Annotated in this window: 49 protein-coding genes and 1 tRNA gene (2 of these 50 cut by a window edge); 24 read left to right on the top strand and 26 right to left on the bottom strand. The window is 64.2% G+C overall.

Annotated features, from left to right (window positions below; translation table 11 throughout):
* From AC1RRE_RS16190 to AC1RRE_RS16200, 3 genes are all read right to left on the bottom strand, one after another.
* Positions 1 to 769, bottom strand: partial view of a M20 family metallopeptidase gene (locus AC1RRE_RS16190; protein WP_492982313.1) — the 5' portion only. It extends 509 nt beyond the left edge of the window; only the first 769 of its 1,278 coding nucleotides appear in the window; the start codon lies at positions 767 to 769; its stop codon lies off the left edge, out of view.
* A 20-nt stretch (positions 770 to 789) separates the two neighbouring features.
* Positions 790 to 1,074: a hypothetical protein gene (locus tag AC1RRE_RS16195; RefSeq protein ID WP_492982315.1), complete on the bottom strand. Its 285-nt coding sequence runs from the start codon at positions 1,072 to 1,074 to the stop codon at positions 790 to 792.
* A 67-nt stretch (positions 1,075 to 1,141) separates the two neighbouring features.
* Complete coding sequence (locus AC1RRE_RS16200; RefSeq protein ID WP_492982317.1) at positions 1,142 to 2,425, bottom strand: MFS transporter; 1,284 nt, start codon at positions 2,423 to 2,425, stop codon at positions 1,142 to 1,144.
* Positions 2,426 to 2,542: 117 nt separating this feature from the next.
* Here AC1RRE_RS16200 and AC1RRE_RS16205 point away from each other — a divergent pair, with 117 nt between their 5' ends.
* Positions 2,543 to 3,937: a hypothetical protein gene (locus tag AC1RRE_RS16205; protein WP_492982319.1), complete on the top strand. Its 1,395-nt coding sequence runs from the start codon at positions 2,543 to 2,545 to the stop codon at positions 3,935 to 3,937.
* A gap of 72 nt (positions 3,938 to 4,009) precedes the next feature.
* Here AC1RRE_RS16205 and lpdA read toward each other — a convergent pair whose 3' ends face one another.
* The 7 genes from lpdA to AC1RRE_RS16240 all read right to left on the bottom strand — a co-directional run bounded on the left by lpdA (position 4,010) and on the right by AC1RRE_RS16240 (position 12,937).
* Positions 4,010 to 5,413, bottom strand: coding sequence for a dihydrolipoyl dehydrogenase (gene lpdA, locus AC1RRE_RS16210; protein ID WP_492982321.1), 1,404 nt, complete (start codon positions 5,411 to 5,413; stop codon positions 4,010 to 4,012).
* 35 nt (positions 5,414 to 5,448) lie between these two features.
* Entirely contained in the window at positions 5,449 to 5,760 is a 312-nt protein-coding gene (locus tag AC1RRE_RS16215; protein ID WP_492982322.1) for an antibiotic biosynthesis monooxygenase, read from the bottom strand.
* Positions 5,761 to 5,776: 16 nt separating this feature from the next.
* Entirely contained in the window at positions 5,777 to 6,991 is a 1,215-nt protein-coding gene (odhB, locus tag AC1RRE_RS16220; protein ID WP_492982324.1) for a 2-oxoglutarate dehydrogenase complex dihydrolipoyllysine-residue succinyltransferase, read from the bottom strand.
* 24 nt (positions 6,992 to 7,015) lie between these two features.
* Positions 7,016 to 9,898 (bottom strand): 2-oxoglutarate dehydrogenase E1 component, encoded by a 2,883-nt coding sequence (locus tag AC1RRE_RS16225; RefSeq protein WP_492982326.1) that lies wholly within the window; start codon positions 9,896 to 9,898, stop codon positions 7,016 to 7,018.
* A gap of 49 nt (positions 9,899 to 9,947) precedes the next feature.
* Positions 9,948 to 10,826 (bottom strand): succinate--CoA ligase subunit alpha, encoded by an 879-nt coding sequence (gene sucD, locus AC1RRE_RS16230; RefSeq protein ID WP_492982328.1) that lies wholly within the window; start codon positions 10,824 to 10,826, stop codon positions 9,948 to 9,950.
* 1 nt (position 10,827) lies between these two features.
* Entirely contained in the window at positions 10,828 to 11,997 is a 1,170-nt protein-coding gene (sucC, locus tag AC1RRE_RS16235; RefSeq protein WP_492982330.1) for an ADP-forming succinate--CoA ligase subunit beta, read from the bottom strand.
* 271 nt (positions 11,998 to 12,268) lie between these two features.
* Positions 12,269 to 12,937, bottom strand: a complete 669-nt coding sequence (locus tag AC1RRE_RS16240) for a LolA family protein (RefSeq protein ID WP_492982332.1) — start codon at positions 12,935 to 12,937, stop codon at positions 12,269 to 12,271.
* A gap of 88 nt (positions 12,938 to 13,025) precedes the next feature.
* On the opposite strand from AC1RRE_RS16240, the gene AC1RRE_RS16245 reads away from it, so the two are divergent.
* The 3 genes from AC1RRE_RS16245 to AC1RRE_RS16255 all read left to right on the top strand — a co-directional run bounded on the left by AC1RRE_RS16245 (position 13,026) and on the right by AC1RRE_RS16255 (position 15,068).
* Positions 13,026 to 13,349, top strand: a complete 324-nt coding sequence (locus AC1RRE_RS16245; RefSeq protein ID WP_492982334.1) for a heavy metal-binding domain-containing protein — start codon at positions 13,026 to 13,028, stop codon at positions 13,347 to 13,349.
* Between the two features lie 306 nt (positions 13,350 to 13,655).
* Positions 13,656 to 14,396, top strand: coding sequence for an alpha/beta hydrolase (locus AC1RRE_RS16250; protein ID WP_492982336.1), 741 nt, complete (start codon positions 13,656 to 13,658; stop codon positions 14,394 to 14,396).
* 33 nt (positions 14,397 to 14,429) lie between these two features.
* Positions 14,430 to 15,068 carry an aspartate/glutamate racemase family protein gene (locus tag AC1RRE_RS16255; RefSeq protein ID WP_492982338.1) on the top strand — a complete coding sequence of 213 codons (639 nt, stop codon included), beginning with the start codon at positions 14,430 to 14,432 and terminating at the stop codon, positions 15,066 to 15,068.
* Between the two features lie 13 nt (positions 15,069 to 15,081).
* On the opposite strand, the gene fghA is transcribed toward AC1RRE_RS16255, so the two are convergent.
* From fghA to AC1RRE_RS16275, 4 genes are all read right to left on the bottom strand, one after another.
* A complete protein-coding gene (gene fghA / locus AC1RRE_RS16260) occupies positions 15,082 to 15,924 on the bottom strand; it encodes an S-formylglutathione hydrolase (protein ID WP_492982341.1) in 843 nt (280 codons plus the stop codon).
* Positions 15,924 to 17,036 carry an S-(hydroxymethyl)glutathione dehydrogenase/class III alcohol dehydrogenase gene (locus AC1RRE_RS16265; protein WP_492982343.1) on the bottom strand — a complete coding sequence of 371 codons (1,113 nt, stop codon included), beginning with the start codon at positions 17,034 to 17,036 and terminating at the stop codon, positions 15,924 to 15,926. Before AC1RRE_RS16265 ends, fghA begins: the two co-directional genes overlap by 1 nt.
* Before the next feature lie 83 nt (positions 17,037 to 17,119).
* Entirely contained in the window at positions 17,120 to 18,325 is a 1,206-nt protein-coding gene (locus AC1RRE_RS16270) for a multidrug effflux MFS transporter (protein ID WP_492982345.1), read from the bottom strand.
* A complete protein-coding gene (locus AC1RRE_RS16275; RefSeq protein ID WP_492982347.1) occupies positions 18,322 to 19,521 on the bottom strand; it encodes an acetyl-CoA C-acyltransferase in 1,200 nt (399 codons plus the stop codon). Before AC1RRE_RS16275 ends, AC1RRE_RS16270 begins: the two co-directional genes overlap by 4 nt.
* A 92-nt stretch (positions 19,522 to 19,613) precedes the next feature.
* Here AC1RRE_RS16275 and AC1RRE_RS16280 point away from each other — a divergent pair, with 92 nt between their 5' ends.
* Positions 19,614 to 20,195, top strand: a complete 582-nt coding sequence (locus AC1RRE_RS16280; protein WP_492982349.1) for a TetR/AcrR family transcriptional regulator — start codon at positions 19,614 to 19,616, stop codon at positions 20,193 to 20,195.
* 51 nt (positions 20,196 to 20,246) lie between these two features.
* Here the strand turns inward: AC1RRE_RS16280 and AC1RRE_RS16285 are convergent, their stop codons facing one another.
* The 7 genes from AC1RRE_RS16285 to AC1RRE_RS16315 all read right to left on the bottom strand — a co-directional run bounded on the left by AC1RRE_RS16285 (position 20,247) and on the right by AC1RRE_RS16315 (position 30,355).
* Positions 20,247 to 22,757 (bottom strand): DNA translocase FtsK, encoded by a 2,511-nt coding sequence (locus AC1RRE_RS16285; protein ID WP_492982350.1) that lies wholly within the window; start codon positions 22,755 to 22,757, stop codon positions 20,247 to 20,249.
* A 69-nt stretch (positions 22,758 to 22,826) separates the two neighbouring features.
* Positions 22,827 to 24,047, bottom strand: a complete 1,221-nt coding sequence (locus AC1RRE_RS16290; protein WP_492982352.1) for an aminotransferase class I/II-fold pyridoxal phosphate-dependent enzyme — start codon at positions 24,045 to 24,047, stop codon at positions 22,827 to 22,829.
* A gap of 180 nt (positions 24,048 to 24,227) precedes the next feature.
* Complete coding sequence (locus AC1RRE_RS16295; RefSeq protein ID WP_492982354.1) at positions 24,228 to 25,604, bottom strand: esterase-like activity of phytase family protein; 1,377 nt, start codon at positions 25,602 to 25,604, stop codon at positions 24,228 to 24,230.
* A gap of 118 nt (positions 25,605 to 25,722) precedes the next feature.
* Positions 25,723 to 28,113: a mechanosensitive ion channel domain-containing protein gene (locus AC1RRE_RS16300; protein ID WP_492982356.1), complete on the bottom strand. Its 2,391-nt coding sequence runs from the start codon at positions 28,111 to 28,113 to the stop codon at positions 25,723 to 25,725.
* Positions 28,114 to 28,190: 77 nt separating this feature from the next.
* A tRNA-Phe gene (locus AC1RRE_RS16305) sits at positions 28,191 to 28,266 on the bottom strand.
* A 104-nt stretch (positions 28,267 to 28,370) separates the two neighbouring features.
* Positions 28,371 to 29,387 carry a patatin-like phospholipase family protein gene (locus AC1RRE_RS16310; RefSeq protein WP_492982357.1) on the bottom strand — a complete coding sequence of 339 codons (1,017 nt, stop codon included), beginning with the start codon at positions 29,385 to 29,387 and terminating at the stop codon, positions 28,371 to 28,373.
* A gap of 35 nt (positions 29,388 to 29,422) precedes the next feature.
* Complete coding sequence (locus AC1RRE_RS16315; protein WP_492982359.1) at positions 29,423 to 30,355, bottom strand: mechanosensitive ion channel family protein; 933 nt, start codon at positions 30,353 to 30,355, stop codon at positions 29,423 to 29,425.
* A 138-nt stretch (positions 30,356 to 30,493) separates the two neighbouring features.
* On the opposite strand from AC1RRE_RS16315, the gene AC1RRE_RS16320 reads away from it, so the two are divergent.
* The 3 genes from AC1RRE_RS16320 to AC1RRE_RS16330 all read left to right on the top strand — a co-directional run bounded on the left by AC1RRE_RS16320 (position 30,494) and on the right by AC1RRE_RS16330 (position 33,928).
* Positions 30,494 to 32,245 carry an adenylate/guanylate cyclase domain-containing protein gene (locus AC1RRE_RS16320; RefSeq protein WP_492982361.1) on the top strand — a complete coding sequence of 584 codons (1,752 nt, stop codon included), beginning with the start codon at positions 30,494 to 30,496 and terminating at the stop codon, positions 32,243 to 32,245.
* A 94-nt stretch (positions 32,246 to 32,339) separates the two neighbouring features.
* A complete protein-coding gene (locus AC1RRE_RS16325) occupies positions 32,340 to 33,113 on the top strand; it encodes an ABC transporter ATP-binding protein (RefSeq protein WP_492982363.1) in 774 nt (257 codons plus the stop codon).
* Positions 33,110 to 33,928: an ABC transporter permease gene (locus AC1RRE_RS16330; protein WP_492982365.1), complete on the top strand. Its 819-nt coding sequence runs from the start codon at positions 33,110 to 33,112 to the stop codon at positions 33,926 to 33,928. Before AC1RRE_RS16325 ends, AC1RRE_RS16330 begins: the two co-directional genes overlap by 4 nt.
* Here AC1RRE_RS16330 and AC1RRE_RS16335 read toward each other — a convergent pair.
* Positions 33,908 to 34,324 carry a DUF2306 domain-containing protein gene (locus tag AC1RRE_RS16335; RefSeq protein ID WP_492982367.1) on the bottom strand — a complete coding sequence of 139 codons (417 nt, stop codon included), beginning with the start codon at positions 34,322 to 34,324 and terminating at the stop codon, positions 33,908 to 33,910. The genes AC1RRE_RS16330 and AC1RRE_RS16335 overlap by 21 nt on opposite strands.
* Before the next feature lie 111 nt (positions 34,325 to 34,435).
* Between AC1RRE_RS16335 and AC1RRE_RS16340 the strand changes: the two genes are divergently transcribed.
* The 16 genes from AC1RRE_RS16340 (at position 34,436) to AC1RRE_RS16415 (ending at position 53,631) form a co-directional block, all read left to right on the top strand.
* Complete coding sequence (locus AC1RRE_RS16340) at positions 34,436 to 35,143, top strand: response regulator transcription factor (protein WP_492982369.1); 708 nt, start codon at positions 34,436 to 34,438, stop codon at positions 35,141 to 35,143.
* A gap of 41 nt (positions 35,144 to 35,184) precedes the next feature.
* The gene (locus AC1RRE_RS16345) at positions 35,185 to 36,780 is read left to right on the top strand and encodes a sensor histidine kinase (RefSeq protein ID WP_492982371.1); all 1,596 of its coding nucleotides are present in this window, start codon (positions 35,185 to 35,187) and stop codon (positions 36,778 to 36,780) included.
* Positions 36,781 to 36,871: 91 nt separating this feature from the next.
* Positions 36,872 to 37,360 (top strand): HPr kinase/phosphorylase, encoded by a 489-nt coding sequence (locus AC1RRE_RS16350; protein ID WP_492982373.1) that lies wholly within the window; start codon positions 36,872 to 36,874, stop codon positions 37,358 to 37,360.
* Positions 37,361 to 37,364: 4 nt separating this feature from the next.
* Complete coding sequence (rapZ, locus tag AC1RRE_RS16355) at positions 37,365 to 38,264, top strand: RNase adapter RapZ (RefSeq protein WP_492982374.1); 900 nt, start codon at positions 37,365 to 37,367, stop codon at positions 38,262 to 38,264.
* Between the two features lie 55 nt (positions 38,265 to 38,319).
* On the top strand, positions 38,320 to 38,727 hold the full coding sequence (locus AC1RRE_RS16360) for a PTS sugar transporter subunit IIA (RefSeq protein ID WP_492982376.1): 408 nt from the start codon (positions 38,320 to 38,322) through the stop codon (positions 38,725 to 38,727).
* On the top strand, positions 38,727 to 39,026 hold the full coding sequence (locus AC1RRE_RS16365; RefSeq protein ID WP_492982378.1) for an HPr family phosphocarrier protein: 300 nt from the start codon (positions 38,727 to 38,729) through the stop codon (positions 39,024 to 39,026). The genes AC1RRE_RS16360 and AC1RRE_RS16365 overlap by 1 nt, the downstream gene beginning before the upstream one ends.
* 129 nt (positions 39,027 to 39,155) lie before the next feature.
* Complete coding sequence (ahcY, locus tag AC1RRE_RS16370) at positions 39,156 to 40,550, top strand: adenosylhomocysteinase (RefSeq protein WP_492982380.1); 1,395 nt, start codon at positions 39,156 to 39,158, stop codon at positions 40,548 to 40,550.
* 130 nt (positions 40,551 to 40,680) lie between these two features.
* A complete protein-coding gene (locus AC1RRE_RS16375; protein WP_492982382.1) occupies positions 40,681 to 42,768 on the top strand; it encodes a PAS domain-containing sensor histidine kinase in 2,088 nt (695 codons plus the stop codon).
* Between the two features lie 10 nt (positions 42,769 to 42,778).
* Complete coding sequence (gene tsaE, locus AC1RRE_RS16380) at positions 42,779 to 43,261, top strand: tRNA (adenosine(37)-N6)-threonylcarbamoyltransferase complex ATPase subunit type 1 TsaE (protein WP_492982384.1); 483 nt, start codon at positions 42,779 to 42,781, stop codon at positions 43,259 to 43,261.
* On the top strand, positions 43,254 to 44,246 hold the full coding sequence (locus tag AC1RRE_RS16385; RefSeq protein ID WP_492982386.1) for an aminoglycoside phosphotransferase family protein: 993 nt from the start codon (positions 43,254 to 43,256) through the stop codon (positions 44,244 to 44,246). Before tsaE ends, AC1RRE_RS16385 begins: the two co-directional genes overlap by 8 nt.
* A gap of 23 nt (positions 44,247 to 44,269) precedes the next feature.
* Complete coding sequence (locus AC1RRE_RS16390; RefSeq protein ID WP_492982388.1) at positions 44,270 to 44,956, top strand: nucleotidyltransferase family protein; 687 nt, start codon at positions 44,270 to 44,272, stop codon at positions 44,954 to 44,956.
* Positions 44,953 to 47,934, top strand: coding sequence for a double-strand break repair protein AddB (gene addB, locus AC1RRE_RS16395; protein WP_492982390.1), 2,982 nt, complete (start codon positions 44,953 to 44,955; stop codon positions 47,932 to 47,934). The genes AC1RRE_RS16390 and addB overlap by 4 nt, the downstream gene beginning before the upstream one ends.
* Positions 47,931 to 51,413, top strand: a complete 3,483-nt coding sequence (addA, locus tag AC1RRE_RS16400; RefSeq protein WP_492982392.1) for a double-strand break repair helicase AddA — start codon at positions 47,931 to 47,933, stop codon at positions 51,411 to 51,413. Before addB ends, addA begins: the two co-directional genes overlap by 4 nt.
* Positions 51,414 to 51,468: 55 nt before the next feature.
* Entirely contained in the window at positions 51,469 to 52,248 is a 780-nt protein-coding gene (locus AC1RRE_RS16405; protein WP_492982394.1) for a DUF1223 domain-containing protein, read from the top strand.
* 111 nt (positions 52,249 to 52,359) lie between these two features.
* A complete protein-coding gene (locus AC1RRE_RS16410) occupies positions 52,360 to 52,803 on the top strand; it encodes a GNAT family N-acetyltransferase (RefSeq protein WP_492982396.1) in 444 nt (147 codons plus the stop codon).
* Positions 52,804 to 52,833: 30 nt separating this feature from the next.
* Positions 52,834 to 53,631 carry an NUDIX hydrolase gene (locus AC1RRE_RS16415; RefSeq protein WP_492982398.1) on the top strand — a complete coding sequence of 266 codons (798 nt, stop codon included), beginning with the start codon at positions 52,834 to 52,836 and terminating at the stop codon, positions 53,629 to 53,631.
* A 21-nt stretch (positions 53,632 to 53,652) separates the two neighbouring features.
* On the opposite strand, the gene AC1RRE_RS16420 is transcribed toward AC1RRE_RS16415, so the two are convergent.
* The 4 genes in view from AC1RRE_RS16420 to AC1RRE_RS16435 are tightly spaced (at most 17 nt apart) and all read right to left on the bottom strand, a layout consistent with a single transcriptional unit that may run on beyond the window.
* A complete protein-coding gene (locus AC1RRE_RS16420; RefSeq protein WP_492982400.1) occupies positions 53,653 to 54,801 on the bottom strand; it encodes a DUF4340 domain-containing protein in 1,149 nt (382 codons plus the stop codon).
* A 17-nt stretch (positions 54,802 to 54,818) separates the two neighbouring features.
* The gene (locus AC1RRE_RS16425) at positions 54,819 to 56,744 is read right to left on the bottom strand and encodes a GldG family protein (protein WP_492982402.1); all 1,926 of its coding nucleotides are present in this window, start codon (positions 56,742 to 56,744) and stop codon (positions 54,819 to 54,821) included.
* A gap of 3 nt (positions 56,745 to 56,747) precedes the next feature.
* A complete protein-coding gene (locus AC1RRE_RS16430) occupies positions 56,748 to 57,482 on the bottom strand; it encodes an ABC transporter permease subunit (protein ID WP_492982404.1) in 735 nt (244 codons plus the stop codon).
* 12 nt (positions 57,483 to 57,494) lie between these two features.
* Positions 57,495 to 57,671, bottom strand: partial view of an ABC transporter ATP-binding protein gene (locus AC1RRE_RS16435; RefSeq protein ID WP_492982406.1) — the end only. The gene runs 564 nt beyond the window's last position; 177 of the gene's 741 nt are visible here — the last part of the coding sequence; the start codon falls outside the window, past its right edge; its stop codon occupies positions 57,495 to 57,497.

Raw genomic sequence — 57,671 nt, forward strand, 5'->3', positions numbered from 1 at the left:
CGGTGACCACGGCACTGTCAGCCATCGCTACCTCACGCGACACCACGGTCTGCAGGCGCATGACAGTGGCGGCAGCCATCACGACCGGATCGATGCTGTTCTGCGGCTTGGAGCCATGGGCGCCGCGGCCGTAAATCTTCACTTCCCAGCTGTCGGCCGCCGACATGGCGACGCCCGGCTTGTAGCCGATAGTGCCAGCCGGCATGGGAATGACATGCTGGCCCAGCGACACGGTCGGCTTGGGGAATTTCTTGACCATGCCGTCATTCAGCATGGCGCGCGCGCCGGCGCCAATTTCCTCTGCCGGCTGGAACACGGCCATCACCGTACCCTTCCAGGTATCGCGATGCTCCGATAGCAGGCGGCCAACGGCCATCAGCCAGGTGACATGCAGGTCATGGCCGCAGGCATGCATGATCGACACCGACTGGCCGAAACGATCTGTGCCGGTCTGGGTGCTGGCATAGTCAAGGCCGGTCTTTTCCTTCACCGGCAGGCCATCCATATCGGCGCGCAGCAGGATCACCGGGCCATCGCCGTTCTTCAGCAGTGCGACGACGCCGGTCTTGCCGATGCCTTCATGCACCTCGAAGCCGTATTTCTTCATCCAGGCGGCGGCGATGCCGGCGGTGCGCACTTCCTGCATGGAGAGTTCGGGATGGCGGTGCAGATCGAGATAAATCTGCTCCATCTCGGGCAGCAAGCCGGCGATCTTGTCGAAGACGGCTTTCTTGTTGGCGGCGAGAACGCGCGGCACGGAAGCATGCATGGGATTCGTCTTTCTTCAGATCAGGAGAAGGAGCGGAAATTCGGGCGGGCGCCGCGCCGCAGGCGCGGCAGGCCGGTAGAGGCCGTCATATGCGGATCGTCATCGACCTCGGACAGCAGGGCGAGGATTTCCTGGCCCACGCGCATGGCATCCTGCGGCGGCAGGGCATCGGGATTTTCCATGATCGAGAGCAGGTCGAGAATGCGCTGTTGACGCTTGTAGCGCTGCTTGGCCGCCGCCTGATCCTCTTCGAGGTCATGCAGCAGTTCGACGCCGGGCGGCAGCATCTCGCAACGTTCGCACATGTACGGAATTAGACCGGATCACCCGGAAACGGTCAACGGAAGCCTAGGCGCAACCGGCGTGAACCAATCAGGAAGATTGGCCCATCCCCATGCCCTTTACCGACCGGCCGGTGCGCAACAGCGCCAGCGGCCCGATGAAGGCACCCAGCCCCATGATGGCCAGTCCCAGGCCCCAGCTGAGGACCGTCTGGCCGCCGGTGAAATACTGCGCGGCATCAAGCGCGAAGCCGACGAATAGCGGACCCAGCACCGAGACACCGAAGCCCAGCGCCGAATGCAGCGCCATAGTCGAACCGCGATGCTCCGGCTCGGCCGCCGCCATCATGCCTGAGGTGAGTGCGCCGGAATCGCCGCAGATGAACACGAAATAAACCGCGCAATAGGCCAGCACCAGCCAGACCGGCAGGGCCGCCGTGAAGCCGAAGACAATCCCCATGATGCCCGACAAACTCATGATCGCCACCAGTGCGCGACGCCGGCCGAATTTCAGCGCCATTTCGTTACCCAGCAGGCTGGCTGGCAAACCGATCAGCGTGATGATCGCCGCCAGCACCGTGGCACTGGGCAACACGGCGGCCACGGCAGGTTCACGCGCCAGCACGAAAACCAGGAAAGCGGTCAGCCAGGCACGCATGGCGGTCAGCTCGAAACCGTGGGCGGCATAACCGATGATGTAGCCCATGGCATCGCGGTTACGCAGCACAGGCCCAAGCTGGAAGCCGGTCGCGGCCTTGGCGCCGGCAGGGGGAGCCGGGGCCAGCAGCATCCAGGCCAGGGCACCGGAGGCCAGACAGAACAGGCCGACCAGGCCAAAACTCCAGCGCCAGCCGAACCATTCGGCCAGCAACCCCGTGACACTGAAGCTGAGGGCGACGGCGATGGAATAGCTGGCGGTATAGAAGGTGACGGCGCGGCTCTGTTCGCCGCCGCGCAGGCGATCGGTCAGTGCGCGTAAACCCGGCATATAAATCGCGGCCTGTCCGGCACCACCGATGGCCCGCAGGATGAAGCCGGACCAGAAACCATCAGCCAGAACCGCAAAAGCCACCGTACTGAGGCCGGTGACCGCCGCGCCAACGGTAAATACCAGCCGGGCATCAATCCGGTCGGTCAGCATCACCGCCCAGGTCACGAACAGCATGTAGCCGAGGTAATAGACACCGGCGATCCAGCCTGCTTCCGTATTGGTCAGGCCCCAGGCGGCAATGAAATCCGGCATCAGGGCCGGGAAACTGGCAATGGGCAGAATCGCCAGCACTTCCAGCGCGGAGATCAGGAAAATGAGATTGCGGGAAGACATGAAACCGGGACGGGTGCAGAAGCGGAAAATACAGGACTTGCCTTCGGTCACGCAGTATTCAACGATCCGGACCGGACTGCCAGAGTATCGTCACATTTCCCGGCAATAAAGATCGTGTCCACCACGAAACTGGCCACCAGAACCAGTCTTCAGAAATCAGGAACGCCCATGTCCCGCGACTCATCTGCCCGCCTCACCAGTCCCGTCTCGCGCCGCCTGTTCCTCACCGGCAGCGCCGCGCTGGGCCTCACTCCCCTGCTCGCCTGCGCGCCCCGAGGTTCTGTCAGTTCGATGAAATACGACACCGCAACACCCATCATCTTCGTCCACGGCAACGGCGACACCGCCGCGCTTTGGAATACCACCTGCTGGCGCTGGGAAAGCAACGGCTTCCCGGCCGACCGCCTGCTGGCCCTCGATTTCCCCTATCCGCTGGCGCGCAGCAACGACGACGAATTCCAGGCCGGCCGGTCCTCCACCAAGGAGCAGCTGGAGCAGCTGTCGGCGGCCATCGAGCTGGCGCTGCGTGAAACCAAGGCCGGACGCGTGGCGCTGGTCGGGTCCTCGCGCGGCGGCTATTCCATCCGCAACTACCTGAAGAACAGCCCAGGTGCGGCCTATGTCAGCCATGCCGTGCTCTGCGGCGTGCCCAACCATGGCGTCATCGTCTCGAACGACAAGCTGGTGGGCAGCGAATTCAACGGCACCAGCGCTTTCCTGCGCCAGCTCAACAGCGGCTCCGAGGTCGTGCCCGGCGTGGCCTGGATGACCACCCGCAGCGACAATGCCGACAAGTTCGCCCAGCCCGATGGTGCAGCGCTCGGCTTTGCCGGCACCGCGACCGGCGTGACCGCCGACGGCCCGGCGCTGGCCGGCGCAAAGAACATTGTGCTGCCCGGCCTGGACCATCGCGAGGTCGCCTTCCATGAGAAGGCTTTTGCCGCCACCTGGGAATTCATCATGGGCAGCGCGCCAGCCACGACAGCCATCATCCCGGAGGCTGCACCGGTGCTGAACGGCAAGGTGAATGGCATGGTGCGCGGGTCGCCGACCAATCTGCCGGTCGAAGGCGCCCGCGTGGAAATCCATGAGACCGATCCGCAGACCGGTGCCCGCCGCCGCCAGGTGCATGCCAAGGTGACTGGTCCCGATGGCTATTGGGGCCCGTTCACGGCCAGCCCGACCGCGACCTATGAATTCGTGCTGAGCGTGACCGGCCAGACCACCACGCATATCTACCGCTCGCCCTTCCCGCGCTCGACGGCGCAGGTTCACCTGCGCACCGCTGTGGTGGCCGACCGCGACCGCCAGGCCGGCTCGATTATCACCCTCAGCCGCCCGCGCGGCTATTTCGGTCAGGCGCGTGGCGACATCGTCACGCTGGATGGCAAGCCGGGCACCGGCATTCCTGCCGGCATCCCGGTAAACTCGACTTCGACGCTGGCCTTGCCGCGCGGCGAGGCCCAACGCAGCGTTGTCTGCCGCTTCAACAATGAGACGATTGTCGTGCAGTCCTGGAATGCCATCGACGACCGCGCGGTGATCGCCGAACTGCACTACTAGCGGCAATCAGGATCATGAAATGAAAAGGGCGGCTGAGAAGCCGCCCTTTTCATTGTCCGCCCGCAGACGGGATCACATATTGATAATCTGGCCATCCACGCCGAGTGCTGCTTCCTTCACCGCCTCGGTCAGGCCCGGATGGGCATGCACGGTGCGGTAGATGTCTTCGGCCGAGGCGCCGAATTCCAGCGCCATTACCAGTTCCTGGATCAGGTGACCGGCATCGGCGCCGATGATATGCGCGCCAACGATCTTCTTGGTCTTCTCGTCTTCCAGAATCTTCACGAAGCCGTCGGTCATGGTCATCGCACGAGCGCGCGCATTGGCCGTGAAGGGGAACTTGCCGGTCTTGTAAGCCACACCGGCCGCCTTCAGCTCTTCCTCGGTTTTGCCGACAGAGGCCACTTCCGGATAGGTGTATACCACGCCCGGAATGGCGTCGTAGTTGATATGCGGCTTCTGGCCGGCCAGCAGCTCGGCCAACACGACACCCTCTTCCTCAGCCTTATGCGCCAGCATGACGCCGGTAATGGCGTCGCCGATGGCATAGACGCCCTTGGCGGTGGTCTGGAAATGACCGTCGGTCTTCACGCGGCCACGCTCATCGAGCTGCACGCCGGCAGCCTCCAGGCCGAGGCCCGCGGTGTAGGGGCGACGACCGATCGAGACCAGCACGACATCGGCAGTCATCTCTTCCTTGGCGCCGCCAGCCGCCGGCTCCATGGTCAGCGTCACGCCACCTTTGGCCGTCTTGGCCGCCGTCACCTTGGTGCCAAGCTTGAACTTCATGCCCTGCTTGGTGAGGATGCGCTGCATCTGCTTCGACACCTCGCCGTCATTGGTCGGCAGGATGCGGTCGAGGAATTCCACCACAGTGACCTCGGTACCCAGACGCATCCAGACCGAGCCGAGCTCCAGGCCGATCACGCCGCCGCCGATCACCACCATGCTCTTCGGCACGGCCGCCAGCTTGATGCCACCAGTCGAGGACACGACCTGCTTTTCGTCGATCTCGATGCCCTTGAGCGGCATCACTTCCGACCCGGTGGCGATCACGATGTGTTTAGCCGAATAGGTGCCGGCGCCCTCGCCCTTCACCGCGACCTTGCCGCCGCCCAGCAGGCTGCCTTCGCCCTTCAGCCAGGTGATCTTGTTCTTCTTGAACAGGAATTCGATGCCCTTGTTCGAAGACGTCACCACGCTCTGCTTCTGCGCCATCATCGCCGGCAGGTCGATATCGATCTTGCCAATCTTGATGCCGTGCTGGGTGAAGCCGTGGGTTGCCTCATGATACAGCTCGGAAGAATGCAGCAGCGCCTTGGACGGGATGCAGCCGACATTCGTGCAGGTGCCGCCGAGACCGGCGTCCTTCTCGATGCAGGCCACGCTCATACCGAGCTGGGCGCAGCGGATCGCCATGGTATAGCCGCCGGGACCGGCACCGATGATGATAACGTCAAAAGCCTGTTCACTCATGGATCGTCCTCCAGAACTTCAGAATGGCCTGGCGCTTACGGTATCTGACCGTAAAGGCCGCCGCCGGCAGAGGTCATGATCTTGACCTTCTGCGTGCCGACCAGCAGGCCACTGCTGACCAGATCAGCCAGCATGGCCGTGTAAACGGCTGAATCCTTCACCGCATCGACCGATGCCTGGTCGCGCCAGAAGGTGATGGTCCGCCATTCCTGGTCGTCGTAGGTGAAAAAACAGGCCAGGCAACCGTCCAGGTTCTTGAACAGCGGCTCGAGCCGGTCGCGGCCGAAGGCGATGAAGTCCTCGATCCGTCCCGGCATATAGGCCGTGCTCCAGACGCGGACAATCATTGCTCTGACCTGTTCCTTACATTTCGAAGAGCAGGCGCTGCGGATCCTCGAGGCATTCCTTGACGCGCACGAGGAAGCTGACCGCCTCGCGACCGTCAACGATGCGGTGATCATAGGTCAGTGCCACATACATCATCGGACGGATCACCACCTGGCCGTTCACGGCCATCGGACGCTCCTGGATCTTGTGCATGCCCAGAATGGCCGACTGCGGCGGATTGATGATCGGGGTCGACATCAGCGAGCCGAACACGCCGCCATTGGTGATGCTGAAGCTACCGCCCTGCAGCTCGTCGATGCCCAGCTTGCCGTCACGGGCGCGCTTGCCCATATCGGCGATGGTCTTCTCGATACCAGCGAAGGACAGGTGATCGGCGTCGCGGATCACCGGCACGACCAGACCGGTCGGGGTGGAGACGGCGCAGCCGATGTTGAAGTAGTTCTTGAAGACGATCTCGTCGCCCTCGATCTCGGCGTTGACGGCCGGGAATTCCTTCAGCGCCTGCACGCAGGCCTTGACGAAGAACGACATGAAGCCCAGGCGCACGCCGTGCTTCTTCTCGAACTGGTCGACATACTGCTTACGGGCAGCCATCAGCGCCGACATGTCCACCTCGTTGAAGGTGGTGAGCAGCGCGGCAGTGTTCTGGGCTTCCTTCAGGCGGCGGGCGATCACCTGGCGCAACTTGGACATGCGCTGGCGTTCCTCGCGGTCGCCATTGGCGCGCGGACCGGCCGGCACCGACGGACGCGCGGCAGGCGCAGCGCCGCCACCGGACGCGAGGAGATCCATCACGTCGCCCTTGGTGACGCGGCCATCCTTGCCCGAGCCGGCAACGCCCGAGACATTGACGTTCTTCTCGGCGGCCAGCTTGGCGGCGGCCGGCAGAGCCTGACCGGCAGCGGGAGCAGCAGCAGCGGACTTGGCGGCAGGCGCCGGAGCAACGGCCGGCGCAGCAGCGGGCTTGGCAGCCGGCTTCGCGGCGGCACCCGCGCCAGCCGTCAGCGTCGCCAGCAGATCGCCGACCTGCACGGTAGCGCCTTCGGCGGCGAGAACCTCGCCCAGCGTGCCGGCTTCCGGCGCATTGACCTCGACGGTGACCTTGTCGGTCTCGAGCTCGACCAGAAGCTGGTCGCGCGCGACGGCATCGCCGGCCTTGGCCGACCACTTGCCGACGGTGGCTTCGGAGATCGATTCCGCCAGCTGCGGAACGCGGATTTCAACTGCCATGTTCTTACGTCCTTGTTCTAAAACTTATGCCGTGAGCGCGTCGTCGACGAGCTTGGCCTGCTGCTGGTTATGCTTGCTCATCAGGCCGGTGGCGGGCGACGCCGCCTCGACGCGACCGGTATAGACGGCGCGCTTAGGCTTCAGGCCCAGTTCGGTCAGCACCGTCTCGATATAGGGCTCGACAAAAGCCCAGGCGCCCATGTTCTTCGGCTCTTCCTGACACCAGACCACGCTCTTGGCATTCTTGTAGCGGCCAAGCTCCTTGATCAGCGCCTTGTGCGGGAAGGGATAGAGCTGCTCGAGACGCAGGATGACGGTATCCTTCATCTCGCGCTTCTGGCGCTCTTCGAACAGGTCGTAATAGACCTTGCCGGTGCACAGGATCACGCGCTTGACCTTCGCGTCATCGGCGGGCTGGGCATCATCCCACAGCACGCGATGGAAGGACGAGCCCGGACCCATCTCGATCAGCTTGGACACCGCCAGCTTGTGACGCAGTAGCGACTTCGGCGTCATCAGGATCAGCGGCTTGCGGAACTTGCGATGCACCTGCCGGCGCAGGATATGGAAGTAGTTGGCCGGCGTGGTGCAGTTCGCCACCTGCATGTTGTCTTCAGCGCAGAGCTGGAGATAACGCTCCAGGCGGGCGGAACTATGCTCGGGGCCCTGGCCTTCATAGCCATGGGGCAGCAGCACGGCGAGGCCCGACATGCGCATCCACTTGGCTTCGCCCGAGGAGATGAACTGGTCGAACACCACCTGGGCGCCGTTGGCGAAATCGCCGAACTGGCCTTCCCACATGACGAGCGTGTTCGGCTCGGCCAAGCTGTAGCCGTATTCATACCCGAGGACAGCCACTTCGGAGAGAAGGCTGTCGATCACCTCGTAATTGGCCTGACCGTCGGCGATGTGGTTGAGCGGTACATAACGCTCTTCGGTCTGCTGGTCGTGCCAGACGCTGTGGCGCTGGCTGAAGGTGCCGCGGCCGCAATCCTGGCCCGACAGACGCACACCGTAGCCTTCCGTCTGCAACGAGCCGAAGGCCAGCGCTTCACCGGTCGCCCAGTCGATGCCCTCGCCCGCCTCGATGGCGGCGCGACGGTTGGCCGTGTTGCGGGCCAGCGTCTTGTGGATGTTGAAGCCGTCCGGCACCGCGGTGATCGCCAGACCGACCTTCTTCAGGGTCTCGATCTCGACAGCCGTCGTGCCGCGACGCTCGTCGCCCGACGCCTGCTCCAGACCGGCCCACTTACCTTCGAGCCAGTCGGCCTTATTGGGCTTGAACGACTTCGAGGCTTCCAGTTCGCCTTCCAGCTTGTTCTGGAACTCGGTCACCATCGCCTCGGCCTCGGCTTCGGTCATCGTGCCTTCGTCGATCAGGCGCTTGGCATAGATCTGACGCGTGGTCGGATGCGTCGCGATCGTGCGGTACATGATCGGCTGGGTGAAGGAAGGATCGTCCGTCTCGTTATGGCCGTGGCGGCGATAGCAGAACAGGTCGATAACCACATCCTTCTTGAACTTCTGGCGGAACTCGGTGGCGATCTTGGCCACATGGGTCACCGCTTCCGGATCGTCGCCGTTGACGTGGAAGATCGGGGCCTGCACCACCTTCGCACCATCCGACGGATAGGGCGAGGAGCGCGAATAGGACGGATTGGTCGTGAAGCCGATCTGGTTGTTCACGATGATGTGCATCGTGCCGCCGGTGCGATAGCCGCGCAGCTCGCTGAGCGCGAAGCATTCCGCCACCACGCCCTGGCCGGCAAAGGCCGCATCGCCGTGCAGCAGCACGGTCATGACCTGGCCGCGCTCGGTGTCACCCATCTGCGTCTGCTTGGCGCGCGACTTGCCCAGGCAGACCGGATTGACGATTTCCAGATGCGACGGATTGGCCGCCATCGAGAGATGCACCTTGTTGCCGTCGAACTCGCGATCCGACGAAACGCCAAGGTGATACTTCACATCGCCCGACCCCTGGAAATCATCCGGGTGATAGGCCATGCCCTTGAATTCGGTGAAGATGGCGCGATAGGGCTTGGCCATCACGTTGGCGAGCAGGTTGAGGCGGCCGCGATGCGGCATGCCCAGCTCGATGTCGCGCAGCCCGAGCTGGCCGCCGCGCTTGATGATGGCTTCCATCGCCGGGATCAGGGCTTCGCCGCCTTCCAGGCCGAAACGCTTGGTGCCGGTGAACTTCATGTGGCAGAAGCGCTCGAAAATCTCGCCCTCCACCAGCTTGTTCAGGATCGCCTTCTTGCCCTCGGGCGTGAACTGCACTTCCTTGTCGCGGCCTTCGATGCGCTCCTGGATCCAGGCCTTCTGCTCCGGATGGTAGATGTGCATGAACTCGACGCCAATGCTGGCGCAGTAGGTGCGCCGCAGAATCCCGAGAATCTCGCGCAGCGTCGAGGTCTCAAGGCCCAGCATGTTGTCAATGAAGATCGGACGATCCATGTCGGCTTCGGTGAAGCCGTAGGACTGCGGTTCCAGTTCCGGATGCGCGCCTGAGGCCTGGATGCCCAGCGGGTCCAGGTTGGCCATCAGATGGCCACGGATGCGGTAGTTGCGGATCAGCATCGCGGCGCGAATGGTGTCCAGCGCCGCATTGCGGGCATCGGCCGGCGAGGCGCCGCCCTTGACCGCACGGTCGGCCGACTTGGCGGCCTTGCCCTGCGGACCCAGCAGACCCTCGTCTTCCATCGGCACCAGCACGGTGGCCGGCGCCCAGGACGGACGACTCAGCGCCTGCTTCGGCTGGCTGAAGTCGTCGCCCAATGCCTCGAAGAACTGCTTCCAGGAAGCATCGACGCTGTCAGGGTTGGCTACGTACTTGGCATACAGCTCCTCGACGAAGGTGCTGTTGCCACCGTAGAGGAATTGCGTGCGTTCAAGCTGCGCCGTCATCGATGTCGTGGCGCCGCTTGTTGGCCGGCGCCGCCCTCTATGTTTCCTGTTACTTTCCGTTCAACAGTTCAACCAGGGTGGTGCCGAGCGCTGCCGGGCTTTCCGAAACTCGGATGCCGGCCGATCGCATGGCCTCCAGCTTGGTGTTCGCATCGCCCTTGCCGCCCGAGATGATGGCGCCGGCATGACCCATGCGGCGACCCGGAGGCGCGGTACGACCGGCGATGAAACCGACAGTGGGCTTCTTCACCTTGGACTTCATCAGGAATTCGGCAGCTTCTTCCTCGGCGCTGCCGCCGATTTCACCGATCATGATGATGCACTCGGTTTCCTTGTCGCCAAGGAACAGGTCGAGCGCGTCGATGAAGTTGGTGCCGTTGACGGGGTCGCCGCCGATGCCGATGCAGGTGGTCTGACCCAAGCCCGCGGCGGTCGTCTGCGCGACGGCTTCATAGGTCAGCGTGCCGGACCGCGACACGATGCCGACCTTGCCGCGACGATGGATATGGCCCGGCATGATGCCGATCTTGCACTCGCCCGGCGTGATGACGCCCGGGCAGTTCGGACCGATCAGGCGGGTGACGGAGCCGGTCAGCGCGCGCTTGACCTTCACCATGTCCAGCACCGGGATACCCTCGGTGATGCAGACGACCAGCGGGATTTCAGCCGCGATGGCTTCCAGGATCGAGTCAGCCGCGAACGGCGGCGGGACATAGATCACCGAGGCATTGGCGCCGGTCTTTTCGACGGCGTCGGCCACAGTGTTGAACACCGGCAGGCCGATATGCTGCGTGCCACCCTTACCCGGAGTGACGCCGCCGACCATCTTGGTGCCGTAGGCGATCGCCTGTTCGCTGTGGAAGGTACCCTGGCTGCCGGTGATGCCCTGGCAGATGACCTTGGTGTCCTTGTTGACGAGAACAGCCATGTTACTTGGCTCCCTTCACGGCCTTGACCACCTTTTCGGCGGCGTCGGCGAGATTGTCGGCAGAGATGATCGGCAGGCCGCTCTCGGCCATGATCTTCTTGCCCAGATCGACGTTGGTGCCTTCCAGACGCACCACCAGCGGCACGGCCAGCTTCACCTCACGGGCCGCAGCCACCACGCCCTCGGCGATGACGTCGCAGCGCATGATGCCGCCGAAGATGTTGACCAGGATGCCCTTCACGCTCTTGTCGCCAAGAATGATCTTGAAGGCCGCGGTGACGCGCTCTTTGGTGGCACCGCCGCCGACGTCGAGGAAGTTGGCCGGCTCGGAGCCATACAGCTTGATGATATCCATGGTGGCCATGGCCAGGCCGGCGCCGTTGACCATGCAGCCGATCTCGCCGTCGAGCTTGACGTAATTCAGCGACCACTTGGCGGCTTCGAGTTCGGACGCATCTTCCTCGTCCGGATCGCGCATGTCTTCCACATCCTTGTGGCGGTACAGCGCGTTGTCGTCGAAGTTCATCTTGGCATCCAGCGCGATCATCTCGCCGGCGCCGGTGACGACCAGCGGGTTGATTTCAACGATGGAGGCGTCGAGCGCCACAAAGGCTTCGTACATCGCGGTCATGAACTTGACCGCCGACTGCACCTGCTTGCCTTCCAGGCCGAGGCCGAAGGCGATCTGGCGCGCATGATGCGGCTGCATGCCGCTGGCGGGGTCGATGGCGACCTTGAGTATCTTTTCCGGATGCGCCGCGGCGACTTCCTCGATCTCCATGCCGCCCTCGGTGGAGGCCATCACGGTGATGCGCGAGGTGGCGCGGTCAACCAGGAAGCTGAGATACAGCTCGCGCTTGATGTCGCAGCCTTCCTCGATATAGAGGCGTTTGACCAGCTTGCCCTCGGGGCCGGTCTGGTGCGTGACCAGCGTCATGCCGAGAATGGCCTTGGACTGGGCGGCGACATCGTCGATCGACTTCACCACCTTGACGCCACCGCCCTTGCCGCGACCGCCGGCATGGATCTGGGCTTTCACCACCCAGACCGGGCCGCCAAGCTGCTTGGCTACGGTGATGGCTTCGTCGGCGGAGAACGCAACTCCGCCACGCGGGACGGCGACGCCGTATTTCGCGAGCAGGCTTTTCGCCTGATATTCATGAATGTTCATGCTGCCCTACGGGTTTTTCAAACCCGGATTGACCGGGTCTCAGTGAGTGCCCTTCAGGGAACGAGGTTATAGCAACCTATCGAAATGCCGCAACCGCCGCGCCGGTCAATTCGCAGGGTTTTCGACGAAAGTTCACGGGATTGCAGCAAGTTATGACGCCGTGACCCTGGCCCATAACCTGATGGCATACCCGGGCCATGCTAGTTACCGGATGGTGCCGGCCCAAGCCGCGATGGCAGGCGGACAAACCAGGCTGCGACGTATACGGCGCTCAGCGCCGGCGCATCAGGTCGCGCTCCACCGCCGGCCGGTCGCCATAGGTGAAGAGGCGGGTGTTGATCTGGGGGTTGAAATCGATCTTGTTCAGCGTGATCGCCGTGACCTTGCCCTGGGCATCCGTAACGGTCCAGCCGGCGAATTCCAGCGGCTTGTCCCCGAATACGATGGTGAGCGAGCCTTCCTTGGGCCGCTCGGGCGAAAACAGCGTGACCCGCAGGATCGCCGCGCCGCGCTCGACTTTGGCAATGCCCACGCTGCTGTCTTCGAAGGAGACCTTCTCGCGCAGCAGCAGGTCCAGCGGGGTGGCACCCAGCGGAATGCGCTCCACCGACTTCAGCTCACGGTCTTCCATGATGATATAGGCGCCATCGGACACGATCAGCATCGGCACCGGCGGATCGAATTCGAAGCGGAAACGGCCCGGGCGGCTCATGTAAATCTTGCCCTCGGCCGCGCTGCCATCGGGCGCGACCTGCAGGAAACGGCCCTGCATGGTGCGCACGGTGTTGAAATAGTCCGCAATGCGCCGGAGATCGGCCCTGTCAGTATCTGTCAGTTTGGCCGAACCGGTCGGCGCGGCGGCATAGGCAGTGGCAAACGGCATTTTCGCTGCGGTTGCAGCGATGGCCATGGCGAGCAGGAAGCGACGACGATCAGTCATGACAGAGGCGTAGCCTTCGCAGATGGCGAAATCAAGGCGGCGCGGCTAGGCTGCTGGAGACGTGACCGCATAACCCGGGGAGATCGCGATGATCATGACCACCACCGACAGCGTCGACGGCCGCAAGATCACAGCCTATCTCGGCATTGTTGCCGGCGAGGCCGTGATGGGCACGAATGTCTTCCGCGACTTCTTCGCCGGCATCACCGATATCCTGGGCGGCCGCTCGGGCTCCTATGAAAAGGAACTGCGCAAGGCCAAGGCGCTGGCCCTTGAGAGCCTGGCTGAAGAGGCCAAGACGCTGGGCGCCGACGCCATCGTCGGCATGGATCTCGACTACCAGCAGATCGGCGGTTCCGACCGCCAGATGTTGATGGTGGCCGCCAGTGGAACTGCGGTGAAACTGGGCTGACCGTCACAAGCCGAAATCGGCACCCGGATTCTTCTTGTAAAAAGAACGACCGTACTATAATCTGACAGATAAGCCCCCCTCCAGACAGAATGAGCCCGTCCCATGGAAGCCAAGAAGCAGTCTTCGCCTCATAAAAGAACGAATGTTCGTGCATTAGTGGGTTTTTTCGCCACCAGGACCGCCCTTCAGCTTGGTTTCGCACTCGCCCCGGCCTGGGCGGCCAACCGGGCAGCCACGCTGTTCCTGCGGCCCTGGACACGACCCGCCGCTGACCGACCTGCTCCGCAAAGCCATGCGACGCCCTTCGTGGCGGAGGGTCCCTATGGTCCGGTCGCCGCCTGGAGCTTTGGACGCGCCGGCGATCCGGTCGTACTGCTGGTACATGGATGGGAAGACGATCACCTGAGCTGGGCACCACTGATCGACAACCTGGTCGGCCGTGGTTTTCGCGTCCTGACGCTGGATCTGCCCGGGCACGGGCGGTCGCCCCGCACGGCACAGGCCCGACATCTCACCACCATCCCGATCCTGGCCGCCGGCATCGCCGCCCTGGGCCGCGAGGCGGAGGCCATCGATGCCACTCCTATCCAGGCGACCATCGCCCATTCGCTGGGCGGCACGGCGACCGTGATTGCCGCCGCCGAATTGGGATTGCGCACCGGACGCCTCGCCCTATTGGCACCGCCAAACCATCCGCGCCTGTTCGCCGCCGCGATGATGAAAATGCTGGGCCTGAGCAAACCGCAGGTTGGCCAGGTTTTCAGCGCCATCGAGCGGTTGGTCGGCCGCAGCATGGACTCGCTTTATCTGCCGCCGAAGCTGCGCAGCCTGGCCCTGCCCGGCCTGATCCTGCACAGCCGCGACGACCGCCTCGTGCCGCTGCACCATAGCGAGGAGAATGCCGCCGCCTGGACTGGCGCCCAGTTCCACATCCTGGACGGACTGGGTCATCGCCGGCTGATGAGCGATCCGGCGGTGCACCGCATGCTGCTGCAGTTCATCGGCAACATTGCTCCGCCCATCAGCCAGCGCATCGACGCTGCCTGAGCAAGGCACTAGACTGCGCATGGGAGAAAAATCATGCGCATCGCGTGCCTACATACTGCGGACAGCAACATTGCGGTTTTTGAAAAGGCCGCCGCGCAACGGGGCCTGGCCCTCGCGCATACCGTGCGGGCCGACCTGCTGGCCGATGCCATGCAGGCCGGCGGCCTGAATGCAGCGATCGCCGGACGGACCGGCGAGGCCCTGCTCGAACTCGCCGGACTGGCCGATGCCGTGCTGCTGACCTGCTCGACCCTGGGTCCGGTCGCCGAGGATATCGCCGGCAGGACATCCACACCGGTTTTGCGTGTCGATGCCGCCCTTGCACGGCAGGCCGTCAGCGGCGGTGGCAAGATTGCCGTGCTCTGCGCGGTGGAGACCACGCTTCGCCCGACGGGCATGCTGTTCGAAAAAGCCGCACAACAGACACAGACCATTGTCGACATGCGACTGGTGCCCGGCACCTGGGACGCCTTCCTGGCTGGCCACACAGAGCAGTATCTCGCCATGATCGCGGCTGCTGCGGATCAGGCCTTTGGCGAAGGCATCAAGGTGGTCGCGCTGGCGCAGGCCTCGATGGCTGGCGCGGCAGCGCTTTGCCGCAATGGCACACCGTTGACCAGCCCATCCGCGGGACTGGAAGCCATCGAAGCGGCTCTGGCGGCAGCCTCGTAACAGGAAAGCCTGTCTAGCGCTTCAGCTGCATCGCGTGATGGGCGATGTGATCGCCGATGAAACTCGAGATGAAATAGTAGCTGTGGTCGTAGCCCGCCTGCAGGCGCAGGGTCAGCGGAATGCCAACCGCGGCGCAGGCATTGGCCAGCAGCTGCGGCTTGAGCTGCGTCTCCAGAAATTCGTCGGCCGTGCCCTGATCGATCAGCACCGGCTTGTGCCAATCAGTGGTCGCCGCCAGCATGCTGGCATCCCAGTCCTGCCAGAGCGACCGGTTCGAGCCGAGATAACCGGTAAAGGCCTTTTCGCCCCAGGGCACCTGTGCCGGCGCGACAATCGGTGAGAAAGCCGACACCGACTTGTAGCGCTGCGGATTGCGGAAGGCACAGACCAGCGCGCCATGGCCACCCATCGAATGCCCGAAGATGCCGCTGCGCGTCGCCTCGACCGGGAAATACTCGGCCATCAGCAGGGGGAGTTCCTCGGTCACGTAAGAGTACATGCGGTAATGGCGCGACCACGGTGCCTGCGTGGCATCGACATAGAAGCCGGCGCCGGAGCCGAAATCGTATGACTCATCCTCACCCGAGATGTTCACGCCGCGCGGACTGGTATCGGGCGCGACCAGGATCAGGCCATGCTCGGCGGCATACCGTTGCGCGCCAGCCTTGGCGACCATGTTCTCCCAGGTGCAGGTCAGGCCGGACAGGTAATACAGCACCGGCAGGCGTGTGTTCTTGTCCGCCGCCTGGGGCGGCAGATAGACCGCCACCTCCATCATGCAGCCGAGCACCGAAGACGTGTGCCGCCAGACCTGTTGCTGGCCGCCGAAGCACGTCCAGTTCTTGACGCGCTCCATCAGAAGGTAACCACCGAACGGATCGACTTGCCTTCATGCATCAGGTCGAAGGCATCGTTGATCTTCTCCAGCGGCATCACATGGGTGATCAGGTCGTCGATATTGATCTTGCCGTCCATGTACCAGTCGACGATCTGCGGCACATCCGACCGCCCGCGCGCACCACCGAAGGCTGAGCCCTTCCATACGCGGCCGGTGACCAGCTGGAACGGCCGGGTGGAAATCTCCGCGCCCGACGGCGCCACACCGATGATGACGGACTCGCCCCAGCCCTTGTGGCAGCATTCCAGCGCCTGCCGCATGGTCTTGGTGTTGCCGATGCATTCAAAGCTGTAATCGGCGCCGCCCTTGGTCAGCTCAACCAGATGCGGCACCAGCTCGTCATCCTTCATATCCTTCGGATTGACGAAATGCGTCATGCCGAATTTCTCGGCCATCGCCTTGCGCGAGGGATTGATGTCGACGCCGATGATGCGGTCGGCGCCCACCATGCGTGCGCCCTGGATCACATTGAGGCCGATGCCGCCCAGACCGAAGACCACCACATTGGCACCGGCCTGGACCTTTGCCGTGTAGACCACGGCACCGATACCCGTGGTGACGCCGCAGCCGATGTAGCAGACCTTCTCGAAGGGCGCGTCGGGGCGGATCTTGGCCACCGCAATCTCAGGCAGCACAGTGTAGTTGGCGAAAGTGGACGTACCCATGTAATGCCATACGGTCTCGCCGCGGCATTTGAAGCGGCTGGTGCCATCGGGCATCAGGCCCTGGCCCTGCGTGATGCGGATCGACTGACAGAGATTGGTCTTGCGGCTGAGGCAGTAATCGCACTGGCGGCATTCCGGCGTATAGAGCGGAATGACATGGTCGCCTTTCTTCACGCTCGTGACGCCAGGGCCGATATCGACCACCACGCCGGCGCCTTCATGGCCGAGGATGCAGGGAAATTTACCCTCGGAGTCCAGACCCGAAAGCGTATAGGCATCGGTATGGCAGACGCCGGTGGCCTTGATCTCGATGAGGACCTCGCCGGCCTTCGGTCCTTCCAGCTTGACCGTCTCGATGCTCAGCGGCTTCTTGGCTTCAAAAGCGACAGCGGCGCACACATCCATGACGGGTCTCCTCCGGCGTTAAGGCCGGAGGAGCATAAGCAGCATGGCGCAGGCGCGAAACCCTTTTGCCGTCACAGTTCCGTTCAGGCCGGCTGCGCTACCGGTTGCGGCTGGCGCAGCACTGTAACCAGACCGAGCAGCGCCATGACCAGCATGGCGCCCGGCATCGGCTGATGGCCGGACAGCGGCAGCAGGTTGACCAGTGCTGCCCCCACCGTCGCACCGGCCATCTGCATGGCGCCGATCAGGGCGGCGGCGGCACCGGCGCGCTGCGGGAATGGCTGCAGCGCGGCGGCAACGGTGAGCGGATTAACGATGCCGATGCCATAGAGGAATACCAGGGTCGCCACGATGGCCGGCAGCAAGCCCAGCAGCGCACTCACCTGGATCAGCAGCATCGCGCTTCCCAGGCTGAGTATCAGGAAGCCGAACCGCATGGCCTTGCCCGGCCCGAAGCGCCGCATCAGTTTCGGCGCGCTGTAGCCGCCGGCGAACACGGCAAAGACCGTGAAGCTCGTCGTCAGGCCGAAGCTGGTCGGACTTAAGCCATATTCGGCAATGAACAGCCCCGGTGCACCGGCGAAGAAGGCGAACAGCGCCCCCAACGCGCCAGTGGTGGCGAGCGCTGGCAGCAAGAACAGGCTGCTGGACAGCAAACTGCCATAGGCCCCGAAGGCGTCGCCGATACCCGGACATGGCAACGCCACAGCACGGGTCTCGCCCAGGCGATACACCACGATGGCAAGGATGACGATGCCGAACACGGCAACCGCATAGAACGGCGCACGCCAGCCAAGAGCCTCCTGCAGCAGGCCGCCCAGCAGCGGGCTGAAGCCCGGCGCCACGGCGACGCCGGTCATGATTAGGCCCAGCGCCTTGCTCAGGGAAGCGCCCTCGAAGAGATCGCGCGCCATGGCACGGCCGATCACCGATGCCGCACAGGCGCCGACAGCCTGTAAAGCGCGACCGAGAATCAGCACCTCGACCGTCTGCGCCGCAGCGCAGAGCAGGGTCGCCGCAAAGAACAGCACCAGACCGATCACCACCACCGGCCGCCGGCCATAGCGGTCACTGAGCGGCCCGGCAATCAGCTGGCAGACCGCGAAGACAGCCAGATAGACCGTGAGCGTGAGACGCACCGTATCGGTATCGGCCTGGAGCGCCTGACCGATCACCGGCAGCGCCGGCAGATAGATATTGGTCGAGAGCATGCCGATGGCGGCCAGCGCCGTCAGCAGCACGATCAGCGGCGCATAGGCCATTTTCGCGTTCAGGGGCGCCTTGCTCATGCCGCGCGCTCCACGGCGATGGCGGTAGCTTCGCCGCCACCGATGCAAAGCGAGGCAACACCGCGCCGGCCGCCCGACCGCTCCAGCGCATTGAGCAGCGTGACGATGATGCGGGCACCGGTCGCGCCAATGGGATGCCCGAGCGCGCAGGCGCCGCCCAACACATTCAACCGGTCATGGCCGATATTGAGGTCACGCATTGCCGCCATCGGTACGGCCGCAAAGGCCTCGTTGATCTCGAACAGGTCGACATCGTCGACGCTCCAGTCGATCTTACCCAGCAACTTGCGGATCGCCGGGATCGGCGCCGTGGTGAACCAGGCCGGGTCCTGCGCATGCACGGCATGACCGATGATGGTTGCCACCACCGGCAGGCCGCGCTCTTTTGCGACCGATGCCCGGGTCAGCACCATTGCCGCCGCGCCATCGGCATTGGCGCTGGAGCTGGCCGGCGTGATGGTGCCGTTGGCTTTGAAGGCCGCCTTGAGCGTCGGGATTTTCTCCGGGCTCACTTTCAATGGATTCTCGTCGCGACTGACGGTTTCGGCACCCTTGACCGTGGGAGTGACGCTGACAATCTCGGCATCGAACCAGCCGTTCTCCACCGCTTTGCGGGCGCGGGTCAACGTCTCGATGGCATAGGCATCCTGTTCGGCGCGGGTGAAGCCGTATTTTTCGGCGCAGTCCTCGCCGAAGGTGCCCATGGCGCGGTCGCGCTCATAGGCATCTTCCAGGCCGTCGAGTGCCATATGGTCCAGCACCCTGGTATGGCCGGCATTATGGCCGAAGCGCATCTGCGGCAGCAGATATGGCGCGCCTGACATGCTCTCCATGCCGCCCGCCACCACGATATCCACCGAACCGGCACGCAACATGTCATGCGCCATCATGGCCGCCCGCATCCCCGAGCCGCAGACCTTGTTGATGGTCACCGCGCCGACATGGTCGGGCAGGCCGGCCTTGCGCGCCGCCTGCCGCGCCGGTGCCTGGCCCTGCCCGGCCGGCAGCACGCAGCCCATCAGCACTTCATCGATCTGCTCACCCTTTACGCCAGCGCGCTCCAGCGCCGCCTTGATGGCGATCGCGCCGAGTTCGTTGCCGGCCACTGAGGCCAGTGCGCCACCGAAGCGACCGAGCGGGGTGCGGACAGCAGATGCAATGACAATGGGATCATGGGCAGACAGATTGGTCGACATGGGCGGCTCTCCGTATTTTCTCTTGCCATCCTATTTAGATGATTGCTATCATCTATACGTCAAGCGCTTTTTTGCAGTGCGGAAAGGTTTCCATGCGTCGCTCAGTCGAGGAAAAGGCGGAAACCCGCCGTCATATTGTCAGAACCGCCGGCCATATGATCCGGGGCCGGGGTCTGGCCGAGACCGGCGTGGCCGAGGTGATGGCCGAGGCTGGCCTGACCCATGGCGGCTTTTACCGGCATTTCGGATCCAAGGATGATCTGGCCGCCGCCGCTGTGGAGGACTCGCTTGCCTCGATGCGGGCGCGCCTGATTGCAATTGCGGCGAAGGCACCACCGGGCAAGGCACTGGAGGCCGTGCTGGATACCTATCTGACCGAGGCCCATCGCGACCGGCCGGATCGTGGCTGCGTGATGGCCGCCATCGGCATGGAAGTGCAGCGCGCCGGCGGCAGCGTTCAGGCCGCCTATGAAGACGGCATCGCGAAACTGCTGGCGCTGTTCACCAGCGTAATCAAGGCACCGACCAAACAGCAGACAGAAGATCGCGCCCAGGCCGTGCTGTCGGTGATGGTCGGCGGCCTGCTGCTGGCGCGTGCGCTGCGGCACGACCCGGTGCAGTCGCTGCGCGCATTGAAGAATGCCAAGAGGGCAGCGCTAGCGGCTGCGCAATAAAAAAGCCCGGCGTAACTGCCGGGCTTTTTCGTGATCCTGAAACGGAAACCGCTACTCGGCCGCCTCTATATTGCGGGCAAGCACTTCGCGTTTGCCGACATGGTTGGCGGTTCCGACCACACCTTCCTTTTCCATGCGTTCCATGATGCGGGCGGCGCGGTTGTAGCCGATCTGCAGATGACGCTGGATGAAGGAGGTGCTGGCCTTGCGCTCGCGGCAGACCAGGGCCACGGCCTGGTCGTAGAGCGTGTCTTCCTCGCCACCCTCGCCGCCGGAACCCGGCGCGCCGTATTTGCCGCCATCGAGATCGGCGGTGACGGCTTCGACATAGACCGGCTCGGCCTGATCCTTCAGCATCTTGACCACGCGCTCGACCTCTTCGTCCGAAACGAAGGGACCATGCACGCGGCTGATGCGACCGGCACCCGGCATAAACAACATGTCGCCCATGCCCAGCAGTTGCTCGGCGCCCTGCTCGCCCAGGATGGTGCGACTGTCGATCTTGGACGTCACCTGGAAGGAGATACGGGTCGGGAAATTGGCCTTGATCGTGCCGGTGATGACGTCGACCGACGGGCGCTGGGTCGCCATGATCAGATGGATGCCGGCGGCGCGTGCCATCTGCGCCAGGCGCTGGATCGCGGCTTCGATATCCTTGCCGGCGACCAGCATCAGGTCGGCCAGTTCGTCAACGATAACGACGATGAAGGGCAGCGGATTCAGATCGACCGGGCGCTCCTCGTACATCGGCTTGCCGGCTTCGTCGAAGCCGGTCTGCACGGTGCGGCCGAGCTTCTCGTCCTTGGCGCGGGCCTGGGCCAGACGCTCGTTGTAGCTGGCGATGTTGCGCACGCCGAGTTCCGACATCTTGCGGTAGCGGTCTTCCATCTCGCGCACGGTCCACTTCAGCGCGACCACAGCCTTGCCCGGCTCGGTCACCACCGGCGCGAGCAGATGTGGGATGCCGTCATAGACGGAGAGTTCCAGCATCTTGGGATCGACCATGATGAAGCGGCACTGATCCGGCGTCAGCTTGTACAGCAGCGACAGGATCATCGTATTGATGGCCACCGACTTGCCCGAACCGGTGGTGCCGGCGACAAGCAGATGCGGCATCTTGGTCAGGTCGGCAATGATCGCCGAACCGCCGATATCCTTGCCCAGCGCCAGACCCAGCTTGGTCGACGGCGCCTCGAATTCGGCCGAGCCCAGCAGTTCGCGCAGATAAACCGTCTCGCGCTTGGCATTCGGCAATTCGATGCCAATGGCGTTGCGACCCGGAATGACAGCGACGCGAGCCGACAGCGCACTCATCGAGCGCGCGATATCGTCCGACAGGCCGATGACGCGGCTGGACTTGGTGCCCGGCGCGGGCTCGAGTTCATACAGGGTAACGACCGGACCCGGACGTACCTTGGTGATCTCGCCCTGCACGCCGAATTCGCTCAGCACGGATTCCAGCATGCGCGCATTCTGTTCCAGCGCGTCTTCGTTGATCTTCTCGCGACCATTGTCGGCCGGAGCGGGCTTGAGCAGTGACAGCTCGGGCAGCTCGAAATCGCCGGCTTCGCCCAGCTTCATCGTGGTCTGGGCCTCGCGAGCGGCGCGGGCGCCGGTCTTGGGCTTCTCGACACGACGGGTGACACGACCCTCATCGGCACGCTTGGCCGTCGGCAGGCGCGGCAGATTGTCTTCGTCATCCTCGTCCTCGATATCCTCATCGAGATCATCAGGATCAACATAATCGTCTTCCGCAGCCGCGGCGACCTTCTTGGCCTTGCCGAAGCTCGGCTCGGATTTACGCAGCACCGGCTTGTCGTCTTCATCCTTGTCGCGGGCGAAGAATTCCTTCAGACGGCCAAAGAAGCCATGCGCTGCCTGGCCGCCGCGCATCGCGGCCTTGCCGCCATGATAGATGCCCTGCGCGGCCAGCCCGGTGGTGGCGGCTGCGCCGAAACCAAGCCCGGCGCCCATGCTGCGCCACTCGTGGGTCGAAAGACCGGAAGCAAAATAGAAGCACAGCGACGCGAAGCCGAAGCAGAGCACGGCCGGGACCACAGCCGACATCGGCAGGCCGATGGCGACGCAGACCGGCACCAGCTGGTGATAGAGGATGTAATCGCCAACCACGCCGCCAAGACCGGCGCGCATGGCCCAGACTGCCGGCACCGGCAGGGCGGCTGCGAAGCAGGCGAAGAGAACCAGGGTGAGCGGCACCAGCGCCACATTCAGCCACCAGCGCGGCAGGCCGCGATGCGACACGATGCGGAAGCCCCAGCTGGCCAGCAGCAGCACGAACAACCAGGCCGAGAGGCCGAGCGTCTGCAGCAGCACATCGGACATATAGGCGCCCGGCAGGCCAAGCCAGTTCTTCGGCGCCAGCGGGGTCGCATGATTGAAATTGGGATCGGCCGGATCAAAGGTGGCCAGCGCCAGCGCCAGCAGGAAGCCGATGCCGAGGATCAGGATGCCGCCCCCTTCGCGGGCGCGCAGGCGCAGAAACTCGTCAAAACCTTCGGGGAAGAACGAACGCTTCTTCTTGGACCGGGCGGCCATGTCCATCCTCACGATTCACTATAATCGGCAACACAAACGGAGCCAGGCCGAGCCGATTCACCCTAGCCTGTGTAGTTAAGCCCCCAGAACGTTACTGATTCGTTGAAGCGCCACCCGCGTCGTCTCCAGATCGGCCACCAAAGCGATGCGAAGATAGGGTTTTCCGGCCTTTTCACCATCATTTTCCGGCCGGGTCAGATAATTGCCCGGCAGGGTGCGGATGCCGGCCTCGCGCCACAATTTCAGCGCCACTGCCTCCGGATCGCCCACCTCGAGCCAAAGATAGAAGCCGCCCGGCGGACGGTAGAAGCCGAAGCGGTTGCCCAGGACGTTCTGCGCCATGTCGAATTTCTGGCGATAGAGCGCCCGGTTGGCCTCGACATGGGCCTCGTCATTCCACAACGCCGTGGAAGCCTCGACCACCGGCATCATCAGGCCGGCGCAGCCATAATTGCGCAACTTGATGAAGGCCTGGGTGATCTCGGGATCGCCGGCGCAGAAGCCCGAGCGCAGGCCCGGCGCACTGGAGCGCTTGGACAGCGAATGGAAGACCATGACGTTCTTCAGCGCATCTTTCGTGGCTTTGTTGCCGGTCAGCTTCATCGCCGCTTCCAGGCCGCCCGGCGGCGGTGTATCGACATAGATCTCGGCATAGCATTCATCGAAGGCGATGACGAAGTCATGCTCGCGCGCCAGTTCGATCAGGCGCGCCATGTAATCCAGGCTCGCCACCGTGCCCTGCGGATTGGCCGGTGTGCAAAGATAAAGCAGCGCCGTGCGCTGCAGGATGTCGCGCGGCAGGCTGGCGAAATCGGGCATGAAGCCGTTTTCGGGCAGGGCCGGCACGAAATACGGCTCGGCCCCGCAGGCGGCCGCTGCGCCGACATAGGCCTGGTAGAAGGGATTGGGCATCAGCACAATCGGCTTCTCACCTTTCGGGCCTTTCTTTTGTGGGATCACCACCTGCGCCACCATGAACAGGCCCTCGCGGGTGCCGTTCAGCGCCACGATCTGCTTTTCCGCATCGAGCAGACCATCGGGCAGATTGTAACGACGCTGCAGCCAGCCGGCGCAGGCGTTGCGCAGCTCGGGCGACCCGTTGGCGGTGGGATAACGGCTCAACGAGGACAGGTCGCGGGTCAGCGCCTCGTTCACGAAAGCCGGCATCGCATGCTGTGGCTCACCGATGGAGAGGTTGATCGGCGTGATACCCGGCGGCAGCGGCTCGGCATCGAGCAGCGCGCGCAGGCGCGTGAAGGGATAATCGGTAAGGAGATCGAGGCCGGGATTGAGCATGGCAGCATTCAAAAAGCAGGGCCGGACAGGCGACCATAAGTCGGCGAATCGGGCCGGTAAAACAGGATGCTGCAATCTACGGAACGGCGACTCCCCGGGCAAGCCGGGATAAACGCCCGGCTAGACAAGAAAAAGCCCGGCCGGATAACACCCGGCCGGGCCCGTCCTGACGGATAGCGGTTACTTCGCCGCCAGGAAGTCCTTCACCTCCAGCAGCACGAATTCGTTGTCGTCGCTCTTGCCGAGCTGACGACCCGACGAATACGGCAGGTTATTGTCGTTGCCGACGATGATGTGGCTTCCATCAACCACATCGACATTCTCGATGGTGAAGAAGGGGAAGGTCAGGCGCGGACCGCCCTCGCCCGTCTCGCCACCCTGCTTCGCCTTCCTGTTCGGATCGGCCATGTCCATCAGGTCGATATGGCCGACCTTCTTCACATAACCGTCAGAGTCGGTCTGGCTGAAGTCGATCTTGTAGACGCGCTTGAACTTGGCCGGGACATTGAAGCAATCCGGCTTCATCTCGCCCTTGCAGGCCTGCGCCGCGCCACCTTCGGTATCATCGCGCTCGATGATCATGCCGGTGCTGACGTCGATCATGTTGAAGTCGCCAATACTGTTGCCGTTGACTTCGAGGCGATATTTCCAGCTACGGCCGCTCCAGTCATTCTTGGCCAGGTCGAATTCCAGGATGCGCAGGTATTCCTTGCCATCAGCGCCCTTTTCGGTGGCATTCGTTGCCGCATCCCACAGCGCGCCCTCCAGCAGCGGATAAAGGAACTTGCCGTCCTTGCTGGCAGCCATGCCCTCGAAGCCCTTGCTGCGACGCGACTCGAAGGTCACCGCCGCCGGCGCACCGGGCGTGCGCACCATGTAATGATCCGGCGAACGCACCAGCTTGCCATTCACCTTGGTCTCGACGACCTGCTTCACCTTGCCCTTGCGGTCGGTAGCGATCAGGTAAGGACCGAATTCATCACCAAACCACAGCATGTCGCCGGCGATCTGCATCGATTCCAGATCGAAATCCGCGCCGGTGAGATAGCGCTTGGTCGTGCCCTCGTTGACGATCAGGAATGGCACCTTCTTATCCGGGTCATGCAGGAACAGCGTCTCGAAGCGCTGGGCCGTGCCGCCGGCGAAATCCAGCTTCAGGCGATGGAACATCAGCATGGCGTCGGGAGAATTGGCGCGGTTGCCAAAGCCGTTGTCGGTGACAACCAGGAATTCGCCGTTGCCCAGCGAGCGGATACCAGAGAAACCCTGCACCGGCTGACCCTTGAAGGGCAGGCTGATGCCGATCTTGCGCGGCGCATTCTTGTCCGACAACGCCGAGATGCCCTCCACGCTGTTCAGTTTGTCATTGCGCTGGGCACCGGTGAATTTCCCCGAGGTCTTCAGCGAGGCCGGCGCATCGGCCGGAGCATCGACAAAGCTCTGGGCCGGCAGGAAGACATGACCGGTGAGGGTGGCGCGGAACGGCTTGTCCTGGGCCATGGCGCCCGTCGTTGCCAGCAAGGCGGCGGACAGCAAAGCGAGTGTAGTCGGTTTCATATCAGACCCCTGTTTCAAATGTCAGAGGGAGTCCGTAATTGGGCTGCATGACACTGCGATGCAGGGTGCGTGACAGCGGCGTGACGATGTCTCGACGACTCGCGGATCGGCAGGATTTCTACGAACTGGCTTTCGAGGGCGGCGCATCCGGCGGCGCATCTGCTTCGGTACTGCCTTCCGGCGGATCCTGGGTCGGTGGCAGGCGCTTCTTCGCCTTGGGCTTGTCGTCGCCTTCATCGTCCTCGCGATCGCGCTCGATGAACACGGTCTGGGCGAAAGGAATGACGATGCCGCGCTCGTCGAAACGCACCTTCATGCGGCGGAAGAATTCGCGCTTCACACTCCATTGCGCACCAGCCAGGGTCTTGAAGCGCACCCGAATGATCACGCCGGCGGCGGCAATCTGCTCGACGCCGATGATTTCCAGCGGCTCCATGATCTTGGCCTGCCATTCCGGTTCGGCCCGCATACCTTCGGCCAACTCCTGCAGAGCGGCGATGACGGTATCGACATCTTCCTGATAGGCGACATTGGCGTCGATCACCGCATGGGCGAAGCCGCGCGTCATGTTCTTGACCTTGCTGACCTCGCTGAACGGGATCACATGCACGGTGCCGTCCATGTCACGCAGACGGATGGTGCGGATCGAGATATCCTCCACCACACCGGAATTGCCGCCCAGGTCAACCACGTCGCCGACCGAGATCGTCTCTTCGGCCAGAATGAAAATCCCGGTGATGACATCCTTCACCAGGGTCTGCGCGCCAAAGCCGATGGCGAGACCGATCACGCCGGCACCGGCCAGCAGCGGGGCGATATTGATGCCCAACTCCGACAGCACGATCAGGCAGGCGATCAGACCCAGCACAATGGAGACGAAACGCCGCAGCAGCGGCAGCAGCGTACGCACCCGGCTCGAGCGCATGCCAGGCTGGCCGTCGGGGCCGGGCCGCGTCAGGTAATATTCGATGCCGGCAGCCGTGGCTTCCCACAGCATCAGGGTGATCACGACAACCAGCACGATGGTAGTGATGCGCGCCACGATGTTGCGACCGGTGGCGCTATTCACCCAGTCGAGCGTATCGATGCCCCAGGCCTGCAGGATGGCAAAGACAGCCACGATGTAGAGCAGTAGCCGGAGGCCACCCAGAAAGACCGGCAGATAGCGGTTGGCGCGTGCTTCCAGGCCCGGGAAGCGGTGCCGTACATCCTCACGCACGGCGAACAGCCGGCCAAAGCCATGCTCGGCACCGAACAGCAGCGCCCGCACCACGATCAGGATCGCCACGGTGAACAGCGTGCCACGCAGGATGATCTGGAAGCCGCCGCTGACATCGAAGGCCCAGACGGCAAAGGTCGCGCCAATATAGAGCAGTGCCAGCACATGCCAGATATCGGCGGCACGCGCACGCAGCAAGCGCAGGGCATTGCTGCGCGCACTCTCATGCTCGCCCGACTCCACACCCCGGATGCGCTGTGCCACCGCCACGCGGTTCTGCAGCACCAGGATCGACAGCAGCAGCGCGAAGATGAAGCCGACCAGCGTGGCAATGGCATCAACGCCGTCTTCGGGGATGCGCACGCGGCGGGCGATGTGCACGGCGGCATAGCCGAACAGACCGACCGCACTCAGGCGGCGCAGCCAGACCTGGAAATAGGCGCCGCTCTCGCCATCCAGCCGCAGCAGCCGCGTCATGGCCGTATCGGGCGCCAGCAGCATCTGGCCGGCAATCTCGATGGCGCGCCAGGCGACGAAGGCCAGCACGATGATCTGCGCGATATCGCGCGTCAGGTTATTGGGCGCCAGCAGGATCAGCGTACCATAGGCCGTGGCGGCAAAAACGGCGGTCGGCACCAGCGCCACCAGCGCACGCAGCAGCACGAAGGTCAGCCCGAGCCAGACCGGGCCGGGCCGGTGCAATTCCAGCGTCGCCAGCGGCCGGCGGATCGCCATATAGGCCAGTGCCTGCATGGTGAGCGCGGCCACCAGCACGGCGCCCAGCTTCAGCAGCACATCGGTCCACAGCGCACGGCGCTTCGGATTCTCCACCTGCAGGGTCAGCCAGGTCTTCAGCGCCGGGATATCCGAGAACAATGCCCCCAACGCCGCAAAGCTGCTGCCGGCACGACGCATCTGGTCGACCACGGAATCGACGATGACGGCGCCCGGATCTTCGGGCTCGGGTGCGGCGGCCGGCTTGGCGGGCGCTGCTGCGGCCGGGGCGGGTGGCGGAGCCGGTTTCGGTTCAGCTGGCTGTGTCGGTGCGGGTGCGGATTTCTGCGCGGCACCCAGCGCGCGCAACGTGTCGATCAGCTTCCGGCGCTCGGTTTCGTTTTCGAGCTGGTCGGCCAGCGTGTTCAGTTCCGCAGGACTCAGACCCGTGGCCGGCACTGCGGATGGCTGGGCAGCCGGTTGCTGCGCCAGCGCCGGCAGGGCCGCCAGCAACAGGCCAAGCATGATCAGGAATGGAAGAATGCGGCGCGGCACGGCAGAGCAGTTCAGGGTCATGGGATCAATCGAGGTCGCAAATGTGGCGTCGCCATGGGGCATGGCGATGACGAAGTTATAACTTTTGGAGGGGAAAATGGTGCCCAGGGACGGAGTTGAACCGCCGACACGAGGATTTTCAGTCCTCTGCTCTACCAGCTGAGCTACCTGGGCACACACGCGCCGTTACGGCCTAAAAGTCCGTAACGGCGCGCGGTTATAGACAAAATCCCCACCCCTGTCCAGCCCCGGACAAAGGGGGCCGGACAGGGCCGGATTTACATGAATTTGGCCACGATATCGGTGGTCGACGTCTTGCCGATATCGTCGAAATGGGTGGCCAGGAAGGCCTCGGCCTTTTCGCGGCCAATGCCGCGCAGGTAGCACAGGAAATCCCAGTCCGGATTGAGCTTGCTCGAGACGCTGAACTTGGCCAACAGGTCCTCGGCATCGATGCTGTGCATGAACACGCGCGGATATTTGTCGCGGTTCAGCTCATTGGTATCCAGCAGGTTGGTCACGAACTGGATGGCGCGCATCTCGCGCATCAGGCTGGAATTCCAGCTCAGCGTATTGATGCGATCCAGGATCGCCGCCGCCGTATTCGGCACCTCAGGGATATTCACCGGGTTGATCTGCACGATCAGGATATCGTTCGTGCCCTTTTCGTAGATCAGCGGGAAGATCGGCGGATTGCCGCAATAGCCGCCATCCCAGTAGAAGTTGCCCTCCACTTCCACTGCCTGGAACAGGAACGGCAGGCAGGCCGAAGCCATCACGGCATCCGGCGTCACTTCATCGCGGTTGAACACGCGGATACGGCCGTTCTTCACGTTGGTGGCGCAGATGAACAGCTTGGCAGCGGTCTTGTTGGCGCGCAGCGCATCGAAATCCACCACCTCGGCGATGATGTCACGCAGCGGATTGATGTTCGCCGGATTGAGCTGATACGGCGACATCATCTGCGACAGCGAATTGAAGAAGTGGTACATCGGCGAGAAATCCATATTGCCGATGCTGAACATCTTGTCGATCGGGCTGGGCTGCAGCGGGCCCTTCTTGCCGGCTTCCGACGACTTGCGCCAGAACAGCTCAAGCAGTTCCTTGGCTTTGGCCGGACCACCAGCGCCCAGTCCATAGGCCGCCACGGCGGCGTTCATGGCACCCGCCGACGTGCCGACCAACGCCTCGATCTCGATGCGGTCATCCTCGAGCAGACGATCCAGCACACCCCAGGTGAATGCGCCATGCGCACCACCACCCTGCAGGGCCAACTTCAGACTTTTCTTTTTCATCGTCCCAGTCCCCCAAACCCCAAGAATGACAAGTGTCAGCCGCCCTGAATGGCCGCCCCCGGCGCATCCAGATGCAGGATCGTTTCGTTGCGCGGCAAATAGACCGCCAGATCACCGCTACGCAGCGCGGCATAGGCGGCTTGCAGGATCGCCGCCTTCATGATCACCAGCGCGCCGAAATTGTCGGTAAAGAAATAGATGCGCCAGATCATGACGACCGGCCGCATCTCGTGCAGCAGGATGATTGGCGCCGGATCGGACAGCACGCCATCGACCCCGAGCGCTGCCTCGCGCAGAACCCGCTGCAGTTCGACCTCGTCGAAACCGTATTGCAGCGGCACTTCCACGGAATCCAGATGCCGCACCTGCGGCCGGGTATGGTTGACCAGCTTGGCGCGGCCGATCACCGCATTCGGCACCACGACAAGGTCCATCGTACGGGTGCGTAGGTGGGTCGCACGCCAGTTGGTCATCAGCACGACGCCCTGCGTGCCGTCCATGGTGATCCAGTCGCCAGCCTTGAACGGACGCTCCAGATTGAGAGCGACGCCGGCGAAGATGTCGGTCAGCAGTTGCTGCAGGGCGAAGCCGATGATGATGGCAACCACGCCCGAAGTGGCGAACAGGCCGGTCGGCGCCTGGTCGAAGACCTCGACAGCGACAAAGCCGGCCGCGAGGACATACAGCATCACGTTGAACAGGTCGGTCAGCAGTTTGCGTTGGCGCGGCACACCCGACAGGCTCTGGCCATACATCCTGCGCCAGACGAAGAGCTCGAACCCGAGCGCCACCGCCCAAGCCAGGCTGAACCAGGCCAGCACGGCCAGTGGCTTGTCGAGCCACACCGGCAGGTAAGGCGAGATCAGCCATGTCCACATAAACGGAACATGACGCGGCTCGAGCACCGCGTAGATCAGTCCGATTGAGATGAGGAGCGCCCAGAGGAAGCGCCGAGTTTCGCGCGACATGGGCCGGACGTTACCGGTTTGCCGCATCAGGGGCCAGCGCTTTCATGGCTCTATTGGTAGACATCCGGCCATCACGTCCCCTTCACGCCCCGTCTTCACTATGTCATGCTGCGGGTTCGCGATCCTGTCGGACCCGTCATGACATTCTTCTCCACGCTCGCTTCCCTTCCCTTCAAGGTCACCCTGCTTCGCTCGGTCGGCGCGAAGATTTTTGCGGTGGCTGCCAGCCTGCTTGCCATCATGGTGCTGGTTGCCGTCATCGCGAGCCAGATGGCGCGGATCGTCAGCGACGAACTGACCCTGATCGAACGGCATTATATGCCGGCCTATGCAACGCTGGCGCGCGCCCATATCCGTTCGGTGGAAGAAGATCTCGCCCTGCGACGCCTGATTGTGCATGTCCGTTCGGGCGACATGACGACCAATGAGCACAACGAGGCCTATCGCGCCGATGTCTTCAAATCGATCGAAGGCGTCAGGACCGAGCTGGCGGCAACACGGGAGCACCTGCGCGCCCTGCTGGATAAGAACTCCTATTTCCACAACGATCAGGCCATCGCCCGCGTGGATGCCCAGATCGAAATGATGCTGGACATCTACAGCAAGGAAGAACGTGTGCTGGCTCCGGTGCTGGATGGCCTGGCCGCCCAGGACTGGCAGAAGGTCTATGCCCCGCTGGACGCCATAGAAGAGCGCAGCACCGAGGTGAACGACCGGCTGGAGCGATACCGCAACGACATGCGGCTCATCCTCGAAGGCGCTGCTTCGAGCGTGCGACAGTTCCAGGAAAACCTCATGCTGGCCAACATGATCGTGACCATCCTGGCCTGCGCGCTCGGCCTGGTCGCCGCCGGCTTCATCACCCGCAGCCTGGTCCGTCCGGTGAAGGCGCTGCTGCTGGGCGCCAAGCGGATCGAGGGCGGTTCGCTGGATGTCGACTTGCCGGTGTCGTCGCGCGACGAGATCGGCCAGCTAACCGCCAGCTTCAATGTGATGGTGGAAGAGCTGCGCAAGAAGGAGCGCATCCGCGACACCTTCGGCCGCTATATGGATCCTCGCATCGTCGAGGGCCTGCTGGACCGCCCCGACCTGGCCCACAGCGAGGGCGAGCGGCGCGTAATGACCGTGCTGTTCTGCGACATGCAGGGCTTCACGGCCTTGAGCGAGCGCCTGTCGCCAGCCGCGCTGCTGGCAGTGGTGAACCGCTATCTGACCCTGATGTCGCAGCCAGTGCGCGAGCATAACGGCGTGATCGACAAGTATATCGGCGACGCCATCATGGCTTACTGGGGGCCTCCCTTCGTGCCCGGCGACCGTCAAGCCATCATGGCCTGCGAAGCCGCACTGGACATGGTGAAGCAACTGGAAAGCTTCAACGCCGAGCTGCCTGACCTGATCGGCATGCGCGGCAACCTGCCCAAGATTAACATCCGCATCGGCATTGCCACCGGCGAGATGCTGGTCGGTTCGATCGGTTCGGAATTCTCGCAGAGCTATTCCGTGCTGGGCGACAGCGTCAACCTGGCCTCGCGCCTGGAAGCCGCCAACAAGAGCTACGGCACCCGCATCATGATCAACACGCAGACCTACAACATGCTGGGCGATCAGTTCGCCTTGCGCGAGATCGACATGATGCGCGTGGTGGGCAAGACCGAGCCGGAGCGCGTCTACGAACTCTATGGCCCCGCTGAATCCACGCAGCGCGATCGCGATGCGGTCTTTGCCGAGGGGCTCGCCGCCTATCGTCGCGGCGACTGGACGGTAGCGCGCCGACATCTGGAGCAGGCCAGCGGCGATCCACTAGCCCAGGCCTTCCTGACGCGCATCACGATCCTGGAAAAGGACACGCCGGAAGCCTGGGATGGTATCTGGACCATGACCCAGAAATAGGCCGACCCGCCGCCCGCTCGCATCAGGCTGGACAACCCCTCCACACCCATCATATCAGTTCGCTGCGACCGTCCGTCAGCCACAGAGCCTGCGTATGACCGATTCAACCATTGCCGTTGCCGGCCTTGCCAAGACCTATGGTCAGGCCGAGACGCTGGTGCGCGCCGTGGATGGCATCGATTTCTCGGTACCGGCCGGGAGTGTGACGGCCCTGCTGGGTGGCAACGGCGCCGGCAAGACCACCACTATCGCCATGCTGCTCGGCCTGCTGAAGCCCTCTGCCGGCAGCATCACCATCCTGGGTACCGACATGCTGCGCGAGCGGCATCGCATCCTGCCGCGCCTGAATTTCTCATCGCCCTATGTCGATCTGCCGCATCGCCTGACCGTGCGGCAGAACCTGCATGTCTTCGCCGGACTCTATGCCGTGCCGCGGGCCGCCGACCGTATTGCGCAACTGGCACAGGAACTGGACTTCGCCGTCCTGCTGGACCGCCCGGCCGGGGCGCTCTCAGCCGGCCAGAAGACCCGCGTGGCACTCGCCAAGGCGCTGATCAACCTGCCCGACATCCTGCTGCTGGATGAACCGACAGCCTCGCTCGATCCCGATACCGCTGACTGGGTGCGCAGCCTGCTGGAACGTTATCGCGCCGAACGCGGCACCACGATCCTGCTGGCTTCGCATAACATGGGCGAAGTCGAGCGGCTGTGCGACCAAGTGCTGATGATGAAACAGGGCCGCATTGTTGATCGCGGCACCGCGCCGGAACTGATCGGCCGCTACGGCCGACGCAATCTGGAAGAAGTCTTCCTCGACATCGCACGCGGCCAGGGCAAGGCCGCCGCCATGGCAGGAGTATCGGCATGAGCGCGCAAGGGGGCGAAATCAGCTGCAGCCTGCAGCGTATCGGCGCCATGTTGCGCCGGCACTGGTATCTGCTGTCGGGCTCCTGGACCCGCATCACCGAGTTGATCTACTGGCCCGCCGTGCAAATGATCATGTGGGGCTTTCTCACCCAGTTCCTGGCGAGCAAGACCTCGTATGTGGCACAGGCCTTTGGTGTCTTCCTGGCCGGCATGATGCTGTGGGATTCGATGTTCCGCGTGCAGCTTGGCGTCGCCATCTCCTTCCTGGAGGAGATGTGGTCGCGCAATCTGGGCAACCTGTTCGTCAGTCCGCTGCGTCCCAGCGAGTTCGCGGCCTCCGTGCTGCTGATGGGCCTGCTGCGCACCCTGGTCGGCATGATCCCGGTCAGCGTGATGGCCTGGCTGTTCTTCGACTTCTCGGTCTATGGCATGGGCATCGGGCTGGCCGGCTTCTTCTTCAGCCTCACCATGTTCGGCTGGGCCATCGGCATCGCGGTCTGCGGCCTGATCATGCGCCATGGCCTCGGCGCCGAGAGCGCGGCCTGGGGCGCGATGTTCCTGATCCTGCCGGTGGCGGCCGTCTATTATCCGGTGAGCGTATTGCCGGCCTGGCTGCAGCCGGTCGCCTGGGCGATGCCGCCCGCGTATGTCTTCGAGGGCATGCGCGCGCTGCTGGTTGACGGCGTGCTGCGGCATGATCTGCTGGTGGCGGCCTTCGCGCTCAACGCGCTGTATCTGGCGCTGGGCTTTGCCGCCTTCCTGGCCCTGTTCGAGGCCGCACGCCGTCGCGGCCTGTTACTGGGCCAGGGTGAGTAAGGTCACGCCTTCAGTCATCAGCCGGCCGAGCAGCCGCATCGGTAGCAGCGTGAACAGGCCAGGGATCACCAGGGCACCGAAGAAGATCGCGATCATCGCCCGGCGATGGGTCGAAACCTTGCGGCGACGGATCGCCAGGATGGCGGCCGGCACCGTCACCAGCACCAGAATGCTCAAGGCATGGATCGGGCTGTAGCTGCCGCTGATGCCGGTAATCCAGAAGGAACTGACGGCTGCCGTGAGCATCAGGCCGACCCAGATCCAGCCCAGCAGACGATGCGATCCGGTGCCTTTGCGCCGAATCAGCATCATGGTTCCCAGCCCAAGCGCCAGAATTGTGGCGGCAAGATGGATATGAACCGCAGGGCCAGCCGTTAGGAGGGGCATTAAATTCATGCCCGCAGCCTGCGCCGCCCCCTGCAAAAGGGCCAGCGGGTTGCTATACTCCTGTGACTGCGATCACCGGTTTTCCGGGGATTAGCCGTCTTCATAATTTAAGGAATTGCCGTGAGCGCCACCATTGCCCTGGTCGATGACGACCGCAATATCCTCACCTCGGTTTCCATTGCGCTGGAAGCGGAAGGCTACAAGGTCCGTACTTACAACGACGGCGCCGAAGCCCTGCGCCATCTGACCCAGCAGACGCCGGATCTGGTGATCCTCGATATCAAGATGCCACGCCTCGACGGCATGGAAACGCTTGGCCGGCTCCGTCGCGTCAGCCAGGTGCCCGTGATCTTCCTGACGTCCAAGGATGAGGAGATCGATGAAGTGCTGGGCCTGAAGATGGGCGCTGACGACTACATCACCAAGCCCTTCAGCCAGCGCCTGCTGATCGAACGCATCAAGGCGGTGCTGCGCCGCGCCGAGGCGAACCGCCCGGGTGCCGAGGAGACATCAGCCGACAAGATGATCATCCGTGGCCCGCTGGCGCTCGATCCGGCACGGCATCGCTGCACCTGGAAGGGCGAGGACGTCACCCTGACCGTGACGGAATTCTTGCTGCTCGAGGCACTGGCCCAGCGCCCCGGCCATGTGAAAAACCGCGACCAGCTGATGGATGCGGCCTATGACGACAATGTCTATGTCGACGATCGCACCATCGACAGCCACATCAAGCGGCTGCGCAAGAAGTTCAAGTCGATCGACGACGACTTTGATTCGATCGAGACGCTGTATGGCGTCGGCTATCGCTTCAAGGAACAGGCCGCCTGATCAGCCGGTGCTGAGGGAAGCATGACCACGGAGATGCGGCGGTGAGCGAACAGCGCCAGCGGCGGCGACTCATGTCGCCGCTGACCCGCCGCATTCTGCTGATCAATCTGGCGGCGCCGCTGGCGCTGGTGCTGGCCTTCTTCTATCTCGACCAGTTCCGCCTCAGCCTGATCGACACCCGCATCAATGCACTGCGCTACGAGGCCAACCTGATCGCAGGCGCTTTGGGCGAATCCGCCATCTCGCCCATCGAGTTCGCTCCGACGCTGGAGCCGGAACTGGCGCGCCAGCTGATGCGCCGCCTGGCCACGCAATCCAGCGCCCGGGCCCGGTTGTTTGATGCCGAAGGCGAACTGCTCGCCGACAGCCGCCTGCTGCTGGCGGCCGGCCGCGGCGTGGTCACGCGCCAGCTGGCGCCGCCAAATATCGACACCCCCTGGGAAGAAGCACTGGTCAGCCTTTATGACAACATCAACGCGCTGTTCATGACGACGCTGCAGCTGCCTGCTTATGTCGAGCTGCCATTCACTCATGCCAACGATTACCCGGAAGCGCGACGCGCCCTCTATGGCGAGAGCAGCGAACAGCTGCGCGACCTCCCCGATGGCCGCATCATGCTGTCGGTCGCCGTGCCAGTGCAGGGCCTGCGCAAGGTTGTCGGCGCCCTGCTGCTGAACATCGATTCCGCCGAACTGGATGCCCGTGTGCGCGAGGAACGGCTGGGCGTGCTGAAGATTTTCGTCGCCGTGCTGGGCTTCACCGTGCTGGCCTCGCTGTATCTGGCCGGCGCCATCGTGCGGCCGATCCATCGCCTGGCCGAGGCCGCCGAGCGCATCCGCGCCGCCAAGGGCCGCATCGCGCATCTGTCGCTGCCCGACTTCTCAAACCGCCAGGATGAGATCGGCGACCTGTCCATCGTGCTGCGCGCCATGACCGCCGCGCTGTCGCAACGCCTGGATGCCATCGAGAAATTCGCCGCCGATGTCTCGCATGAAATCAAGAATCCGCTGACCTCGCTGCGCAGCGCCATGGAAACCTTCATGCGCACCGAAAAACCGGAACTGCGTGCGCGGCTGCTGGCGGTGATGCAGGATGACGTGCGTCGCATGGATCGCCTGATCACCGATATTTCCGGCGCATCGCGCCTGGATTCCGAACTGGCGCGCGCGGCGGCACAGACCATCGATATCGCCGGCATGCTGCAATCGGTGATCGAACCCTATGCCACCCGGCTGGCTGATACCGGGCCGCGCATCGATCTGAAACTGGTCGAGCCCGGCCCCTATCTGGCCCCCGGTTTCGAGGATCGTCTGGGCCAAGTGGCGCGCAACCTGATCGACAATGCGATTTCCTTCAGTCCGCCGCAGGGCACGATCACCGTCACGGTGAAACGCGAGCCACGCCATATCGTCTTCAGCATCACCGACGAAGGCCCTGGCATTCCCGAGGAAAACCGGGAGTCCATCTTCGAACGCTTCTACAGCGAACGCCCATCGGCCGAAGCTTTCGGGCTGCATTCCGGCCTTGGCCTGTCGATCGCCCGCCAGATCGTGCAGTCGCTGGGCGGACAAATTCATGCCGAGAACCGCGATGACGGCCCCGCCGGTGCCCGCTTTGTGGTGCGACTGCCGCTTTAGGCGCCGGTATTAACCAACCCGGCATATTACAGCCCGTATCCACGACAGGGTGTATTGACAGTGCACGGAGCGGGCGGCAGGCTGCGCGCCCATGCTGACTGTCCACGCAACCTGTGTGGCGATTGCCGGCGAGGCGGTGCTGCTGCGCGGCCCCTCGGGCGCCGGAAAATCCGACCTCGCGCTCCGCCTGATCGATGGCACTGCCGGTGTCGGCCTTGTGGCCGACGACCGCACAGCCCTGTCGCGCGACGGGCTGCGCGTAATCGCATCCGCGCCAGACAGCATCCGCGGCCTGCTGGAAATCCGCGGCCTGGGTCCGGTCCGCGTCATCGCCGCCGCGCCTACGCCGGTGGCCCTGATCATCGACCTCGTGCCCATGGCCGATGTGCCGCGCCTGCCCGATCCCGATTTTGAAGCGCTGGCCGATGTCAGGCTGCCGAGACTGTCGCTGCATGCCTTTGAAGCCAGCGCACCGGCCAAGGTGAAATGGGCCCTGGCCCGTGCCGCCACCGGCCGTCTGTTCGAGCCCGATGAAGCCGGCGACGACGCCACCGTCATCCGCTTCCGGCACAAGGCCTGATCCCGTGACCGCCACGCCCCATGCCGCAGAGCCGGTCCGCGTCGTTCTCGTCAGCGGCCTGTCGGGTGCCGGCAAGACCACCGCGCTGAAAGTCCTGGAAGACATGGGCTATGAGGCGGTCGACAACCTGCCGATGGCGCTGCTGCGCGGCCTGGCCGCGCCCGAAGATGAAATCGCCGCCGCGCCGCGCCGCGGCATTGCCATCGGCATCGACAGCCGCACCCGCGGTTTCCAACCGGACGCCGTCATCGGCCTGATCGCCGAATTGAAGCAGCGCCCCGACCTCGCCGTGCAGCTGCTGTATTTCGACTGCAACGACGACGTGCTGCTCAAGCGCTTCACGGCGACCCGCCGCCGCCATCCGCTGGCCGCCGATCGCCCGGTCGCGGACGGCATCGCCGCCGAACGCCGGTTGATGCAGCCGCTGCAAAGTGAAGCCGATCTCGTGCTGGATACCTCGACGCTGGCGCTGCCCGAATTCCGGCAGATGATGGCGGCCCAGTTCGCCCTGGATGCCCAATCCGGCCTCAGCCTCATGGTGATCTCGTTTTCCTACAAACTCGGCCTGCCGCGCGAAGCCGACCTGGTGTTCGACGTGCGCTTCCTGCGTAATCCGCATTACGATGATGCCCTGCGCCCGCAAACCGGCATCGAACCGGCGGTGGCCGGCTATGTCACGGCTGATCCTGGCTATGACGGGTTTTTCGGCCGGCTCACCGGCATGGTCGAAAGCCTGCTGCCCCGGTATGCCGCCGAGGGTAAACGTTACCTGACCATCGCCATCGGTTGCACAGGGGGGCGGCACCGCTCCGTTGTGGTTGCCGAGGCCCTGGGCAAGCACTTGCGCGAAACCGGCCAACGTGTCGATATCCGCCATCGCGACCGGGAACTGGCTAGCGCCTGACCCAGTTGCATAGGATCCCCAGCCTTATGATCAGCCACAAGATCGATAGCGTCCCATGATCGGTATTGTCGTCGTCACCCACGGCCGCCTGGCCGAGGAATTCATCCATGCCACAGAGCATGTCGTCGGACCGCAGAAGAACCTGCGCGCCGTCTGCATCGGACCGGAAGACGACATGGAACAGCGTCGCGCCGACATCCTGGCGGCCGTGGCCGCCGTCGACGCCGGCAAGGGCGTGATCGTCCTGACCGATATGTTCGGCGGCACGCCGTCCAACCTGGCCATCTCGATCATGGACCAGGCCAAGGTGGAAGTGATCGCCGGCGTGAACCTGCCGATGCTGATCAAGCTGGCCAGCGTGCGCGGCAAGGCTGAATTGCAGGCCGCCGTCACTGCCGGCCAGGAGGCCGGCCGCAAATATATCAACGTTGCCTCCAAGCTGCTCGCGGGAGAGTCAGCCTGATGACTGCCTCGACCATGAGCGGCGACGCGCTCACCCGCAGCGTGACGATCCCGAACCAGCGCGGCCTGCATGCCCGAGCCGCGGCCAAGTTCGTCCAGGTGGTCGCCAAATTCCCGCAGACCCGCATTCAGGTCTCCAAGGACGGCCAGACCGTCAACGGGGAATCAATCATGGGGCTGATGATGCTGGCCGGCACCCAGGGCAGCAGCATCGACATCGCCGTTACCGGCACCGAGGCCCAGGCCGCCCTAGAGGCCCTGATCGCCCTGGTCGAGGGGAAATTCGGCGAACCGGAATAGGGCTTCGGGGGTCAGCCCCCGAAAGGTCATATTCCTATATAAAGATTTCTTTATATAAGGCTGGACAGGCCCGCCCGCCCCCTGCTATACCGCGCCCAGTCTGAAATCTCGCCAACTGGAGCTGCGGAAATGAGCGCGGATTATATCGTCAAGGACATCGGTCTGGCCGACTGGGGCCGCAAGGAACTGGATATGGCCGAGACCGAAATGCCCGGTCTGATGGCCACCCGCGCCGAATTCGGCAAGTCGCAGCCGCTCAAGGGCGCCCGTATTGCCGGCTCGCTGCACATGACGATCCAGACCGCCGTGCTGATCGAAACCCTGCAGGCGCTGGGCGCCGACATCCGTTGGGCCTCGTGCAACATCTATTCGACCCAGGACCACGCCGCTGCCGCCATCGCCAAGGCCGGCATTCCGGTCTTCGCCGTGAAGGGCGAGACGCTGGAAGAATACTGGGACTACACCCACAAGATCTTTGAATGGGCCGATGGTGGCGCCCCGAACATGATCCTCGACGACGGCGGCGACGCCACCCTGCTGATCCATCTGGGCATGCAGGCCGAGAAGGACGCCTCGGTGATTTCCAAGCCGACCAATGAGGAAGAAACCGTCCTCTATGCCGCGATCGCCAAGAAGCTGAAGTCCTCGCCGGGCTGGTATTCCAAGATGGGCACCGCCATCAAGGGCGTGACCGAGGAAACCACCACCGGCGTGCATCGCCTGTACATCATGGCCAAGGAAGGCCGCCTGCTGTTCCCGGCGATCAACGTGAACGACAGCGTGACCAAGTCGAAGTTCGACAACCTCTATGGCTGCCGCGAAAGCCTGGTCGACGGCATCCGCCGCGGCACCGACGTCATGATGGCCGGCAAGATCGCCGTCATCGCCGGCTACGGCGACGTGGGCAAGGGCTCGGCCGCGTCGCTGCGCAATGCCGGCTGCCGCGTCATGGTCACCGAAATCGATCCGATCTGCGCCCTGCAGGCGGCGATGGAAGGCTATGAGGTCGTGACCATGGAAGACGCTGCCCCGAAGGGCGACATCTTCGTCACCGCCACCGGCAATCTCGACGTCATCACCATCGACCATATGCGCGCTATGAAGCATCGCGCGATCGTGTGCAACATCGGTCACTTCGACTCTGAGATCCAGATCGGCGCGCTGAAGAACATGAAGTGGCACAATGTGAAGCCGCAGGTGGACGAGGTCGAGTTCCCCGGCAAGAAGCGCATCATCGTTCTGTCGGAAGGCCGCCTCGTGAACCTGGGCAACGCCACCGGCCACCCGAGCTTCGTGATGAGCGCCTCCTTCACCAATCAGGTGCTGGCGCAGATCGAACTCTGGACCAACCCGGGCAAGTACGAAAAGCAGGTCTACACCCTGCCGAAGCATCTGGACGAGAAGGTCGCCAGCCTGCATCTGGAGAAGGTCGGCGCCAAGCTGACCAAGCTGACCCCGGTGCAGTCGAAGTATCTCGGTATTGCCGAGAAGGGCCCGTTCAAGCCGGACCACTATCGCTACTAATTGATGGCGACGAATCGTTCGTCATGCGCAAAGGCCGGGCTTGTCCCGGCCTTTGTCATTTTAACGCCTTGTCTTGGCCCCCTGAGGTGTCGATAGTGACCGGCATGTCTGGGGCTGCGGAGACTTTGGCGTGAACGATACCGTGTGGCTGGCGGCTGTTGCCGCTGCCGCCGGCGTGGCCGGCTGGCAGGGCTGGCGTGCGCGTGGTCTTGCCGAAAAGCTGCACGTCGCTGAAGCCGAAACCGCCGCCACGCAGATCGCCCGCGAAGGCGAGCGCAAGGCCGCCCTCGCCTTGCAACAGCGACTGGACGCCCTGCTTGCCGACAATGAAACCCTGCAGGAAGCCGAGGCGCAGGCCAAGAGCCTGCTGGATGCCGCCCCCTTCCCGATCTGGCGCCGTGATGCGCAGAGCCGCCTGATCTGGGTCAACGCACGCTACGCCGTGCTGGCCGAAACGACTGCCGAGGATGCCGTCAACCGTGGCCTGGAACTGGCCTCTGCCCATGACCTGGACCAGCCGCGCGATCTGGCGGTGGCCGCCCGCGAGGCCGCCACGCTGAAATCGGAGGAGCGCCGCTTCGTCGCCGAAGGCGACCGCCGCAATTACCGTATCTTCGAACAGCCGGCCGGCGAAGGCACCCTGGGCTTTGCGCAGGACATCACACCTGAAGCTGACGCACGCGGCCAGCTGCGCCGCCATATGGAAGCCCATATGGAAGTGCTGCGCACCATCTCGACGGCGACCGCCATCTATGGCCCCGACAAGAAGCTGCTGATCTGGAACCGCGCCTATGCGCGCCTGTGGCAGCTGGATGAAGCCTGGCTCGAATCCCGCCCCGGCTTCGGCGAGATTCTGGAACATCTGCGCGCCGACCGCCGCCTCCCCGAACAGATCGACTGGCAGGCCTACAAGCGCAGCCAGCTCAACCTGTTCACCTCGGTGATCGAGCGGCAGGAAGAACTGATCCACCTGCCCGATGGCTCGACGCTGCGGCTGGTGATCAGCGCCTATCCGTCGGGTGGTTTGCTGTTTGCCTATGACGACGTGACGCGACAGCTCACACTGGAACGCGCCACCAACACCATGATCGCCGTGCAGCGCGCAACGCTGGATCATCTGTACGAAGCCGTGGTCGTGTATGGCTCGGACGGCCGCATCTCGCTGTATAACCGCGCCTTCGCCCAGCTCTGGCAGATCGACCCCGACATCCTGAACCGCCAGCCGCATATCACCGAAGTGATGGAAGCGGCCCGGCCGCTGATGCAACGCGGCCCCGACTGGGCGCAGCTGCGCGAGCGCCTGATCGACAGCTTCTCCAGCCGCAAATCCACTCGCGGCCGGCTGGAGCGCGGTGACGGCACCGTGATCGACTATGCCTCGGTTCCACTGCCCGACGGCGCGGTGCTCTATACCTATCTCGATGTCAGTGCCAGCATCCGTATCGAGCGCGCGCTGCGCGAGCGCAACGAGGCGCTGGAACGCACCGACCGCATGAATGCCGCCTTCATCAGCAACATCACGCATGACCTGCGCTCGCCGCTCGGCACGCTGATCAGCATGACGGAAGTGCTGTCGCAGGGCATCCTGGGGCCGATGAACGCGCGGCAGGAGGAATACTGCGCCGACATCATGAAAACCTCGCGCGATCTGCTGCGTCTGCTCGACGACATCATCGCCATCGCCACCATCGAGGTCGGTCAGATGGCGCTGGAGCCCGAGCCGATTGCTCTGGATGCACTGTGGCAGGATGAAGCCGCCGTCTGGCGGGATCTGGCCGATCGCCGCGCCATCCAGCTCACCATGCCCGACAGCAGCCGGAGTGGCACGATCATCAGCGGCGACGGCCAGCGCCTGCGCCAGGCACTGGACAGCGTCATGGCCGCCGTCCTGGACGGGACTCCGCAGGGCGGCCAGGTCGCCTTCGGCCTGACCAGCCATGGCCGGGACCATATCTGCCTGCGGATCGAAAGCCACAGCGGGGGCCTGAGCCCGGTTCAGCCGCGACAGCTATTCGCCGATCTGGTTGATCCGCCGGAACACCGCCGGGCCAATGCCGATCTGTCGCTGATCGTGGCGCGGGGCCTGTTCGACCTGCATGGTGCCCGTCTGCGGCTGGCCGGCGACCAGGATGGCCAGCAGGCGGTGGAAATCCTGCTGCCCTGCCAGTCCGATGACGCCCCTGCGGACGCGATTGCGGCCCTGACAGGCCGTCAGTAGACTCGGTTTCATGCCGTTGATTCGCCGTCTTTCGCTGCCCGACGAGGCAGCCACCGCTGCGCTGGCGCAGGCGCTGGCGCCACGGCTGAAGCCCGGCGACGCCCTGCTGCTGGACGGCCCGCTCGGCGCCGGCAAAACCAGCTTTGCCCGCGCCCTGATCCGGCAGCTCACCGGGCCGTCAACCGAAGTCCCCAGCCCGAGCTTCAATCTGGTGCTGACCTATGACACGGAGCAGACGACGCTGTGGCATTTCGATCTCTATCGCGTGGCCAATGCCCGCGAACTGGACGAACTCGGCCTCGATGACGCTCTGCGTGACGGCATCGCCCTGATCGAATGGCCCGACCGCATGGGCAGTCAGATGCCGGCCACGGCGCTGACCATTCATCTTGCACCCACCGCTGGCGCCGACAGTCCACGTCAGGCCGAAATGCTGGGCGATGAGACATGGGCGGCCCGCCTCAACGATTTTCCGGTATCCGTGCATGACTGACCGCCTGTCCCTGTCCACTGCTTTCCTGGCCAAGGCCGGCTGGGGCAATGCCGCGCGTGCCAAGCTGGCCGGCGATGCTTCGTTTCGCAAATACGACCGCCTGCAGCGCGGCGCGACATCTGCCGTGCTGATGGATGCGCCGCCGCCGCAGGAAGATATCCGGCCCTTCGTGCATATTGCGCGCCATCTGGAGAGCCTGTCTTACAGCGCGCCGCGCATACTGGCCGAAGATACCCACCATGGTTTCCTGCTGCTGGAGGACCTGGGCGACGACCTCTTCGCGCGCCTGATCCGTGAGGGCACAGCGGAAACGCCACTCTACGAAGCCACCATCGACTTCCTCCTCGACCTGCATCGCCATGCTGCACCGGCCGGCATTGCGCCCTATGACGAGCAGCGCCTGATCGACGAGGTCGAGCTGTTCATCGACTGGTATCTGCCGGCACTGACCGGAAAGGATGTGCCGCAGGCACAGCGCCAGGCCTTCCGTTTCCTGTGGACCATCCTGGCACCTGAAGTGGCGCAGGAACCGCGGGTTCTGGTGCTGCGCGACTTCCATGCCGAGAACCTGCTGTGGCTGCCGCAGCGCAAGGGCGCAGCAAAAATCGGCCTGCTGGACTTCCAGGATGCGGTCGCCGGCCACCCGGCCTATGATCTGGTCTCGTTGCTGGAAGACGCCCGGCGCGATGTCGATCCTGAGCTGGCTGAAGCCATGCTGCAGCGATACATCGCCGGCAGCGGCGCCGATGACGCCACCTTCCGACGCGCCTATGCCATTCTCGGTGCCCAGCGCAATATCCGCATCCTCGGCATCTTCACCCGTCTGTGGAAGCGGGATGGCAAGCCGCATTATCAGGCCTTCATGCCGCGCATGTGGGGCCTGGTCGAACGTGACCTGATGCATCCCGCGCTGGCGGATCTGCGCGGCTGGTTCGATGCTGTCATACCGCAGGAGCAGCGGCGCAAGCCCCTGCCGGGCCTGTGATGGGCAACCTCCCGCAAACCGCGATGGTTCTCGCTGCCGGCTTCGGCACGCGGCTCAAGCCGATTACCGATCACACCCCAAAGCCGCTGGTATCTGTGGCTGGCCGCACGCTGCTGGACCGCTGCCTTGACCGTCTGGTCGAAGCCGGCGTCAGCCGCGCCGTGGTCAACATCCACTGGCTCGGCCAGAAAATCCGCGATCATCTTGCCGCACGGCGTGATATCGCCATCACCATATCGGATGAAAGCAACCTGCTGCTGGAAACCGGCGGCGGCATTGTAAAAGCCCTGCCGCTGCTGGGCGATGCGCCTTTCTTCGCTGTGAATGCCGATCTGGTCTGGCGCGATGACGGCCCCTCATCCCTGCGCCGTCTGGCCGACGCCTTCACTCCGGCAACCATGGACGGCCTTCTGTTGCTGCAGCCGCGCGAGACCGCCACCAGTCATGGTGGTCCCGGCGATTTTTCATTGAATGCGGACGGCCGACTGATCCGGCGCGGCGAGCAGGCGACCGCGCCTTTCGTTTATACCGGCGTGCAGATCCTGCGCCCCGAACTGTTGCGCGATGCGCCGGCCGGCGCATTTTCGCTGAACATCCTCTACGACCGCGCCATCACCGCCGGCCGCCTGCATGGTCTGGTGCATCGCGGCGACTGGATGGATGTCGGCACCCATGACGGCCTGGCAATGGCCGAAAAGCTGCTGGCATGACGCGCACGGCAGACCCCGCCGTCTTCACGATCGCGCCGGGGCGCGCCTTTCTCGATGTGCTGGCCGCCGGCATCCTGCAGCGCTTCGGCCGCGACCCGCTGCGACTCTCCCAAGTCATCATCCTCTTGCCAACCCGGCGCGCCTGCCGTGCGCTGACCGAAGCCTTCCTGCGCCAGAGCGACGGCGCGGCGCTGCTGCTGCCCGTCATCCGCCCGCTTGGCGATATCGACGAGGATGAACTCGACCTGCGCGGCGAGGCCGTTGCCGAAGCATTGCCCTTCTCGACACTGGATCGCACGCTGCTGCTGGCGCGCCTGGTGCGCGCAACGCCTTTGTCCGGCAACGACCCCGCCACCGCCGTGCGGTTGGCGCGCGAGCTGGGCCATCTTCTGGACGCCGCCGCCACCGAGGAAGTCGGCCTCGACCGCCTGCCCGATCTGGTGCCGGCCGAACTCAGCCTGCACTGGCAACAGACGCTGCAGTTCCTCGATGTGATCCGCACCGCTTGGCCGGCGATCAAGGCCGAGCAGGGCGGCCGACAGGATGCCGCCGAGCATCGCCAGGTACTGACCCAGCGCTGGGTCGACCACTGGCAGGAGAATCCGCCGGCCGGTCCGGTGATTGCCGCCGGTTCCACCGGCACCATTCCGGCCACCGCGCGACTGCTGAAACTGATCGCACGCCTGCCGGAAGGCATGGTGGTGCTGCCCGGCCTCGATCGCCATCTCGACGATCCGGCCTGGGCAGCGGCGCAGACCGAGCCCACCCATCCGCAACATGCGCTGGCGCGCCTGCTGCAGACTATCGGCGTGCTGCGCGGCGAGGTGCAGGACTGGCCAGGCGACGCCGCCAACGATGCAATCGCCACGGCACGCGCGACGCTCTTCTCGGCCGCCCTGCTGCCGCCGGGCGAAACCCATCGCTGGCGCGCCATGACTGTGACCGCCACCGATGCGGCGCTGTCCGGCCTGCAGCGCGTCTATGCGCCCGGTCCGCGCGAGGAAGCGCTGACCATCGCGCTGATGATGCGCGAGACGCTGGAACAGCCCGGCCGCACCGCCGCCCTGATCACGCCCGACCGCATGCTGGCGCGCCGTGTCGCCGCAGAACTGGCGCGCTACGGGATCAACATCGACGATTCCGCCGGCACGCCGCTGGACCAGACGCCGCCGGCCGTTTTCCTGCGCCTGCTGGCACAGGTCGTGGCCGAAGACTGCGCGCCGGTGGCCTTGCTGGCGCTGCTGAAACATCCCTTCTGCAGGCTGGGAATGAAGCGCCTCGACCTGCTGCGCTGGACCCGGCAGGTCGAACGCGCCGTGTTGCGCCGGCCGCGCGCGCTGTCCAGCCTCACGGCGCTCGCCACCGACCTGCAGCCGAAACATGCCGATCTGCTGCCCCCGCTGACGCGCCTTCGCACCATCCTGCAGCCGTTGCTGGCGCTGCGGGCGCAGGACGAGGTTGCGCTCGACGACATGCTGCGCGCGCAGATCGTGGCGGCCGAATCGCTCACCTCCACCGATGAGGATGATGCCCCGTCGCTGTGGCAGCATGACAGCGGCGAAAGCCTGCATGCCCTGACAGTGGAACTGCTGCAGGCAGCCAGCCAGTTCGGCGCATTGGCGCCCGCCGCTTGGCCGCGCCTGCTGGACGCCCTGCTGGAAGGCCAGGTGGTGCGGCCACGTCGCAACGCGCATCCGCGCCTGTTCATCTGGGGTCTGCTGGAAGCGCGCCTGCAGCATGCCGACCGCATCATCCTTGGCGGCCTCAACGAAGGCACCTGGCCACCGCAGGCCAAGGAAGACCCGTGGCTGAGCCGGCCGATGCGCGACAAACTGGGCCTGACGCCGCCGGAATTTCGGCTGGGCCAGACCGCGCATGATTTCATGCAGGCCGCATGCGGCGCCGATGTGATCCTGACCCGGGCCGCCAAGGTCGATGGCACACCGACGGTGCCGGCGCGCTGGCTGCTGCGGCTGGATGCCCTGCTGGAGGGCGATCCACGCTGGCCGGCCACGCAGGCGCCGCAGTATCTGCACTGGGCCGACGGGATGGACACACCGGCGGAGGTGACCCACGGCGCCCTGCCGCGCCCGACACCGCCGGTCGATGCCCGTCCACGCGCCTTGTACGTCACCGATATCGAAACCTGGATTCGCGACCCTTATGCGCTCTATGCCAAGCGCGTGCTGAACCTGCGGCATCTGGACGACCCCGATCAGCCACCCGATGCGCGGCTGCGCGGCAACGTGATCCACAGCGTGCTGGAAAGCTTCCTGAAGAGACATCCTGCCGATCTGCCGGCAGACGAGGTGGCGCTGACCGAACTCTTCGATCTCGGCCGCGCCGAATTCGGCGACTGGCTGCAGCGCCCGGAGATCGCCGCGCTGTGGTGGCCGCGCTTCGAACGCGCCATGCGCTGGTTCATGGTCTATGAACGCGCGCGGCGCGGCGACGGCTTCCGTCCGGCCCTGCTGGAGCAGGACGGCAAGCTGGACATCGCAGCGCCGGCGGGCACGTTCGCTCTGAAAGCCAAGGCCGACCGCATTGATCGCCATGATGTCGATGGCACACTGGCCGTGCTGGATTACAAGACCGGCCGTCCACCCTCGGCCAAACAGGTGCATACCGGCCTGTCGCCGCAGCTGGCGCTGGAAGCCGCCATTGCGCGCGCCGGCGGCTTCGAGACCCTGTCACCCGCCGAGATCGCCGAGCTGGTCTATATCCGTCTCAGTGGCGGCGGACCCGAACCGGGCGAGGCACGCAAGATCGAGAAAGGCAAAAGCCGGACCGAGATTCCGCCAGCAGATGAACTCGCGAAGGAAGCATTGGCCCGGCTGGCCGCCTGGGTGGCACGCTTCGATGACGTCGCCACGCCCTATCTGTCACGACCGCGGCCGCAATTCGTCGATTATGCCGGCGACTACGATCATCTCGCCCGCGTGGCCGAACGCGCCGAAGGCATGGGAGAAGAGTCATGACTCCCGACCAGGAACTACAGGCCCATACCACCAACCAGCGCGTCGCCGCCGATCCGGCGCTGTCAGCCTGGGTGGCGGCCAATGCCGGCTCAGGCAAAACAACGGTCCTGGTTGATCGCGTCACACGTTTGCTGCTCAACGACACGCGCCCCAGCGGCATCCTCTGCCTCACCTTCACCAAAGCTGCCGCCGCCGAGATGCAGCTGCGGTTGACCAAGCGGTTGGGTAAATGGACAACCTATCCGGACGACGACCTTAAGAATGATCTTCTCAAGCTTTTGGGTCGAAAGCCGACTGAAAGCGACATGGACGCCGCCCGGCGGCTGTTCGCCCGCACGCTTGAGGCTCCTGGCGGCCTGAGACTCCAGACCGTACATGCCTTCTGCGAAGCATTGCTGAAACGCTTCCCCGTCGAAGCCAATGTGCCACCGGGCTTCGCGGTGGCTGACGAGGCTGTCACCGCTGAGCTCTTCGCCGCCGCGCAGGCACAGGTGCTGGGCGATGGTCTGACGGATGTCGGCTTCCAGCCGGTGATTCATTTCTTTGCCGCCCGCGTGGATGACACTCGCTTTGCAGCGTTGCTGAAAGCCCTGCTTGGCCGCCGCCGCGATCTCGCCCTGCTTCTGGATGCCCATGGTAATGCCGAAGCCGCTGTCGGTGCGCTGCATGCCCTGCTCGACCTGCCGCCGGATGCAACGCGCGACGGCTGCCTGCAGGCCTATATCGACGGCATGCCGCTGGCCGCCCTGCGCGAGGCAACCGCGATGCTGTGCGCCGGCGGCAAGACCGACCAGAAGATCGGCCGGCCGCTGGCCGACTGGCTGGCTGCCGGTTGCCCAACGACGACATTCGAGTCTGACTGGCTAGCCGGCTTCTTCACCGCCGAGGGCAAGCCGCGGGCCAGCATGGCCAGCAAAGCGGCCGGGCCGATTGCTACGGATACGCTGGTCGAAGAGCAGACCCGCCTGATCGCGCTGCAGCAGACGCTGAATGCCCTGACCATCGCCGAGGCCACGGCCATGCTGCTGCGCCTGGGCGAACGCGTGCTGGCCGCCTATACCGACCTGAAAGCGGCGCGCGGCCTGCTGGATTACGATGACCTGATCCTGAAAAGCCGTGACCTGCTGGTCGAACCCACCCAGGTGCCCTGGGTGATGTTCAAGCTGGACCAGGGCATCGACCACATCCTGGTCGACGAGGCGCAGGATACCAGCCCGGACCAGTGGTCGGTGATCGCGGCGCTGGCGGAGGAATTCTTCAGCGGCACCGGTGCGCGCGACATGATCCGGCGCACGGTGTTCGCGGTCGGCGACATCAAGCAGTCGATCTACAGCTTCCAGGGCGCGCGGCCACAGGCTTTCCTCGACATGCGCGAGGATTTCCGCCGCCGTGCCGAGGCCGTGGGCGAACAGCTGCATCCCGTGCCGCTGGAAATGTCTTTCCGCTCCGCGCCCGCCATCCTGCAGCTGGTCGATTCCGTCTTCGCCCGGGAAAATGCCCAGACCGGCGTGGTGCAGGATGACAAGCTGCTGAGCCACAAGGCCAGCCGGCGCGAGGCTGCGGGGCGCATCGAAATCTGGCCGCCACTCAAGCCTGATCCAAAAGCGCAGAGCGAACCCTGGGACACACCGCTGGACTATGTGGGCCAGAAAGATCCACGTGTGCGGCTGGCCGAACAGATCGCGGCAACGATCCGTCACTGGATGGATCATGAAGACCTGCCCAATCAGGGCCGCCGCCTGCGCGCCGGTGACGTGATGATCCTGGTCCGTCGCCGCAATGTGTTCTTCGAGGCGATAGTACAGGCGCTGAAAGCCGCCAATGTGCCGGTGGCGGGTGCCGATCGCATGCGGCTGGCCGAACAGGTCGCCGTGCTGGATCTTCTGGCGCTCGGACGCTTCTGCCTGCTGCCGGAAGATGACCTGACGCTGGCTGCCGTGCTGAAGGGCCCGCTGTTCAGTTTCAGCGAAGACGATCTCTTCGCACTGTGCTGGAATCGCAAGCAGCGTCATGTCTGGCATGAGCTGCAGGCACGTGCAAACGAACACTCCCACTGGAAAGCCGCCAGTGACGAGCTGCATGCATTGCTGGGGCGAGCCGACCTGATCCCGCCGTTCACGCTCTATGCCGAACTGCTAGGTGCAGGCGCTGGGCGTCGTCGCCTGATCGCCGGGCTGGGCCCACAGGCCAACGAGCCGATCGATGAATTCCTGGCTGCCACGCTCAGCTATGAACGCGAGAACGCGCCAAGCCTGCAGGGCTTCATCAGCTGGTTCCCGCGCCATGCTGGCGAGGTGAAGCGCGATCTGGATCAGGGCCGCGATGAAGTGCGCGTGCTGACCGTGCATGGCGCGAAGGGTCTGGAAGCACCCGTGGTGATCCTGCCCGATACCTGTGACCTGCCGCAGGAACAGGGCAGCGAAGGCCTGCTCTGGGGCGAAGCACCGCAGCCGCCACGCCAGCCGACTTATGCCGCCGGTCCCGCTCTGGCGCGCGCCGTGCCGCAGCTCTACTGGCCCCTTCGGAAGGATAACGATGTCAGCATCACGGCGGGCCTGCGCGCGGCACGGCAGGCCGAGCAGATGGCCGAATATCGCCGCCTACTCTATGTGGCGCTGACCCGCGCGCAGGACCGGCTGTATGTCTGCGGTTATCTCAACAGCCGTACGGCCGAGAAAGGTCCGCCGCAGGGCTGCTGGTACGATCTTGTCTCGGCCGGCTTCGCCGCCTTGCAAACCCAGGAAACCATCGCCTTTTCCTGGGGTGATAAAGGCCTGCGATTTGAGAGCTTCCCGTTAAGCCGCGGCACGGCAAAACCGCAGGCCGCCGCGCCTGTCATGGCCGCCCTGCCCGATTGGCTGCACCATGCGCCGCCACCCGATCCGCTGCCGCCCAAGCCGTTGAGCCCGTCGCGCCCGAGCAAGGCTGATCCGCCGCCGCTCAGCCCCACGGCTACCGACCGACTAGTCGGTTTGACACGTGGCCGCCTGATCCACCGCCTGCTGCAAACCCTGCCCGATCTTGATGGCGAGGACACGCGTCGCGCTGCAGCCATACGCTTCCTGGCCCATCCCGCGCATGCCATCACATCGGCACAACAGCATGAAATTCTGCAAGAAGTACTGGCAGTTCTGCATGATCCGGCTTTCGCGCCGGTGTTTGCCCCACAGGCGCGTGTCGAAGCGCCAATCGCCGGCCGCGTCGGCAACCGGATGGTCGCCGGCCAGGTTGACCGTCTGCTGATCACAGACAGTGCAGTGCTGGTGGTTGATTACAAAACCAACAGGCCGCCACCCGCACAGGCTGCCGACGTGGACCCGGCATATCTGGATCAGATGGCCCTGTATCGCGCTTTGTTACAGCAGGTATTCCCGGGGCGGATGGTTGAGGCCGCTTTATTGTGGACCCATGCCCCGCGGTTGATGCCGTTGCCGGCAATGCTGCTGGATCAACGACTTGCAACTTTCACCGCAACGTGACTGTTTCACTGCAACGTGAGTAGCCGTAGGCTGGGCCGGTGCCTAGGTTGACGACATGACACTGAACGCTTTACGCCGCTTTGGGTTGTTTACCGCGCTGGGCTTCGCCGCTCTCGCGGCAACGCTGCCTGCGCAGGCACAGTCTAAGAATCCTTCGCAGCTTGTGGTTCTGGAACTCTTCACCAGCCAAGGCTGCAACTCCTGCCCGCCGGCCGACGCACTGATGAAAGACTGGCAGCAGCAGCCCGGCGTTCTGCCGCTGTCGCTGCATGTCGATTACTGGGATTACCTTGGCTGGAAAGACACACTGAGCCGCAAGGGCCATGGCGTGCGCCAGCAGGATTACGCCCGCAACTCCGGCAAGCGCGAAGTCTACACGCCGCAAGTGGTGGTGGACGGACAGTATGCCGTGGTGGGATCGGATCGCGAAGCCGTCGCCTTCGCCATCGAGAAGGCGCGCAAGCAGCAGCATGTGACCATGAAGGCCGAGCGCAACAAGGCCGGCCAGTTCCAGGTGCAGGTGCCCAACATCGATAAGGCCATAGCCGAGAAAGGCTGGGCCGGCGAAGCGAAGCTGATCCTCTGCCGTTTCGATCTTCAACATGATGTGGCGATCGAGCGCGGCGAAAATCAGGGCCGCACGCTGAACTATCTCAATGTCACCCGCTCCTGGACCGAGGTCGGCCGCTGGCAGGGCAAGGATGCCACTTACGAGGTTCCCGGTCTGGCGGATATCGACTGGAACCGTCAGGGCGCCGTCGTGATGCTGCAGGCGGTGAACAGCCAGGGACTCGGACCGATTATCGGTGCCGTTGACCTGAAGCCCGCCCAGTAACTCTGCCGGACGGGAATTCCCGCCAGACCGGCCGGTCACAACCTCAATCGTTGACAGCGCTGCCGGGCAGGCCGAAGCTTTCGGCATGACCCATTGTTTGCGTGCCGCCCCGTGAGTGACCAGGGACTGCCTCCAACCCGGATCGAGCACCGCCTGCGGCCGGCTGACCGCAACGACCTGCCGCGACTGAACGAGATTATCCGAACCCTGCCGGCCGAGATCGTGGCCGATCTGGACCTTGCCGAGCTGCAGCGCGACGGCAGCACCCTGTTCCTGGCCGAATGGCGCACCGCTATCGATGGCTTCATCATCCTGCTGCCGCTGCAGCGCAGCCTGCTGATCCACCGCCTGGTGGTGGCAGAAGATGCGCGCGGCCGGGGCGTCGGCGCCTGGCTGCTGGATTGCGCAGCAGGGCATGCGCGCAGCCTGGATCTCGCCACCATTGAAATCCAGAGGCCAGTGCAGGATCGCACCGGTATCGACTGGCTGCGCCGGCGCGGCTTCACCCCCGACCCCCATGGCGGCAACAGGATTTATCTGCGCCGCCCCGTATAAACATAATCAGAAAAGCCCGAGGACATTTCGATGAGCGAACAGAAACCCGCACTGCTGCCGTCCAGCACCGTGCTGATGATCCGCGATGGCGATGCCGGGCTGGAAGTCTTCATGGTGAAGCGCAATCACGCCATCGACTTCGCCTCTGGCGCCATGGTGTTTCCCGGCGGCAAGCTGGCAGCCGGCGACAGCGACCCGGTGCTGATGGGCCGCCATGCCCGTCCCGGCAGCTTCGATCCTGCGCTCACGCCCTTCGCCTTCGGCGCGATCCGCGAGGCATTCGAGGAATCCGGCCTGCTGCTGGCGCGCAAGAAAGGCCAGGGCAGCCTGCTGTCGGCTGCCGAGGTTGAAAAACTGGGCCAGTGGCGCGAGCCGCTCAACCGCGGCGATAAGACGCTGCGTGACATGGCGGAAGCCGAGAATCTCGATTACGCGCTCGACCGTCTGGTGCCTTTCGCGCACTGGATCACACCCGAGGTGATGCCCAAGCGCTTTGATACCTGGTTCTTCTTGGCGCTGGCGCCCGAAGGCCAGATCGGCGCCCATGACGGCAGTGAGTCGGTTGAATCGGAGTGGCTCGGCGCGCAGGCAGCCCTCGATGCCTGGGAAGCCAAGCAGCGCACCATCGTGTTCGCCACCCGCATGCAGCTGGTCAAGCTGGCGCGGTCAAAGGATGTGGCGTCTGCATTGCAAGCGGCTGCCGACGATCAGATCGTCGATGTGATGCCGGTGCTGGACAAGGTGAGCTTCAGCGAACCGCATCTGCGCATCCCGGCCGAAGCCGGCTACGGCGTGACAGAAGTGGCGCTCAGCCGCGTCGGGATGTAGTGCTGAAAAAAGAAAGGCTCCTCAGCCCTTCTTTTCCTCTTTCTTCGGCTCGTCCTTCTCCACCACATCCTTGATGCGTCGGGTCAGGTCGCGGGCGGAATAATCCGGCACCAGATAGGCCCAGCCATCCAGGCGGCGGATCGCCGCGTTGGCCTGCTTCTCGGCTTCGTCAGGCGACAGCAGGTCCTTGTTGGCCGGGTTCGGCTTGGCCAAGGCGGCGTCATAGGCCACCGCGATGGTGATCCAGAACTTCTTCTCCTGCTCGGCCGGAATGGTGCGCACGGTGGCCTTGATGCCGTCCAGCGTCACGATCTCGGTCACGGTCGCCTTGGAGAAGTCATGTTCGGCGGCCTTGGTCACATCCTCGAAGGTCGGATAGGACAGCGCGCCGGCCACGGCATTGATGTCGAAGGCCGAACCCGGCTTCATGCCCTTGGGCACATCCTGCAGCACGAAATCGATGCCCGAACCGTCAGTCTTTTCCGGGCCACGCAGCACGCGCAGCTTCTCGCCGTCTGCATGCGTCACAGCAGCATAGGCCACGCGGCTGCGCTCGATCTTGATCAGGTCCTTGACCAGCCACTGCACCGGATCGGCCGGCAATTCCAGAATGCCCTGGGCCAGCCAGGCGCGGGCTTCGTCGGGCTTGCGCACGTGAATCTGGCCCGGCTTGCCGCCGACCGGGAAGCTGCGCATCTTGCCGATGATCACGGCAGCGATCGACTTTGAATCGGCATCAACCAGACGCACCAGGATCGGGCCAGGATCGGCCTTGGTGGCCTCATCGGCCGGCTTGTATTTGTCCGGCTCGGAAACCTGCAGGCGGTCGTAATAATCGGGCTTGTCGGTGCGCGGTTCGATGGTTTCCAGACCGGCGATGCCCAGCACGTTCTTGCGTACCAGATCGGCACGGACCGGATAATCATGCCGGCTCGGCATGTTCCACTGCTCGGCGCTGGCGCCACGCTCGATGCGGAACAGCGCCTTCGACGTGGCGATTTCCAGCGACGCCACCTCGTTGACCTTGGCGGTCAGGCCGGCAAACAGCGGCTGCGGCGTGAAATCGGCTTGGGCCGCACGGTCACGCGAGGTCGCCACCCACCAGCCGGCGCCACCGACGATGACGGCGGCACCCAGCAGGATCGCCCAGCTCTTGTTGCGCATCTGCATGGTTTGACTCCTTGCGCTCAGCCTTCCAGCGCGCGCCGGATACGGCGCTGGCGCCAGACGATGGCGAGGCCGACCGCCACCAGGGCGGCCAGCAGCGGCATCAGGCCGATATTGATGAACTTGACCAGAAGCTGCAGCGATTCGATGTCGCGGTTCAGCTCACGCTGCACGCCGCGCAGTTCGCGACGCGTTTCCAGCAGCTGGTCGCGGAAGGTGCCGATGGCGGCTTCCTGCTCGGCGCTAAGCAGCGCGTTGGACTGTTCCTGCGCCTTGGACTGCAGGTCAGCCAGCTGCTTCTGCGTCGTTTCCAGCTTCTGCTCCAGCGCGCGCTGGCGGGCCAGGAACTGCTGGTCAGCCTGCCGGCGCATGCCGTCGATCAGCTCGAACGGACGCTGCGACTTGCCACGGCTGCGCAGGCCGATCATGTCGCCCGAACCCGACATGTTGTCGATGGCATTGACCAGGAAGTCGGCATTGGCTGCGATCGGCACATACATGCTCTGCCCCATCATCTGCTGGGTACGGACCCAGAAGCGGTCGTCCAGCATGTCAGCATCGGCCACCAGCAGCACGTTGATCGGCTTGGCGCTCTCGGTCACCGGAGCGGCAGGTGCCGCAGCAGGCTGAGCGCCGTCCTTCTTCTCCACCGCCGGCGCACCATTGGGGAAGGCCGTCTTCGCCGGGCCGCTGATGCGGGCCGCCAGCGTATAGGTCTCGCCGCTCGCCTTGAACTTCTCGGCCAGCAGCTGCGGATTGGGATCGCCTTGCAGATCGGTGACGTCCATCAGCATCGCCTGGTTCGACGAGGTGATCAGCGGCGTCAGCGTCGTGGTCGCGCCGTCCAGCTTGCGGATCGCGCCCATCGAGGCGGCATTGAGCTGTGTCAGGTCGGCGGTCACCACGTCGCCATGGCTGAGATTGTCGGGCTGGATCGCCAGCCACGGCACGTAGTCGACGACAGCGGCTGCGCCCTGGCGGCCGGTCTGCACGCGCTGGGCCAAGCCAAGATCGCCGACGAACTTGCCGGCCTGCACTTCCACGCCCCAGGCCTTGAACAGCTCGGGCAGCAGCGAAGACTGGTCACCCGGCGGCATCGGCCGGCCCGACATCGGATCAGGCAGCGCAGCCATGGTTTCGGAGTAAGGATCGGCGAAGACGATCAGCCGGCCGCCCTTCAGCACATACTGGTCGATGGCATACTGGGCCTGCGGGCTGAGGTCCTTGGGATGCGCCAGCACAAGCGCGCCGAGCTTCTCGTTGATGTCTTCAGGCTTGGAGGCATCCAGCATCTTCACATCGAAGAACTGCTTGATCTGCTCGAGGATCAGGTAGGGCTGCGACTGACCGCGCATCGCCGCCATCACGCCGCCCGGGCCATATTCCAGCGGCAGCGCGCCAAGGATGCCGACCGTCGGCTTGGTCGGATTGCTCAAGGCGTAGACCAGCTTGGTCAGATCGTATTCGAGGAACTGTTCCTTCTCCGCCTGGAAGAAGGGGATCACCTGCTGCTGGTCGAGCGTGTTGGAGCCGACCAGGCCGAAATAGAGCGATCCGGTCTGCGTCTGCGCACCCTGCAGGCCGGCCTGCACCGCGCGGTCTTCCGCTTCGGAGAAGGGCTCGGGGTCGATCACCTCAAGGCGGATCTTGCCGCCCGACAGCGCCGCATAGCGCTCCAAGAGTTCACGCACACGGGTGCCGTACTGCTTGAGCTGCGGTGCATTGCCGGCCAGCTTGTCGGAGAAGAAATAGCGCAGTGTGACAGGCTCGGGGATGGTCTTGAGCACGTTCTTCGTGCCATCCGACAGCGTATAGAGCCGGGCCTCGGTCAGGTCGATGCGTGTATCGCGCAGGCCCTGGTTGACCAGAATGTTGAAGCCGAGAAAGACCGCGAAGGCGGCGACAAGCCCGGTGCCGGTGAGAAGCGCTTTTTTGCCGGTCTGCATGGTTCAGCCCGCCTTCTTGAGATCGACGACCACCGCATTGGCATAAAGCCAGACCGCGATGAGCGAGAGGAAGAACACCAGATCGCGCAAATCGATCACGCCTTCGGTGATGGCGTTGAAATGCGACAGGAAACTGAAGGAGGCGATGGTGTCGGTGATCAACGCCGGGGCCCAGCCCTGGAAGAAGCTGAGCACCATCGGCGCACCGGATACGGTGAAGATGAAACAGACCAGCACGCTGACCACGAAGGCGATCACCTGGTTCTTGGTCACCGCCGACATGCAGCTGCCGATGGCCAGATAGGCGCCAGCCATCAGCAGGCTGCCGATATAGCCGGCGAGGATGACGCCGTTATCGGGCGAGCCGAGCCAGTTGACCGTGAGCCAGAGCGGGAAGGTCAGCAGCAGCGCGATGCCGGCAAAGGCCCAGGCGGCCAGGAACTTGCCCAACACGGCGGCCCACAACGGAATAGGCAAGGTCAGCAGCAGCTCGATGGTGCCGGCCTTGCGCTCTTCGGCCCACAACCGCATGGCGATGGCAGGAAGAAAGAAGAGATAAAGCCAAGGATGGAACAGGAAGAAAGCCTTCAGGTCAGCCTGGCCGCGCTCGAAGAACTGGCCGAGATAGAAGGTGAAGATGCCGGCGGTGAACAGGAACACCACGATGAAGACATAGGCGACCGGCGTCGAGAAATAGCCGCTGAGTTCGCGGCGCAGAACGGCAAGCATCGGTTTCATGATTCGAATTCCTCAGGCGGCGCGCGCTTGGGTGATCTGGCGGAAGGCCGCATCCAGCTTGCCCGGCGCAGCGACGATGTCGCCGATGCGCCAGCCGGCAGCACCTTCCGGACGGCCCTCGGCCACGATGCGGCCGCGGGCGATGATGATGGCGCGGCTGCACACCGCTTCCACTTCTTCCAGGATATG

Source organism: Ferrovibrio sp. GW821-FHT12D07, from assembly GCF_058807275.1.

What these genes read in the sequence shown, in the direction of transcription:
- AC1RRE_RS16335 (WP_492982367.1), bottom strand. Translation starts at nt 34,324, where the DNA reads ATGAATTTAATGCCCCTCCTAACGGCTGGCCCTGCGGTTCATATCCAT.
- AC1RRE_RS16405 (WP_492982394.1), top strand. Translation starts at nt 51,469, where the DNA reads ATGACACTGAACGCTTTACGCCGCTTTGGGTTGTTTACCGCGCTGGGC.
- ahcY (WP_492982380.1), top strand. Translation starts at nt 39,156, where the DNA reads ATGAGCGCGGATTATATCGTCAAGGACATCGGTCTGGCCGACTGGGGC.
- AC1RRE_RS16195 (WP_492982315.1), bottom strand. Translation starts at nt 1,074, where the DNA reads ATGTGCGAACGTTGCGAGATGCTGCCGCCCGGCGTCGAACTGCTGCAT.
- sucC (WP_492982330.1), bottom strand. Translation starts at nt 11,997, where the DNA reads ATGAACATTCATGAATATCAGGCGAAAAGCCTGCTCGCGAAATACGGC.
- AC1RRE_RS16365 (WP_492982378.1), top strand. Translation starts at nt 38,727, where the DNA reads ATGACTGCCTCGACCATGAGCGGCGACGCGCTCACCCGCAGCGTGACG.
- AC1RRE_RS16360 (WP_492982376.1), top strand. Translation starts at nt 38,320, where the DNA reads ATGATCGGTATTGTCGTCGTCACCCACGGCCGCCTGGCCGAGGAATTC.
- AC1RRE_RS16280 (WP_492982349.1), top strand. Translation starts at nt 19,614, where the DNA reads ATGCGTCGCTCAGTCGAGGAAAAGGCGGAAACCCGCCGTCATATTGTC.
- odhB (WP_492982324.1), bottom strand. Translation starts at nt 6,991, where the DNA reads ATGGCAGTTGAAATCCGCGTTCCGCAGCTGGCGGAATCGATCTCCGAA.
- AC1RRE_RS16270 (WP_492982345.1), bottom strand. Translation starts at nt 18,325, where the DNA reads ATGAGCAAGGCGCCCCTGAACGCGAAAATGGCCTATGCGCCGCTGATC.
- AC1RRE_RS16385 (WP_492982386.1), top strand. Translation starts at nt 43,254, where the DNA reads ATGACTGACCGCCTGTCCCTGTCCACTGCTTTCCTGGCCAAGGCCGGC.
- AC1RRE_RS16245 (WP_492982334.1), top strand. Translation starts at nt 13,026, where the DNA reads ATGATCATGACCACCACCGACAGCGTCGACGGCCGCAAGATCACAGCC.
- sucD (WP_492982328.1), bottom strand. Translation starts at nt 10,826, where the DNA reads ATGGCTGTTCTCGTCAACAAGGACACCAAGGTCATCTGCCAGGGCATC.
- AC1RRE_RS16430 (WP_492982404.1), bottom strand. Translation starts at nt 57,482, where the DNA reads ATGAAACCGATGCTTGCCGTTCTGCGCCGCGAACTCAGCGGCTATTTC.
- tsaE (WP_492982384.1), top strand. Translation starts at nt 42,779, where the DNA reads ATGCCGTTGATTCGCCGTCTTTCGCTGCCCGACGAGGCAGCCACCGCT.
- AC1RRE_RS16315 (WP_492982359.1), bottom strand. Translation starts at nt 30,355, where the DNA reads ATGTCGCGCGAAACTCGGCGCTTCCTCTGGGCGCTCCTCATCTCAATC.
- fghA (WP_492982341.1), bottom strand. Translation starts at nt 15,924, where the DNA reads ATGGAGCGCGTCAAGAACTGGACGTGCTTCGGCGGCCAGCAACAGGTC.
- AC1RRE_RS16290 (WP_492982352.1), bottom strand. Translation starts at nt 24,047, where the DNA reads ATGCTCAATCCCGGCCTCGATCTCCTTACCGATTATCCCTTCACGCGC.
- AC1RRE_RS16300 (WP_492982356.1), bottom strand. Translation starts at nt 28,113, where the DNA reads ATGACCCTGAACTGCTCTGCCGTGCCGCGCCGCATTCTTCCATTCCTG.
- AC1RRE_RS16350 (WP_492982373.1), top strand. Translation starts at nt 36,872, where the DNA reads ATGCTGACTGTCCACGCAACCTGTGTGGCGATTGCCGGCGAGGCGGTG.
- AC1RRE_RS16415 (WP_492982398.1), top strand. Translation starts at nt 52,834, where the DNA reads ATGAGCGAACAGAAACCCGCACTGCTGCCGTCCAGCACCGTGCTGATG.
- AC1RRE_RS16265 (WP_492982343.1), bottom strand. Translation starts at nt 17,036, where the DNA reads ATGGATGTGTGCGCCGCTGTCGCTTTTGAAGCCAAGAAGCCGCTGAGC.
- AC1RRE_RS16240 (WP_492982332.1), bottom strand. Translation starts at nt 12,937, where the DNA reads ATGACTGATCGTCGTCGCTTCCTGCTCGCCATGGCCATCGCTGCAACC.
- AC1RRE_RS16325 (WP_492982363.1), top strand. Translation starts at nt 32,340, where the DNA reads ATGACCGATTCAACCATTGCCGTTGCCGGCCTTGCCAAGACCTATGGT.
- AC1RRE_RS16255 (WP_492982338.1), top strand. Translation starts at nt 14,430, where the DNA reads ATGCGCATCGCGTGCCTACATACTGCGGACAGCAACATTGCGGTTTTT.
- AC1RRE_RS16320 (WP_492982361.1), top strand. Translation starts at nt 30,494, where the DNA reads ATGACATTCTTCTCCACGCTCGCTTCCCTTCCCTTCAAGGTCACCCTG.
- AC1RRE_RS16205 (WP_492982319.1), top strand. Translation starts at nt 2,543, where the DNA reads ATGTCCCGCGACTCATCTGCCCGCCTCACCAGTCCCGTCTCGCGCCGC.
- AC1RRE_RS16330 (WP_492982365.1), top strand. Translation starts at nt 33,110, where the DNA reads ATGAGCGCGCAAGGGGGCGAAATCAGCTGCAGCCTGCAGCGTATCGGC.
- AC1RRE_RS16390 (WP_492982388.1), top strand. Translation starts at nt 44,270, where the DNA reads ATGGTTCTCGCTGCCGGCTTCGGCACGCGGCTCAAGCCGATTACCGAT.
- addB (WP_492982390.1), top strand. Translation starts at nt 44,953, where the DNA reads ATGACGCGCACGGCAGACCCCGCCGTCTTCACGATCGCGCCGGGGCGC.
- AC1RRE_RS16215 (WP_492982322.1), bottom strand. Translation starts at nt 5,760, where the DNA reads ATGATTGTCCGCGTCTGGAGCACGGCCTATATGCCGGGACGGATCGAG.
- AC1RRE_RS16275 (WP_492982347.1), bottom strand. Translation starts at nt 19,521, where the DNA reads ATGTCGACCAATCTGTCTGCCCATGATCCCATTGTCATTGCATCTGCT.
- AC1RRE_RS16225 (WP_492982326.1), bottom strand. Translation starts at nt 9,898, where the DNA reads ATGACGGCGCAGCTTGAACGCACGCAATTCCTCTACGGTGGCAACAGC.
- lpdA (WP_492982321.1), bottom strand. Translation starts at nt 5,413, where the DNA reads ATGAGTGAACAGGCTTTTGACGTTATCATCATCGGTGCCGGTCCCGGC.
- AC1RRE_RS16310 (WP_492982357.1), bottom strand. Translation starts at nt 29,387, where the DNA reads ATGAAAAAGAAAAGTCTGAAGTTGGCCCTGCAGGGTGGTGGTGCGCAT.
- AC1RRE_RS16285 (WP_492982350.1), bottom strand. Translation starts at nt 22,757, where the DNA reads ATGGACATGGCCGCCCGGTCCAAGAAGAAGCGTTCGTTCTTCCCCGAA.
- AC1RRE_RS16420 (WP_492982400.1), bottom strand. Translation starts at nt 54,801, where the DNA reads ATGCAGATGCGCAACAAGAGCTGGGCGATCCTGCTGGGTGCCGCCGTC.
- addA (WP_492982392.1), top strand. Translation starts at nt 47,931, where the DNA reads ATGACTCCCGACCAGGAACTACAGGCCCATACCACCAACCAGCGCGTC.
- AC1RRE_RS16425 (WP_492982402.1), bottom strand. Translation starts at nt 56,744, where the DNA reads ATGCAGACCGGCAAAAAAGCGCTTCTCACCGGCACCGGGCTTGTCGCC.
- AC1RRE_RS16295 (WP_492982354.1), bottom strand. Translation starts at nt 25,604, where the DNA reads ATGAAACCGACTACACTCGCTTTGCTGTCCGCCGCCTTGCTGGCAACG.